Source organism: Lentzea flaviverrucosa (assembly GCF_003350445.1).
GTDB classification, from domain to species: Bacteria; Actinomycetota; Actinomycetes; order Mycobacteriales; family Pseudonocardiaceae; genus Lentzea; species Lentzea californiensis.
This window is the reverse complement of record NZ_QQAU01000003.1, coordinates 171,644-229,314: the sequence shown is the minus strand read 5'-3', so window position 1 is coordinate 229,314 and position 57,671 is coordinate 171,644. Positions and strand designations below refer to the sequence as shown.

At 69.3% G+C, this 57,671-nt stretch carries 36 protein-coding genes (2 of these 36 running past the window's edge); 12 read left to right on the top strand and 24 right to left on the bottom strand.

From position 1 onward, the window contains the following. On the top strand, positions 1-11 hold the final stretch of the coding sequence (locus tag DFR72_RS47455) for a hypothetical protein (RefSeq protein ID WP_256237363.1). 121 nt of this gene lie to the left of the window's left edge; only the last 11 of its 132 coding nucleotides appear in the window; its start codon lies off the left edge, out of view; the stop codon is at positions 9-11. A gap of 26 nt (positions 12-37) precedes the next feature. On the opposite strand, the gene DFR72_RS11000 is transcribed toward DFR72_RS47455, so the two are convergent. From DFR72_RS11000 to DFR72_RS10900, 20 genes are all read right to left on the bottom strand, one after another. After that, positions 38-1,051 (bottom strand): polyprenyl synthetase family protein, encoded by a 1,014-nt coding sequence (locus DFR72_RS11000; protein WP_245982787.1) that lies wholly within the window; start codon positions 1,049-1,051, stop codon positions 38-40. 2 nt (positions 1,052-1,053) lie between these two features. Then, on the bottom strand, positions 1,054-1,740 hold the full coding sequence (locus DFR72_RS10995) for a hypothetical protein (protein WP_143086579.1): 687 nt from the start codon (positions 1,738-1,740) through the stop codon (positions 1,054-1,056). Positions 1,741-1,809: 69 nt separating this feature from the next. Further along, entirely contained in the window at positions 1,810-5,304 is a 3,495-nt protein-coding gene (locus DFR72_RS10990; RefSeq protein WP_090062873.1) for a ThuA domain-containing protein, read from the bottom strand. 32 nt (positions 5,305-5,336) lie between these two features. Further along, entirely contained in the window at positions 5,337-6,188 is an 852-nt protein-coding gene (locus DFR72_RS10985) for a sugar phosphate isomerase/epimerase family protein (RefSeq protein ID WP_090062875.1), read from the bottom strand. Between the two features lie 91 nt (positions 6,189-6,279). Next, complete coding sequence (locus DFR72_RS10980; protein ID WP_090062876.1) at positions 6,280-7,482, bottom strand: ROK family protein; 1,203 nt, start codon at positions 7,480-7,482, stop codon at positions 6,280-6,282. A 90-nt stretch (positions 7,483-7,572) separates the two neighbouring features. Continuing rightward, positions 7,573-8,274, bottom strand: a complete 702-nt coding sequence (locus tag DFR72_RS10975; RefSeq protein WP_245982786.1) for a glycoside hydrolase N-terminal domain-containing protein — start codon at positions 8,272-8,274, stop codon at positions 7,573-7,575. A gap of 75 nt (positions 8,275-8,349) precedes the next feature. After that, the gene (locus DFR72_RS10970; RefSeq protein WP_245982785.1) at positions 8,350-9,792 is read right to left on the bottom strand and encodes an arabinofuranosidase catalytic domain-containing protein; all 1,443 of its coding nucleotides are present in this window, start codon (positions 9,790-9,792) and stop codon (positions 8,350-8,352) included. Positions 9,793-9,972: 180 nt separating this feature from the next. Further along, a complete protein-coding gene (locus DFR72_RS47690) occupies positions 9,973-11,304 on the bottom strand; it encodes an RICIN domain-containing protein (RefSeq protein WP_090062881.1) in 1,332 nt (443 codons plus the stop codon). Positions 11,305-11,326: 22 nt separating this feature from the next. After that, positions 11,327-13,030 carry a ThuA domain-containing protein gene (locus DFR72_RS10960; protein ID WP_090062882.1) on the bottom strand — a complete coding sequence of 568 codons (1,704 nt, stop codon included), beginning with the start codon at positions 13,028-13,030 and terminating at the stop codon, positions 11,327-11,329. Positions 13,031-13,067: 37 nt separating this feature from the next. Next, entirely contained in the window at positions 13,068-15,905 is a 2,838-nt protein-coding gene (locus DFR72_RS10955) for a PQQ-dependent sugar dehydrogenase (protein WP_090062883.1), read from the bottom strand. Between the two features lie 313 nt (positions 15,906-16,218). After that, positions 16,219-18,057 carry an RICIN domain-containing protein gene (locus tag DFR72_RS10950; protein ID WP_090062885.1) on the bottom strand — a complete coding sequence of 613 codons (1,839 nt, stop codon included), beginning with the start codon at positions 18,055-18,057 and terminating at the stop codon, positions 16,219-16,221. A 59-nt stretch (positions 18,058-18,116) separates the two neighbouring features. Next, the gene (locus tag DFR72_RS10945) at positions 18,117-19,262 is read right to left on the bottom strand and encodes an inositol-3-phosphate synthase (RefSeq protein WP_245982784.1); all 1,146 of its coding nucleotides are present in this window, start codon (positions 19,260-19,262) and stop codon (positions 18,117-18,119) included. After that, entirely contained in the window at positions 19,235-19,777 is a 543-nt protein-coding gene (locus DFR72_RS47850) for an ATP-binding cassette domain-containing protein (RefSeq protein WP_425459880.1), read from the bottom strand. The genes DFR72_RS10945 and DFR72_RS47850 overlap by 28 nt, the downstream gene beginning before the upstream one ends. Before the next feature lie 246 nt (positions 19,778-20,023). After that, on the bottom strand, positions 20,024-20,590 hold the full coding sequence (locus DFR72_RS10930; protein ID WP_090062887.1) for a DJ-1/PfpI family protein: 567 nt from the start codon (positions 20,588-20,590) through the stop codon (positions 20,024-20,026). Positions 20,591-20,620: 30 nt separating this feature from the next. Then, entirely contained in the window at positions 20,621-20,749 is a 129-nt protein-coding gene (locus DFR72_RS10925) for an RICIN domain-containing protein (RefSeq protein ID WP_256237737.1), read from the bottom strand. Between the two features lie 875 nt (positions 20,750-21,624). Further along, positions 21,625-24,096, bottom strand: coding sequence for a ricin-type beta-trefoil lectin domain protein (locus tag DFR72_RS46780; protein WP_245982782.1), 2,472 nt, complete (start codon positions 24,094-24,096; stop codon positions 21,625-21,627). A 559-nt stretch (positions 24,097-24,655) separates the two neighbouring features. Further along, a complete protein-coding gene (locus DFR72_RS10915) occupies positions 24,656-27,313 on the bottom strand; it encodes an RICIN domain-containing protein (protein ID WP_090062891.1) in 2,658 nt (885 codons plus the stop codon). Positions 27,314-28,158: 845 nt separating this feature from the next. Then, positions 28,159-29,643, bottom strand: coding sequence for a family 43 glycosylhydrolase (locus tag DFR72_RS10910; protein ID WP_170176209.1), 1,485 nt, complete (start codon positions 29,641-29,643; stop codon positions 28,159-28,161). 136 nt (positions 29,644-29,779) lie between these two features. Further along, entirely contained in the window at positions 29,780-30,472 is a 693-nt protein-coding gene (locus DFR72_RS10905; RefSeq protein ID WP_090062894.1) for a class I SAM-dependent methyltransferase, read from the bottom strand. Between the two features lie 108 nt (positions 30,473-30,580). Beyond that, positions 30,581-32,182, bottom strand: coding sequence for an FAD-dependent monooxygenase (locus tag DFR72_RS10900; protein WP_170176208.1), 1,602 nt, complete (start codon positions 32,180-32,182; stop codon positions 30,581-30,583). A gap of 204 nt (positions 32,183-32,386) precedes the next feature. Here DFR72_RS10900 and DFR72_RS10895 point away from each other — a divergent pair, with 204 nt between their 5' ends. From DFR72_RS10895 to DFR72_RS10865, 7 genes are read left to right on the top strand one after another with little or no spacing between them, the layout of a single operon-like run. Next, a complete protein-coding gene (locus tag DFR72_RS10895) occupies positions 32,387-33,082 on the top strand; it encodes a class I SAM-dependent methyltransferase (RefSeq protein ID WP_090062897.1) in 696 nt (231 codons plus the stop codon). After that, a complete protein-coding gene (locus DFR72_RS10890; protein WP_090062899.1) occupies positions 33,079-36,126 on the top strand; it encodes a ferritin-like domain-containing protein in 3,048 nt (1,015 codons plus the stop codon). The genes DFR72_RS10895 and DFR72_RS10890 overlap by 4 nt, the downstream gene beginning before the upstream one ends. Continuing rightward, positions 36,126-37,367, top strand: a complete 1,242-nt coding sequence (locus tag DFR72_RS10885) for an FAD-dependent oxidoreductase (protein WP_090062900.1) — start codon at positions 36,126-36,128, stop codon at positions 37,365-37,367. Before DFR72_RS10890 ends, DFR72_RS10885 begins: the two co-directional genes overlap by 1 nt. After that, entirely contained in the window at positions 37,364-38,374 is a 1,011-nt protein-coding gene (locus DFR72_RS10880; protein ID WP_090062902.1) for a methyltransferase, read from the top strand. The genes DFR72_RS10885 and DFR72_RS10880 overlap by 4 nt, the downstream gene beginning before the upstream one ends. A gap of 25 nt (positions 38,375-38,399) precedes the next feature. Next, on the top strand, positions 38,400-39,947 hold the full coding sequence (locus DFR72_RS10875) for a tryptophan halogenase family protein (protein ID WP_090062903.1): 1,548 nt from the start codon (positions 38,400-38,402) through the stop codon (positions 39,945-39,947). Between the two features lie 5 nt (positions 39,948-39,952). Beyond that, positions 39,953-41,191 (top strand): cation:proton antiporter, encoded by a 1,239-nt coding sequence (locus DFR72_RS10870; protein ID WP_245982781.1) that lies wholly within the window; start codon positions 39,953-39,955, stop codon positions 41,189-41,191. After that, positions 41,188-41,670: a flavin reductase family protein gene (locus tag DFR72_RS10865; RefSeq protein WP_245982780.1), complete on the top strand. Its 483-nt coding sequence runs from the start codon at positions 41,188-41,190 to the stop codon at positions 41,668-41,670. The genes DFR72_RS10870 and DFR72_RS10865 overlap by 4 nt, the downstream gene beginning before the upstream one ends. 58 nt (positions 41,671-41,728) lie before the next feature. Here DFR72_RS10865 and DFR72_RS10860 read toward each other — a convergent pair whose 3' ends face one another. Further along, a complete protein-coding gene (locus DFR72_RS10860) occupies positions 41,729-42,523 on the bottom strand; it encodes an alpha/beta hydrolase (RefSeq protein ID WP_170176207.1) in 795 nt (264 codons plus the stop codon). A gap of 190 nt (positions 42,524-42,713) precedes the next feature. Between DFR72_RS10860 and DFR72_RS10855 the strand changes: the two genes are divergently transcribed. From DFR72_RS10855 to DFR72_RS10845, 3 genes are read left to right on the top strand one after another with little or no spacing between them, the layout of a single operon-like run. After that, the gene (locus tag DFR72_RS10855) at positions 42,714-44,219 is read left to right on the top strand and encodes a flavin monoamine oxidase family protein (protein ID WP_090062910.1); all 1,506 of its coding nucleotides are present in this window, start codon (positions 42,714-42,716) and stop codon (positions 44,217-44,219) included. Continuing rightward, a complete protein-coding gene (locus tag DFR72_RS10850) occupies positions 44,216-45,817 on the top strand; it encodes an FAD-dependent monooxygenase (RefSeq protein WP_090062911.1) in 1,602 nt (533 codons plus the stop codon). The genes DFR72_RS10855 and DFR72_RS10850 overlap by 4 nt, the downstream gene beginning before the upstream one ends. Continuing rightward, positions 45,814-46,992, top strand: a complete 1,179-nt coding sequence (locus tag DFR72_RS10845) for a cytochrome P450 (protein WP_090062913.1) — start codon at positions 45,814-45,816, stop codon at positions 46,990-46,992. Before DFR72_RS10850 ends, DFR72_RS10845 begins: the two co-directional genes overlap by 4 nt. Positions 46,993-46,996: 4 nt before the next feature. On the opposite strand, the gene DFR72_RS10840 is transcribed toward DFR72_RS10845, so the two are convergent. The 3 genes from DFR72_RS10840 to DFR72_RS10830 all read right to left on the bottom strand — a co-directional run bounded on the left by DFR72_RS10840 (position 46,997) and on the right by DFR72_RS10830 (position 56,875). Beyond that, the gene (locus tag DFR72_RS10840; RefSeq protein ID WP_143086580.1) at positions 46,997-49,795 is read right to left on the bottom strand and encodes a helix-turn-helix transcriptional regulator; all 2,799 of its coding nucleotides are present in this window, start codon (positions 49,793-49,795) and stop codon (positions 46,997-46,999) included. Between the two features lie 585 nt (positions 49,796-50,380). Further along, entirely contained in the window at positions 50,381-55,579 is a 5,199-nt protein-coding gene (locus DFR72_RS10835; RefSeq protein WP_245982778.1) for a type I polyketide synthase, read from the bottom strand. 96 nt (positions 55,580-55,675) lie between these two features. Beyond that, on the bottom strand, positions 55,676-56,875 hold the full coding sequence (locus tag DFR72_RS10830) for a serine hydrolase domain-containing protein (protein ID WP_211335381.1): 1,200 nt from the start codon (positions 56,873-56,875) through the stop codon (positions 55,676-55,678). 125 nt (positions 56,876-57,000) lie between these two features. Between DFR72_RS10830 and DFR72_RS10825 the strand changes: the two genes are divergently transcribed. Further along, a protein-coding gene (locus DFR72_RS10825) for a sensor histidine kinase (protein WP_170176205.1) crosses the window boundary here: on the top strand, positions 57,001-57,671 show its 5' portion. Its footprint extends 445 nt past the window's final position; only the first 671 of its 1,116 coding nucleotides appear in the window; the start codon lies at positions 57,001-57,003; its stop codon lies off the right edge, out of view.

Below are 57,671 nucleotides of genomic sequence, written 5' to 3'. Positions count from 1 at the left end.
CATGCGCGTGAGGTCATGAAGGGCCCTTCATCCCGATTCAGCGGTCCCTGCTCGTGACCAGCCGGGCCAGACCGCGCAGATCCAGGGCTGCGGCCGGACGCGGGTCCGCCCGGTCCAGGCAACCGAACGCCAGCCGCACGCGGCGGTCCGCCTCGGCTTCGGCCCACGCCCGGCCGCCCGCTTCCGCGGCGAGCTCGGCGATGCGCTGGGCGGGTTCGTCCGCGCCGCGGTCGGAGAGGTAGATCCGTCCGAGCCGGCGCCCCGCCGGCGTGTCCGAGGCGAGTGCCGCCACGACGGGCAGGGTTCTCCGTCGGGCCCTGATGTCGGAGTGGGCCGGCTTGCCGGTCCTCGCCGGGTCCCCCCAGATGCCGAGGATGTCATCGACCAGCTGGAAGGCGACGCCGAGGTGTACCCCGAACCACCGGCAGTGGTCAGCGGCGGCGGGGTCGGCTCCGGCCGCGAGAGCACCGAGGCGGCAGGCCGCCCCCAGCAGGGCACCGGTCTTCCTCGCCGCGGTGGTGAGGCACTGCTCGACGTCGGCCGACGCCGCGGTCTCGGCCGCCACGTCGGCCGACTGCCCTTCGCACAGATCGACCAGTACGTCGGCGAGCACACCGGTCAAGGACGGCGGCACCAGGCGCAGCGCGAGCCCCACCAGGACGTCCCCGGTGAGGATCGCCGCCGTGGTCCCGAACGCCGCCCAGCCCGAGGGACGGTGCCGCCGCGTTTCGTCGCCGTCCATGACGTCGTCGTGCAGGAGCGAGAAGTCGTGGATCAGCTCCACCGCTGTCGCGGCCGCGATCACGTCCGGCGCCGGAGGCCCGTGGGCGAACGCGCGGGCACAGGCGAGGGTGAGAGCGGGACGCAGCGCCTTGCCGCCCGGCGGTGAAGGTCTGCCGTCCGCATCCCACCACCCGATGTGGTAGCCGGCGACGCGACGCAGCGCCGGGCCCAGCTCGTCGACGGCGGCGCGGTGCACGGGCTCGATCAGCGTGCGCGCGTCGACCAGGAGGCGGACGGGGCCGGACGTCGGCACCACCACGTGACCCACCATCACCGTCCCTCCGGCGCACCGTCAGGAGCGATCGCGCCCGTGTCGCCGCCGGTGGAGAGCTGGACGTGCACGTGTCCCCTCCCCGCGTCGATGTTGATCACGTCGAGCTGGACGGCGGCCACCGACCACGTGCGCAGCGCCAGCGTGCGCTGCTCGCCCGCCAGCGTCACGAGGGTGCTCCTGACCGGCTCGGCCACGCCGAGTGACGTCTCGAACCCCCTGACCGCCGCGGCGAGCTGTTGCACGGCCGTGCGCAGACCGGCGCGCGCCACGTTGATCCCGTTGCCGGCCGAAGGCGCCTGCTCGTACGACTTCTCCGCCGCCGAGAGGACGTCCTTCCACCCGTTCACGACGTCCGCGGTGAGCGGGGCCTGAGGGGCCGCCCCGTCGACCGGAGCCGCCTGCGCCATGGCCGCGAGCACCGGCGCCAGACGGTCCCTGGTGTCCTTGGCCTGGTCGGTCAGCGGTCCGAGTTGCGCGGCGTCGCGTGCGGCGTCCTCCCTTTCCAGTTCTGCGATCCGCCGCTGGGTCGCGTCCGGCCCGGTCCCCGAGGTGATCAGGAAGGCGACCGCCAGGCCGAGCAGGAAAGCGGTGAGGAAACCGGCCCACACCCGCCCTGTCGGCCTGGACGGCGGCGTGGCCCAGGCGGCGGTCTTGGTCGCGCGCGACCGAACGGTCCTGCTCAACGTTCCTCCTCGACGTCGGCGCGGGGAATCCGGTCAGCGGCCTCGAAGGACCGCTGACCGGCTCCTCGACTACCGGAAGGTCCACCTCTGGTTGGTCCCGCCGTGGCAGGACCAGATGATGAGCTGGGTACCGTCCGCCGTGCCGGCACCGTTGGCGTCCAGGCACTTCGAGCCGTTGCGAATCGAGCCGTCGGCCTGCGCGGTCCAGTTCTGCCCGGACGAGCCGTTGCACGACCACAACCGGACGATCGCGCCGTCGGTCTGGCTGCTGCCGCTGACCTCCATGCACTTGTCGAGAGACCGCAGCGTGGTGCCGTTCTGCGTCCACTTCTGGTTGGTGCCGCTGTTACAGGACCAGAGCTGCACCTTCGCACCGTCGGTCGAGCTGGCTCCGTTGACGTCGACGCACTTGCCACTGGCGCCGACGATCTCCTTCGCGGTGCCACCACCGGGCTGGCCGGCGCCCGGTCCGACGTAGGTGATCGAGTCGAGGTCGAAGCTGGTCGACGACGACGTCTTGAACACCGCGAACAGCTCGACGGTGCCGGCAGGCGCGGTCACGTTCACCGCGGGCGTGCTGGCGTAGGTGTCCGAGCCACCGGTGCTGCTGACCGGCGACGACGCGATGAGCGTGCCGGTCGGCGAACCCGCGCGCAGCTCGATCGTGCCCCCGCCGCCCGACGGCGCGGACACCCGGAACGACACCTGGTTGATGCCGGTGAAGTTGACCGGCTTGAACGAGATCCAGTCGTTGTTGCTGATGTCACCGACCCTGGCACCCGACTCGGCGCCGGCCTGCGACACGATGTTCACGCCGGACGAACCGTTGTAGAACTCGGCCTGCTTCTGCTTGGGCTGCAGCACGACCTGAGCACTGCCGGTCAGGGGCGGCACCCCGTTCGCGCCGTTGTCGGTGTACTCAGCCGAGCCGATGACGTGCACGTTGAGCCCCTGGTGCCCGGAGTCGACCGTGGTCTGGAGCGTCCCGGAACAGCCGGTCATCGGCGAGCCGATCGGATGCTTGTGCGTGTCGTGGCCCATGTTCGACTGGACGGCCACCCTGCCGCAGTCGATCGTGCCGTCCTCCTGGTCGGTCACGGACAACGTGTACGGGACCGGGTCACCGAAGTTGATCATTCCACCGTCCACCGGACCGGTGAACCGCACGACCGGCTCCGTGTTGCCCACGCTCACCGTCACGTTCGTGCTGCCGATCTTGCCCGCCGAGTTGGTGACGGTGAGCTGGGCGTTGAACCGGCCGCTGGCGGTGTAGGTGTGCGTGGGGTTCGGCTCCGTGGACGTGCCGCCGTCGCCGAACGTCCACCGGTAGGTCAGCGGGAGACCACCGGGATCGCTGGAGCCGGCGCTGGAGAAGCGCACCGTCAGCGGCGCGGGACCGGTCGGCGGAGTGGCGGTGGCCTGCGCCACCGGAAGACGTTCGCCCGTGGTCGTGTAGTCGATGCGCCACAACCCGGAGCCGGGCAGCGGCCTGTTGTCGTCCCAGCCCGTACCCCAGGTCAGCAGGTACATCGACCCGTCAGGACCGAACTTCGCGTCCATCGGGGAGGCGAACGACATGTTGTTCAGGAAGTTGTTGATTTTCAACAGGTTCCCGGACGAGTCCAGCCGGAACTCCCACATCCGGTTGCGGGACCACTCGCCGAAGAACGGCGTCTGGTCGAAGTAGGCGGGGAACTTCGTCGGCGACGGGTTGTTCGCGTTGTACTGGTAGGCGGGGAACGCCATCGGCGCCTCCCCGCCGCTGCTCGGGCCCATCTCCGGGAACGCGTTGCCGTTCGAGCCGTTGCCGTACCAGACGTCCGCCGCCCGCGACGCGGGCAGAGTCGTCAGACCGGTGTTGTTGGGTGAGCTGTTCACCGGAGAGGCGCAGTTGAACTTCGGGCCGGACGTGTTGTTGGCGAAGTTCCAGTCGTTGTAGGCCAGGTTGTTCGCCACGCAGTACGGCCAGCCGTAGTTGCCCGGCGACTTGATCACGTTCCACTCCACCAAGCCCGCGGGACCGCGGTTCGCGTTGTCGCCGCCCGCGTCCGGGCCGTAGTCGGCCGCGTAGATCACGCCGGTGGTCGGGTGCACGCTGAACCGGAACACGTTGCGGAAGCCCATCGCGTAGATCTCGGGCCGCGTCTTCGCCGTGCCGGGCGCGAACATGTTGCCCGCGGGCACGGTGTAGGTGCCGTCGGCCTCGGGGTGGATGCGCAGGATCTTGCCCCGCAGGTCGTTGGTGTTGGCCGCGGTGCCCTGCGCGTCGTACAGCGAGCGGCCGGAACGTTCGTCGATCGGCGCGTAGCCGCCCGAGTCACCGTTGGGGTTGGTGTCGTCGCCGACGCTGATGTAGAGGTTGCCGTTCGGGCCGAAGTTCAGCTGGCCACCGGTGTGCCCCGGCTCCTCTCTCCGTGACGCTGGCAGGGTGAGCAGGATCTTCTCGCTGCCCATGTCCAGCCTGTCGCCGTTCATGGTGAAGCGGGAGATCCTGGCTATCTCCTGGCTCCCCGACGGGGAGTAGTTCAGGTAGACCCACCTGTTGGTGGCGAACGCCGGGTCGAGCGCCATGCCGACCAGGCCGTCCTCCGAGTTCTGCCCCTGGCCGTAGACGCTGAGCGTGCCCGCGACGACAGTCGTCCTGGTGTCCGGCTTGTAGATCTTCAGGTTGCCGTTGTACTCGCTGACGAACACCCGGCCGTCGGGAGCGACGTCGAGCGTGCTCGGCGCGATGACGGAGTTGTCGAGCTGCACCTTCTGGAAGCTGCTCCACGCGGTGGGACCGCAGTCCGCGCCCACGATGCCGCCCGCGGTCTCCACACCACCGGTGATGTGCTGGCGGAACAGGGGTTCCGAGTAGCTCGAGGCGTTGTGGCCCATGCCGGTGGCCCACACCCGGCCGCCCTCGAAGTTGCGGCACCACGAGATCGGGTGGTCGAAGCCCATCTTGGACGGGCCCGCGTCGTAGGTCGACTCGTCCGCCGTGACCAGCACGTGCACGTCACCGCGCGCGGAGCGGTTGAAGTTGTACCACTCCTCGGTCCGCGTCCACCGGTCGGGAAGACCGGCCCCGGACGGGTGTTTGCGGTCCGCGACCTTGGCGGTGCCGGACACGATCGACGAGTGCTGGGTCATGGTCATGCCGAGCATCTGGTCCCACCACGGGAACTGCTGCTCGACGTTCATGTCCGTGGCGTTGTGGATCGCCACCACGCCCCCGCCCCTGCGCACGTAGTTCTGCATGGCGGTGCGCTGCGCGGCGGTGTCCCACACCATGCCCGACGTCTGCAGCATCACGACCACGTTGAACGTGGCGAGGGTGGTGTCGTTGAAGACCGACGCGTCCTCGGTCTTGGTCATCTCCCAGCCGCGTTGGGCGGCCAACTGCTCCATCATCGTGATGCCCGCCGGGATGGAGTCGTGCCGGTACGCCCCTGCGGCGGTCTTGGTGAACAGCAGGACGTGCAGGCCGTGGGCCTGTGCCGGGGTGGTCGGCGTGACGAGCCCCATCACCACCAGGACACCGGTCAACACCGCCAGTAATCGCTTGAGTCTGCGTTGCATTGCCACTCCTCCGGGGGTGGTGACGCGGTCGGCTAACGGGCGAGAGCGGCGGCGGCAGCGTGCAGGAAGGCCAGGCCTTCGACGGCGAGGGCGTCCGGGGAGTCGGCCAGCGGCCGCCAGATCGAGGCGGCGGTCGCGATGGCGGCGTTGTCCGGCGTGAACGACTCGATGCACAACGGACCGCGGTAGCCGGCATCGCCCAGGGCGCCCAGCAACGCGGGCCAGTCCTGGTGATCGCGACCCGGCGTACCGCGGTCGTTCGCGCACACCTGGACGTGCGCGATGTGCGAGCCGGCGGCGAGAATCGCCTTCACCGGCTCCGCTTCCTCGATGTTGAGGTGGTAGGTGTCGAGCGCCAGCCCGCACCCCTGCGCAGGCAGCCCGTCCAACGCCTCCAGCGCTTGGTCCACGGTGTTCAGCAGGCTCGTCTCGTACCGGTTCAGCGGCTCCACGGCGATGCGGACACCGCGCTGCGCCGCGTACTCGACGACGGGGCGGAGGTTCGCGCGCAGCTCGCGGTACACCCGCGGCCGGTCGTCGATGCGCCAGGTGCGGCCGACCGAGCTGTACGCGGGGCCCGCCGCGACGGGGCTGCCGACGATCGCCGCGACGTCCACGACCCGCCGCAGGTAGTCCTGGGTCTCCGCGACCGTGTCTGCCGCGACCAGCTCACGGCCCGGCGGCATGACGAGACAGACGGTGGCCCTGAGGTTCAACTCGGCCAGCAGGTCGGCGGCGCGGCGCGGGTCCCAGTCGCCCGGCTGCTCCACCGGCAGTTCGATGACGTCGAACCCCCACTCGCGAACCTTCGGCGCGAGCGCGGCCAACCCGTCATCGGTGAGCGGTGACGTCCAAACCCATGTGTTGACGCCGATGTCCCACATGCAGCTGAACGTAAGCCCACCCATATGGCGACGTCAATGCAAAAGGAGGGCGCTAAAGAGCTAAATTATGGCTATCCATGCCAAAAGCACGTCACACCTCTCCGGCGGAGGTCGCGGAGACGACTGAGCCGAGCCGTGCGTCCAGCACCTCCGGCGACAGCACGTGCTGCACGACCATTGCCGCGGCGCCCAGCACTCCGGCTGTCGCACCCGCCGTCGACGCGACGATCCTCAGGTTCTCCGTGGCCAGCGGCAGGGAGCGGCGGTAGATCGACTCGCGCACCCCCGCCAGCAGCATCTCCCCCGCCTCCGCCACCAGCCCGCCGATGACCACGAGTGACGGGTTGAACATGCTCACGCAGCCGGCGAGCACCTCGCCGATGTCCCTGCCCGCCTGCCGCACGACGCGGCTGGCCTCGAGGTTGCCGGACCGGACCAGGTGCACCACGTCGGCCGTCGAGTGCGCGGGGAGTCCCAGTCCCCTCAGCTTCGCCGCGAGCGCAGGTCCACCGGCGACCGCCTCCAGGCACCCGGTGTTGCCGCAGCGGCACAGCGCGTCCCCACCGTCGGGCGCGCGGATGTGCCCGAGGTCCCCTGCCGCACCCGCCGCACCGCGGTGCAGCAGGCCGTTGCTGATCAGACCCGCGCCGATGCCGGTCGCCGCCTTGATCACGATCATGTGCCGCACGTCCGGGTGCGAGGCGGTGTGCTCTCCCAGCGCCATCAGGTTGGCCTCGTTGTCGACCAGCACCGGCGCGCCGAACTCAGCCCCGATCACCGCCGGTACGTCGAACCCGTCCCAGCCCGGCATGATCGGCGGGCTGTTCAGCCGGCCGGTGGAGTGCTCGACCGGTCCCGGCAGGCCGATGCCCACACCGGCGATCTCCGCGGTGTCCACCCCGCGCAGCAGCTCGCGCCAGGTCGTGACCAGGAGCTCGAGGATCACCTCCGGTCCGTCCGCGATGTCGAGGCCGACCTGTTCGACGGCGAGCAACCGGCACCCGAGGTCGGCCACGGCGACCGTGGCGTGGGTGGCGCCCACCTCGGCCGCCAGCACGAGCTGCGCGCCGGGGTTGAACACGAACCGGCTCGCGGGGCGCCCGCCGGTGAACTCCTCCGTGCCGCCTCCGGTCATCAGTCCGGCGGCCAGGAGCAGGTCCAGCCTGGCCCGCACGGTGGAGCGGGCGAGGCCGGTCGTGGTCACGATCTCCGCTCGGGTGCGCGGCCTGCCGTCCATCAGCAGGCGCAGCACGGCGCTCGGCGAACCGGAATCGATGCCATGGGTGCTCTCCATCGGACAATTGTCACACTGCAACGAAAGGACCGGGCTGAACGCCATGCTTGCGTGTGGCCGTTGCCCGAAGCCTCGATGCCGGTGGCCCGGTCAGCCCGCTGTGGCGGCCGTGTGCCGCGCGAACAGGGTGGCGTAGTCGCTCTCGAGCCCGGCCAGTGCCGTGCGCAGCGCGGGGAAGATCCAGCCGGTCGAGGACGACTCGTACCGGTCGAGTTTGGTGAGCAGGAGCAACCTGGCCGACCCGGTGACGACGAGGGTGGCCCCGCTCGCGAGGACGCTGCCGCCGAACGCCACCACCCTGGTGATGCCCTCGCAGCCGACGACACCGCGACCCGACCGGCCGACGCCCCGCAGGCTGAGGTAGCCCGAGCCGTTGCTGACGGTGGCTCTGGTCGTGAAGCGCGCACCGCCGAGCAGCCCGTCGAGGGCGGTGTCGACGCTCAGCGTGGTGTTGACCGTCCGGCCGGGCGCCGGCAGCAGCTCGTGGGCGATCACCTGGTCGGCTCTGGAGGCGAAGGCCCGGCGGGTCCAGGTGCCGTGCCCGTCGGTCCAGGTCGAGGTGACCTCGCCGGTGCGGGAGTCGGTGATCCGGCCGTAGCCGCCGACGGCGGTCATACCGGGACTGGAGATCCGCAACTCGTAGGCGGGCCGGCCAGCCTCGAAGGCCACCTTCTCCAGCGCGGGCTCGCCGTACAGCACGGCACCGCATTCACCGTTGGCGACGCGGAAGCCGTCCGTCCGGCGCGCGGCCGGGCTGGTGTCGTGGACCCTCGGCTCTGGTGTGCGCGTCACACGACTCCTTTGTCGGTGATGGGGTGGTCGTGAGTGCTTTCCGCCGCTGCGGCGGAAAGCACTCACGACCGCTGATCAGGTCAAGCTCCACTGCTGGTTGGACTGGCCGTTGCACGTCCACAGCTGGACGAGCGCACCGTTGGCCGTGGATGCGCCGGACACGTCCAGGCAAAGACCGGACTGCGCGCCGGTGATCGTGCCGTTGGCGTTGACGTTCCACTGCTGGTTGGGCTGGCCGTTGCACGTCCAGATCGCCACCCTCGTGCCCGTGGTGGTCCCTTGGCCGTACGCGTCGAGACACCGCTGGGCGGTGCCGTCGAACACGGTCAGCTGACCCGACGCGGACCGGGCCCACTTCTGGCCCGCGCTGCCCGAGCAGTCCCAGATCCGGGTCTGCGTGCCCGCGGTGCCGTTCGGCGTCTCCAGGCACTTGCCCGCGCCCATCGCACGCACAGCGCCGCCGGGCACGGGCTGGCTTCCGCCACCACCGCCGTACCCAGCAGCGATGATGTTGGCCTGCACGGCGTTCTCGGTCGCGTCGGACGGGTAGCCCGCGACCATCGCGCCCTCGTAGAAGGTGCCCGCGCTGAGGTTGGCACCGCCGTCGGGCTTGCAGCAGTCACCACCGCTGCCCAGGATGATGGCGCCCTGCTTCTTCATCGGGCTGTAGCCGGGCGGGAGCGAGCCGTCGTACAACGTGGTCAGATCGCCCGCCTGGGCGTTGCCGCCCTTGAGCGCGAACCGCGTGGTCCCGTTGTTCTTCAGGATCGCCGTGACGAACTTGTCCGTGAAAGCCCGCTGATTCGGGTTCCACTGCTGGCTCCCGCCGGGGAACAGACCCCATTCGAGATCCGCCTGGACCCACGGACCACGGCCGGCGCACCCGCCGAACCAGCACTGCGTGCTGAAGTTGATCGCGTCCATCGCACCGGCCGCGTCGGCTTTGCGGGTCGTCTCGCTGTTGCCGTAGTCGAAGCAGCAGCCGCTGTTGACGTGGGTGCCGCTGGTGACCATGTACATGCCCTCCGGCGCGGCGCCGGTCGGGACGCCGGTCCGGCTGCCGTCCCGCCAGTAGCTGTTGCCGGGGTTGATGTAGAGCGAGTACGCCTTGCTCCTGTCAGCACCCATCACCAGCGACTCGGAGGTCGCGTTGGCGGGCCGGCTCTGCGGCGAGCCGGGCACCACGCTCGATCCCTGGTACCACAGGTCGTTCCCGCGGCCGGACTGGTCGTAGACCACCGTGATGACGCACGAGGTGCCGGCGCAGAACGTGTCCTGCGTCGCCGCGTTGGTGTTGCCTCCCACGGCCAGCAGCCCGATGTCCTTGCTGGTGTTGTCCGACGCGCGCCTGACTTGGTAGAGATTTCCTTTGTACGAACCGTAAAGCGCCCGCGTCGTGCTGTGGGCCGCGATACAGGGCGTACCACCGGCGGCGTAGATGTCACACGGACCCGTGGTGGCCGCTGCGGCGGGTGCCGCCGGAGTGGACCACGTCAGGGTGGCCGCGGACAACACCACCAGCGCCGCGGTGACCCGGAGCCGAACCGCTGGTTTCGAACGCCACACACGCTTTGCCGAAGAGACAGGTGAAGGCTGCATTGCACACCTCCTGGAAGGTTTGTCGCTGGGACGGACGAGCCACCGCCGTGGTCCGGTCACACCGCGACCGGACCACGGCGTGACCGGCACCGGCCGGTGTCACTGGAACTGCGAGAAGAACCTCCAGATCTCGACCTTGGTCCAAGTCCGGGCGCCGTCGTCACAACCGCACCCCTCCACTGGCGCGGGCGCGTGGCCACCGTCGAAGGCGGCCCACTGCACCGGGAACCCGGCCCGGCACGAGTAGGTGGTGGTGATGTGGGTCCTGCTGCCCGGCCCTGGTTCGCGCGGGTTCTGGGCGGCACAACCGTTGTTGCGGACGAACCGGTCGCGCAACGACCGGCCCGAGCCGATTCCCAGCACGTTGTCGCTGATGCCGTGGATGCCGAAGTAGGCGACGGGCTGACCCCCGCCGCTGCACCCGCTGATCTCACCGCCGGAGATGACGGCGACCGCACGGAAGACGTTCGGCCGCGCGCAGGCGAGGGCGTAGCTCATGCCACCACCCCAGCTGAACCCCGTGGCGAAACGCTGCGCCGGGTTGACGCACAGGTCGCCTTCGATGCGCCGGATCATGTCGTCGACGAACGTGACGTCCTCACCTCCGGAATTGCCCCAGCCGTTGCCCAGGCCCTGCGGGGACACGAGGATCGCGCTGTTGCTCGACTGCTCCTGCTGCCCGTAGTACGCCCAGGAGGCACCGCTGCTTCCACCCGACGCCACATCGCCCGCCGTGCCGCCGCGCCAGTGCAGACCGAAGATCAGCCGGTAGCGGGTGCTGTTGTCGTAGTTGTCGGGGATCCTCAGGATGAAGCTGCGGCTCTTCCCTCCACTTTGGATCGTGTGCGTACCGTTGCGCAGCGTCGGCGCCTTGCCGCACCCGCCACCGGGACCTGGCCCGGGGTCGCCTCCCGGCAGCTTGACCATTTGCCACTGCTGGCTCGTACCGCCGTTGCCGGTGTTCTGGACGATGTCGGCGTTGTCCGCACTCGAGGCTCCCCGCACGTCCAGCGCCTTGGCGCTGTGCCGGGCGATCAGCCGCACGTGGCCGCCGTCCGCGTCGTCCGCGCGGAACTGCTGGTTCGTCCCGTTGTTCTCGCTCCATTGCACGACCGCCGCGTTGTCCGCGGTGGACGCCCCGGAGACGTCGAGGACCTTGCCGGAGCTCCTCGACCTCAGCCGGTAATAGCCGCCGCCGGAGTCCACGAACCGCCACTGCTGGTTGGCACCGTCGTTGCGGCTCCACTGGATGATCCGCGCCCCGTCGTTGGACGACATTCCGTCGACGTCCAGCGCCTTGCCGCTGTTGCGGTCGACGAGGACGTACCACGCGGTGGTGTCGATCGTGGCGGCCGAAGCCGACGGCTGGTCCACCGCCACCAGTGCGCTGACCGCGAGAACCGCGGCCACCGCGGCACTTGTGGATCTCATGACTCGTCCCTTCCCGAAGCCACTACGGCAGAGTCCAGCGCTGGTTGGTGCCACCGTGACAAGTCCAGATGATCAGGTTCGTGCCGTCCGCCGAACTGCCGCCGTTGGCGTCCAGGCACCTGTTCGCCTGCTGGTTGACCAGTGAGCCGTTCGCCCCGGTCGTCCAGTTCTGTGATCCGCTGCCGTTGCACGTCATCAGCTGCACCTGCGCGCCGTTGGCCGTGCTCCCGCCCGCGACGCCCATGCACTTGTTGAGGGCGCGCAACGTGTTCCCGCTGACCGTCCACTGCTGACCCGTGTTGGTGTTGCAGGTCCACAGCTGGATCCTCGTGCCGTCCGCGGTGCTGCCGCCGGCGACGTCCGCGCACTTGCCGGAGCCGCCGGTGATCCGCCCGGTGCGCGGGACCGTGCCGCCGAGCTCCTTGATCCGGACGTTGCGGAACGACACGTCGTCACCGGACCCGTGGTTCTGCAGCGCGATGTGCCCCGAGGCGAGCGACCTCGCCGGATCGGTGTTGGTGAAGTCGTTGATCTTCACGCCGTTCAGGAACACCTGGAGGCGTTCGCCCTCGACGAGCAGCTCGTAGGTGTTCCACTCACCGGGCGGGTTCAGCGCGGCGTCCCTGGCGGCGGTGTCGGGGGCCTTGACCCCGTAGATCGCCCCTGTCGTCTTGTCCGCGGTGTCCGTCGCGTCGATCTGGACCTCGTACCCGTTGGCGAGAGCCGAGTCCGGGGTGCTGCCCGCCGGGAACCCGAGCACCACACCGGAGTTGTCGTCCCCCGGCAGCCGCCAGTCGAGCTTGAGCGAGTAGGACCGGAACTCCTTGGCGCTGTGCCACAGCATGCCCATGCCGCCGGACGAGGTGAGCGTGGCGTCGCTGTTGGTGAAACCGCCGGGGCCCGCCTGCGTCCACCCGGTCGTCGACCCGTTGTAGAGGGTGGTGTAGCCGGTCTCGGCACGGCAGTCGGCCTTCGTCCTGTTCGCCGCGTACCGGATGCCGCCGAGGATCATCGTGCGGAACGCCGGATCGGAGTAGCTCTCCCTCGTGTGCCCGGTGCCGGTGTAGAAGGAGCGCCCGCTCGCCATGGGCTTGCACCACGTGATCGGGTGGTCGGCGCCCATCGACCCGCCGGAGTACGTCGTCTCGTCCAAAGTGGACAGAACACGGGCGCCGGCGCGCGGGTTGGTGCGGTAGTTGTACCACTCGTCGGTGCGCACCCAGGCCGGGGAGAGGTGCGCGGTGGCGGCGTGCGCACGGTTCTCCGTCCGGATCGTCGCCTGCTGGATGGCCGGGTGCGACGCGAAGTACGCGCCCACCAGTTCTCCGTAGAACGGCCAGTCGTACTCGGTGTCGGCCGCCGAGTGCACACCCACGTAACCGCCGCCGCCGCGGACGTAGGACTCGAAAGCGCTCTGCTGAGTGGCGTTCAGGACGTCCCCCGTGGTGTTGAGGAACACCACGGCCTCGTACTGCGCGAGGTTGGCGGTCGTGAACTGCGCGGCGTCCTCGGTCGCGCTCACCGTGAAGTTGTTGGCACCGCCCAGGTCGCGGACCAGCTGGATGCCGTTGGGGATCGCGTCGTGCCGGAAACCCGCGGTCTTGGAGAACACCAGTACGTCGTACGGTGTGTCCGCGGCCGCCGCCTGTGGTGCGGAAGCGACCCCGCCCACGACGAGTGTCGCGGCGACGACGCCGAGCACTCGTCGCCAAGCCTGGTAGGTCATCTCGTCCTCCTTGCTGTCGAAGCACGCGGCGGAGTCGTCATGGCAGCGTCCAGCGCTGGTTCGTGCCGCCGTGGCAGCTCCAGATGATCAGCGCCGTGCCGTCGGCGGTGCCGGCGCCGTTGGCGTCGAGGCACTTGCCGGACTTCGTGTTGACCGCGGAACCGTTGGCTCCGGCGGTCCAGTTCTGGCTCGTGGCGCCGTTGCAGGTCCCCAGCTGCACGGCGCCGCCGTCGGCGGTGCCACCGTTCGCGACGTCCATGCACTTGCCCAACGCCCGCAACGTGGTCCCGTCGACCGTCCACTGCTGGTTCGTGCCGCTGTTGCAGGTGTACAGCTGGATCCGCGTGCCGTCCGCGCTGGTGCCGCCGGTGACGTCGGCGCACTTGCCGGACGCCGCCCCGGTGATCGGGCCGGTGCGACCGCCACCACCCGAGGACGTGTCGAACGTGAAGGCGTCCACGTCGAACAGGTAACCGGTGCCGCTGCCGGCGAACGTCAGGTACAGCCTGCCGGTGGTCGTGGGCACGTTCGTCAGCGCGGTGGAGACCTCGCGGAACGTGTCCCATCCCCCGGTCACCGGCACGGTCAGCGTGGCCAGCGCCGGACCGGTCTGGGAACCGCTGCGCACCGTGATCGTGCCGCCCGCTCCCGCGGAGGACACGCGCGCGGTGAACCGGTTCGCGCCGGTGAGGTTGTAGTTGTCGAACGCGATCCAGTCGCCGTTGTGGATGTCGCCGACGGTGCGGCCGCCCTCGGCCGGCGTCTTGTCGAACAGGCCGGTGCCCGACTGCGTCGTGTAGTGCTCGGCCTGCCGGTGCCGGGGCTGGAGAACGTTCTGGGCGTGGGTGGTCGCGGGCGGCACGCCGTTCGCACCCTTGTCGGTGTACTCGGCGTCGAAGACGGCGTAGATGTTCGCCGCCGTGTCGTGTTCACCGTCCACCGGGATCTGGATGGTGCCCGAACAGCCGTTGCGCGAGGTGATCGGGTGGCCGTGGCTGTCGTGGCCGAGGATGTAGGACAGCTTCACCTGCGCGCAGTCGATCGTCCCGTCCTCGGCGTCGGACACCGTGATCGTGTAGGGGACGCTGTCGCCGAAGCTGAACAGGCTTCCGTTGACCGGGGTGTGCAAAGTGACCACGGGCGCGGTGTTGCCGACGGTGACGACCACGTTCGTGCTGCCGGTGAGCCCGGCCGGGTCCCTCACCGTGAGCGTGACGGTGTACTGGCCGTTGGCGGTGAAGGTGTGGCTCGGGTTCGCCGCCGTGGACGTGCTGCCGTCCCCGAAGTTCCACGAGTAGGTCAGCGCGCCGTTCTCCGGGTCCGAGGACCCGGCCGACGAGAAGTCCACGGTCAGCGGCGCGGCGCCGGACAGGCGGTTGGCGGACGCTCGTGCCGTCGGCGCGCGGTTGCCCGCCGCCCCGATGTACTCGATGCGGTAGAGCGCGGAGCTCGCGTCACCGTTGCCCCAGCCGGTGCCGTAGTCCAGCACGTAGAGCGCGCCGTCCGGGCCGAAGCCCGCGTCCATGACCTGGGTGCCGCGCCAGGGGAAGTCGCCGACCTGCCCGGCGGAACCGTCGGGGTTGACGTCGATGGTCTTGATCCAGCGCCGGCCGAACTCGGTGGCGAACACGTGCCCGTCCAGCGAGGCCGGGAACTTGACCGTCGACGGGTTGTTCGCGTCGTAGCGGTACACGGGCGCGCTCATCGGGGACTCCGACCCGCAGCCGAACGCGGCGAAGGAGCAGTTGTCGTACTTGATCCACGCCGGGCGCGCGGCGGGCAGGTTCGTCAGGCCGGTGTTGTTCGGCGAGTTGTTGACCGGCGCGGCGCAGTTGAACCGGCTGCCCGACGGTCCGGACGGGAAGGTGTAGTCCACATAGGTCTCATCGGTGGTGTTCGTGCCCGTGCAGTACGGCCACCCGTAGTTGCCCGCCGAGGTGATCCGGTTGAACTCCACCTGCCCGGCCGGTCCGCGGCTGGAGGTGGTCGAGCCGGCGTCAGGTCCGTAGTCACCGAGGTAGATCGTGCCGGTGGCCGGGTCCACGTTGAACCGGAACGGGTTGCGCAGGCCCATGGCGTAGATCTCCGGCCGCGTGCGGGCCGTTCCCGGCGCGAACAGGTTGCCCGCCGGGATCGAGTAGGACCCGTCGGCGTTCACCTTGATCCGCAGCACCTTGCCGCGCAGGTCGTTGGTGTTGCCCGCGCTGCGTTGCGCGTCGTACGCGGGGTTGCGGCCCGAGCGCTCGTCGATCGGCGTGTAGCCACCGGAGTCGAACGGGTTGGTGTCGTCGCCGGTGGACAGGTACAGGTTGCCCGCTGCGTCGAACTCGATGTCACCGCCGACGTGGCAGCAGATCCCCCGGCTCGTCGGCACGTCCAGCACGGTCACCTGGCTCGCCGTGTTGAGCGTGAAGTCGGCGTTCAGGGTGAACCGGGACAGCCTGTTCACGCCGTTCCACTGGGAGAAGTTGGTCCCGCTGGACGGCGCGTCACCGGCAGGTGTCGACAACGGTGGCGAGTAGTAGAGGTAGATGTGCCGGTTGGTCGCGAAGCCGGGGTCCGCCGCGATGCCCTGCAGCCCCTCCTCGTCGTGGGTGTAGACGGGAATGTTCGCGATCACGCTCGTGGCACCGGCCGCCGTGGTGCGGCGCAGCGTGCCGTTGCGGGACGTGTGCAGCACCGAGCGGTCCGGCAGCACGGTCATCGACATGGGCTCGCCCATCTCGGCGACGCCCTTGGCCAGCTCGACCTGCTGGAAGTCGGCCGGGTTGACGGTGTGCGCGGCGGCCGGCGGCGCGGTGCCGGCCGAGACGGCCACGGCGCCGGCCACGGTCAGAAGCGCGGCGGAGAGCACCGCGGTGAGTCGGTTTCTCATTGCAGGTCATACCTTCGGTCTCGTTGACGCGCTGATGCGGGGTTCGCGGTGGAGGGCCGGATCAGTGGCACGGCGGGCAGGTCCGGGTGAGCGGGTGCGTCGGAGGCAGATCCGGTGCGAGCGTCGCGGCGTCGGCCGAGACGAGCGAGGAACGCGCGAAGACCCGGCTGCGGCGCCGAGGACTGGAGGTACGAGGCCATGATCGTCCTTCTCCGTTGAAGGTGTCTGTCGGCCGATCCGACTGGGAGCGCTCCCAGAAGAGGGTCGAAGTCGGCCCGCCCTCCCGTTGCCGGAAGTGCGGGCCGAGTTGGTGCTAGGTGGTCTGGCGGCCGGGCAGGCGCCAGGTCTGGTTGAGCGGGCTGCCCTGGTTCACGGGGTTGCAGGTCCGCTGGTCGAGCAGGGCACCCGACGCGGTGGAGGCGCCGGCGACCGCGACGCACTTGCCGCTGTGCCGGGCGACGAGCTGGAAGTCTGAAGGAGCACTTCCCGCGTGGGTGACCTTCCGCAGGGTGAACTGCTGGTTGGCTCCGCCGTTGCAGTTCCACTGGATGACCGCGGCACCATCCGCTGCGGACACTCCGTTGACGTCCAGGCACTTGCCCGACTGCTGGTTGGTGACCGTGAAGGTGTCGGCCGCTCCGGTCACCGGGCTGAAGTTCCACCGCTGCTCGTCGGCGGTGCCGCACGTGACCTGCTGCTGCCGGGTGCCGTCGGCCGTGCCGCGGCCCGGGTTGGTCAGGCAGTGCTGTGAGTGCTGGGCGATCGCGGTGGACTGGAAGGCCCCGCCAGGAGTGCCCACAGGCGGCAGGATCGTGATGGTGAAGGACTCGTCGATGTTCGAGTGCGGCAGGTTCACGGTGGTGCCGTTGTTGTTCAGCGTCACGATCGTGTCGATGGCGGTCACGGGGCCCGAGACGGCTCCGCCGTTGTTGTGCGGAATGCGCTCGGCGAGCACGCGTACCTGGTTGTTCTTCACAACGCCCTCGGTGGCGTCCAGGCGCCGCAGGTCGACCGCGATGTTGCCCGTCGTGCGACCGCCGCCGACCAGGACCTTGGCTTCACCCGGTGCTTTCGTCGCGAACCCGTCGTAGTTCTGGCTCGGCGTGACCGTGGTGATCTGGCCGGTCTGCGAGCCGTAGAAGCGGTAGACCCACCACTCCCCCTTCGGCTGGTGCTGCCCGGCAGAGTTGCGCACGAGCAGGTTGCCGAGGTCGTTGTGCAGGTTGCCGGCGCTGGCCCAGTTGGCGCGCAGGCCGTCCGCTCCCGCCCGTTCCAGCCTCGAGATGTACCACGAACCGTCGCCGGGATTCTGCTCGTTCGACGCGCCGTACTCGTTGATCTGGTACGGCCGCGGGTGCGGAATGCCGCGCGAGTCGAGCGTCTGGTTCGCCACCTGCACGTTCGACACGGGATCGCCGGGCAACGAGTGCCAGCTGATGATGTCGGGCACGGTGTTGGTGGAGCGCACGAAGTCCAGGTACTGCGGCCACCAGCCGCCGGTGGACGGCGTGCAGGCGCAACTCGGCCCGACGATCAACTGGGTCGGGAACTCCGCCCGGATGCGCTGGTACGTGCGGCGCCACAGCTCGAAGTACTGGGACTGCGGCCGGTTCCAGAAGATCGTGATGTTGGGCTCGTTCCAGATGTCCCACTGGACGGGGACACCGGTGGCCCGCACGTCGCCGATCAGGCGGGTGAGGAAGTTGTCGTAGTCGGTCCAGTTTCCGTTGTCACCGGGAAAACGGGAGATCCCGAACCCGTCGGCGCCCCACAGGTCGTGCGGCAGCAACACGAACTCGCCGCCCAGTGCGCGGGTCCGCAGCAGCTGGGCACGGGTCGAGTTCCACCGGCGGTCGTACTTCCCGGACACCCAGCCGCCCGGGCTGTCGAGCTGGGCACCGCCCGCGCGCATGTACCGGAACTTCACGTCGCGGTAGAAGCTGTCCGCGGGCCCGGACGCGTTCTCGGTCATGCCGTAGATCCAGCCCGACGCCCGGTGGCTCGGGACGCCGGCGCCCGTGGAGAAGTCGACGGCGATGGACTCGTCCGCAGCCCGCGCCGGCACGGCCAGTGCGAGGAAGGGCAGCAGGGCCGCGAGCAGCGGCAGGATCAATCGAGGGCGGCCTCGCCTTGTCTTCGTGGTGGTGTTCACGCCTGCTCCTTCGCAGGGAAAGGGTTGCGCAGCGGAGTCCAACCTGGTGGATCGACCTGTCAGCGGGTGCCCAGGGTTCGGGCCCACTCGTGGAGTTCTCGGGCCTGTTCCGCGAGCCGGTGCTCGTCGCTGCCCAACGGGTCCTTGAAGAAGAACGCGAGCGCGCCCTGGACACCGGTCCGGCCCGCCGCGTGGGCGGCGGCCATCAGGCGGGCGAGGTCGAGCACCAGCGGGGCGGCCAGGGACGAGTCCAGGCCGTTCCAGGTCAGTTGCAGCGACATCCGCGCGCCGAGAAACCCCTCGAACGACACGTGATCCCACGCCGTCTTGCGTTCGCCGAAATCGGGTACGTGGTCGATGTGCAAAGGCGCGGTCACGTCCTCACCCAGCAACGCCGCCAGCCCCCTGGTCTTGGACGCCAGCTTGCTCTCCGCGTGCGCCGGGTCCTCCAGCGTGGCCCCGTCACCCCCGCCGAGCAGGTTCGTGCCCGTCCAGGACAGCACGCGCAGCGCTCGCGACGTGAACATCGGTGCGAGCGCTGCCCGGACCAGTGTCTCCCCCGTCTTGCCGTCCCTGCCCGCGTAGGGCAGGGCGTTCGACCGCGCCAGCTCGTCCAGCGCGGGCAGCGCGACCCCGGTGGACGGCGTGAAGTCCACGAAGGCGCACCCCGCTTGGAAAGCGGCGTAGGCGACGAGAGAACTCGGCGGCAGCACGACGTTTCCCGGCACGGCGAGCGCTTCCTCCAGCGCGGCGAGCGAGTCGTGCTCGACCCGCACGGGTGGCTCGGTCGACGCCACGTTCACCACCACGACGCGGGCCAGCTCGTGCCGGGCGCGGAAGTCGGCGATGTCCCCGGCCAGTCGCCGGGCGGCGTCGGCCTGACTCGGGGACGGCGCCGCCGGGTCGTAACCGGGCCGGATCTCCGCGTCCGCGGCATCCAGCCCGCCGGCGATACATCCCATCACGTCGTGCGACAGCACGCCGTCGCGCACCAGGGACTCGACCCGCTTCGCCAGCGGCGTGGTCACGACGTCGTGCCCGCCGACCACGAACGCGTCCCACGGTGCCAGGTTTGCGTCCAGCAGCTCGGTGACGCAGCCGACAGGCGGCACGAGACCCGCGCGCAACGCCACCAGCCCGCTCACGGCGGTGGTCGCCACCGATCCCCTGGCACCGTTCAACCACAAGCCGATTCGTTCGGCCACGACCGTCTCCTCTCATCAGCCGACCCCTCTGCCGCCCGATCCGAACGCCGCCGACCGCGGGTCCACAGCGTTGCGGCGAGTGAACTCCAGTGCCTCGGACGCCCGACGAGCCGGTCCGTTCCCGCGTCCTCCCGGTCGACGCTGATCGGCCCAGCGCAGCCGATGGTGCCGAGCATCCGGAACGTGCGCTCCCACGGCACGTCACCATGCCCGGTGGAGACGAAGTCCCATCCCCGCCAAGGACCGGGCCGCGGCAGGCGCGAGTCCATTGTGGACAGTTTGGCCGGAGTGCCGGACTCCACGGTCTCACCCGGCCAGCGGATCTCACCTTCGTCCGGCCGGAGCGCCCCGGACAGCACCTTGGTCAGCACGGACTCGCCCGCCCCGTTCTGCCTGAGCAGACAGTGCGCCTCATCCGCGCGAACCGCGAAGTCCAGGCCCTGCAACGCCATCACGCCGGGAAAGCGATTCACACACCCTCTGACCGACAGCAGCGGAGTCGACGCGACCGTCATCCGGTCACTCCTGTCCGCGGGTGAACCCCGGCGCGGTCGCGCCTGGACGAGCTCGCCATTGAGTCCTCCGCGCCCGAGAATTGCCGCGACAGCAGGGAATTCAGTCTTCCGAACCGTCAAACTAGTGAACCGGCTTTCGCGCGGTCAAGGTCGTGGCGGTGTCACATGTCAGCCAACTTTCCCCTTGATCGGCGTTCGACGCAGCACCTCCCGACCAGTACTGGCATGTCCGTCCATTCTGGACATTCATCCGGTCGGAACACCCGACTTCGCCAGTACCTGGAGAAACGCACGCGACCACCGGGGCAGGTCGGGCCAGCCGCGGCAGGACACCATCGCGCCGTCCACGACGTCCGGCCCGTCGACGAAGGTGGCGCCGGCCAGCTCCACGTCGACCTTCAGCGGCGGGTACGCGGCGGTCGTGCGACCGCGCAGGAGTCCCAGTGCGGCCGGGATCTGCGGGCCGTGGCAGATCGTGCCGACCGGAAGTTCGTGAGCGAAGAAGTACGCGACGATGCGGGCCACGTCCGGGTCAGTGCGGATGTACTCCGGTGCCCGGCCACCCGGAATCACCAGCGCCTCGTACTCCTCCGGACGCACGTCCGCGAACGCCAGGTCCACGGGCAACCGACGACCTGGCTTCTCCGTGTAGGCGTCATACCCCGGTTCGAAGTCGTGCACCACCAGCTGCACCGGACGTGTCGTGGGCGCGGCAACGACCACCTCGTGGTCGTCCTCACGCAGCCGGAACAACGGGTACATCGAATCGAGCTCCTCCGCCGCGTCCCCCACCAGCGTCAGCACTCGTGCCATGCGCCTTCCTCCTTCCCTGTGCGGTTTTCTTCAGTTCTTCAGCAAGAGCTGCCATTGCTGGTTGGTGCCGCCGTTCGCAGTCCACCGCTGGAGCTGCAGACCCGCGATGGAAGAGGAGCCGTTGACGTCGAGCACCTCGCCTGCCGCGTCGTAGCGCAGGATGAGGATCCGTTCACAACTCCACCGCCGACGGCGCGAAACCCGTGCAGCAGAGCGGAAACGCGACCTGAACCATCAGCGCCGGGCGGGCGGACAAGGAGCTCAGGCATGGCTCGAGGGCTGTTCGCGGCTGTGGCCGCAGGGTGCTCGCTGACCCTCGCCCATCCGGGAAAGCGGACATGGTCCCGGGCGGACCGGAGAAGACGGATGCCGGCGGCCCCGGCCGGCGAGCTCGGCGGCCCGCTCAGCGAGCCACACGCGCCAGCCGGTCGGCTGGTCGCGGACCTCGCGGCGAAGTGCGTCTGGTGGTGATCACAGGCAGCGCCACCGCGTCGAACACAAAGGTCTGGGCAGAGTACGAGACAGCGTTGTCACAGGTACTCCTCGAATCGAGGGCAGGGAGCGCGCCGACACGCGCGATTCGTTTGGTGACCAGCGAACAATCAGTCGGACCATATCCACGGTAGAGCGTGGGACAGACCCGGTCAATAGGTCATACATGTTGCCCGAATGAGTCAGATTGCTCTACAGGGCGCAAGGCGAGGTCGCTCAGCCGAGTCACCTAGCCCTACCAGCGAACAACCCGTTCTCGACAGGCTTGCGGTCGCGACCAGACCGCGGTCCGTGGTCCGCACAGCGGGAGACAGCCCACTCACCCCGCCGACCTTCCGCGCGCACCAGCAATATTGGTATGACTCATCGATGCACACGCCGATCAATTGATGAACTATTGATCAGTCTGATGCGATCCCGTTCACCAGGTGGAGGTGACACGAAACTCACCAGGACGGAAGGTCCACAAGGGATGGTGAGTGATCCTCGACGAAGGACGCTGTGCCGCGGGGAGACCAGCGGCACAGCGTCCTTCAAGTGGTTCAGGTGCGCAGGCTCCACTGCTGGTTGCCGGCGCCGTTGCAGGTCCAGAGGATGGTTCTGGTCCCGTTCGCAGTGCCGGCGCCGTTGGCGTCCAGGCACAGCCCCGACTGCACACCCGTGATCGTACCGTTGGCGTTCACGTTCCACTGCTGGCTGGTCTGGCTGTTGCAGTCCCAGATCACCACTGCGGTGCCGTTGCCAGTACCCCCGTTGCTGGCGGCCAGACACTTGTTGCCGTATACCTGCAACTGCTTGGCCGAGGTGTGGGTGAAGCGCTGGTTGGTGCCGCCGTGGCAGTCCCACAACTGTGCCTGTGTGCCGTTGGCCGTGCTCGCGCCGCCGATGTCGAGGCACCGGCCGGACTGGCCGCCCACGATCGAGCCACCCTGCTGACCACCGCCACCCTGCCGCCGAACGAGCGATTTCGACTCTGCTGACCGACTTCCTCGCGCGTCGAGCACGTAGAGCCGGTAGTCACCGGCGGTGGCCGGGACGTCGATCGTCGTCGCCGTCCCGCTCGCCCTGGTCATCGTCGGGCCGGCGGCGAAGGTCGTCGTACCCAGCGGAGCCAGCCAGACGGTGCTGGTCCCGTCGCCGATGCTCCGGATCGGAACCGACGACACGCCGGCGCCGACGAACGTGCTGTCCGGCAGGGCGTAGTCCGGCCGGGAGAGATTGCTCAACGGGATGACGTCCCGGTATGCGTCCTCCAGTCCGGAGTTCACGGCGATGCCGTGCGCGGCCGCCGGCCAGACGTAGTCGGAGGAGACGAGGATGTCCTGGATGGTGCTGTTCGGCAGATTCTTGTTGGACACCTTGTTGATCGGACCGTACGTCTGCGTGATGCTCAGGTCGTGTTTGCGTCCGAAGTCGTCGGAGTTGATGAGCCACGTGACGTTCTTGTCCACGCTCAGGACGTTGTCGCGGAAAGTCATGTACGCCGAGCCCTCGTCCGGGTGAAGTCCGTACTTGTGCCCGGACGGGACGCCCTGGAGGTAGTTGTTGGTGATCGTGGTTCCCGGCTGGCCGCCGAGGGTGTAGATGGGGGCCGTGTCGTTGAGGCGCTGAACCGTGTCGATGATGTGGTTGTAGCTGATGTTGTTGTTCCGTGCCGTGGTCGTCGGCCGGTTGGGTGCGATGGAACCTGATGAGCCGTCGAAGTTCCACCATCCCCAGCCGAGCGTGATGCCGTTCCACGGAGCTTTTTCGATCCGGTTGTGCTGCACGGTCAGGGTGTCGGCGAAGTACGCCGAGATGGGACTGTGCCCGTTGAACAAGACCGCACTGTCGTGAAGATAGTTGTTCTTGATCTCGATGTTCTTCGGAAGTCCTTCGACTTGCGCGGAGTACTTCTCGCGGTTCGTCGGTGTGTGGTCCCCGATGTAGACGTGCTGCGGATGACCCACGGTGATCGCGGACCCGGCTACGTCGTTCGTGTAGTTCCCGATCAACTGCGTGTTCTGCACGTCGTTGACCATGTTGATCCCGTCGACACCGGTGTGCTGCACCCGGTTGCGGAGCAGCCTTATCCCGTCGGCGTTCTCCAGTTGGATGATGCCCGGCGCGGTGTCGACGTTGCGGTAGTAGTAGACGTGGAAGTTGCCCTTGGCGTACACGGTGTTGCCGAGGTTGCCCTGCTGGGCCTGCTTGAACGCGGAGCCGGCCACGGTGAAGAGGTTCCAGTCCGAGTGCTGCACCGTGATGCCGGAGAACGTGATGTTGCGCGCGTGGTTGGTCGTGGACGTGCCGGACACCCGAAGCAGGGTGGGCACGTTGTTCGGCGCATGGACCGTCGCAGTCGCCATGTTCTCCGAGTCGGCCTTGTAGTAATACACCGTTCGACTCGACTTGTCGAAGTAGAACTCGCCCGGCGCGTCCAGGAACTCGTAGGCGTTCATGAACTTGTGACTTCCGCCGGACTGGAAGTTGCCGTTGAACGCGCCCTGCGCAATGGCCGCGCCCGGTTGCTGAAACAGCGCAACGCGGTTGGCGCCGTCACTGCTGGTGGTGATCTGGCGGACTCCTGCGATGGCCGTCTGCCAGGTCGTCGCCGTCTCGACTTCGATGTCGTCAGGATTACGGGAGATGGCGGGTAGATCGGTCAGTCCGTACTTGGCACCGTCACATTGCGAGCCCGACTCCAACGCCCATGGAGCCTGACCGGCGTTGATGCTGTACGTGCCGTAGCACCCTTGCGAGTTGATCGTCTTGGCGGCCATGAAAGCGCGCTTGTCGTTGACGTAGAGCGCCCGCAGCTTGTTGCCGCGATCGAGTGGCGCCTTCCAGATGTTGCCGCCGTGCTGCGTCCAACCGGTCACCAGCACGCCACCGCTCAGCACCGGCGTCTCGTTCTGGTATGCCGAATAGATGACCCTGTAGCCGTTCGTGCCTGAGTCGCTCGGCGTGAAGTCGACGGTGCCGGCCATCGGGTAGTTCCCGCCGCGAAGGTGAACGTGGATGTCCCCAGACATGTTCGCGTTCACCGCGCGAACAGCGTCCCGAGCACGCGGCAAGGTCCTGAACGGGGCCGTGATCGTCCCCGGATTGGCATCATTTCCCTCAGGAGCGACGTAATACGTTTCCTGGACGGCGGCCGAGGCACGCGACCGGTCTGCCGTGGCCGGCAACAGTGCGGCGGACACCAGCACCGCAACGGCCAACAACGACGCTCTGACAATGACTGCTGTTTTCACCCTGCTCTTCCCTTCGCTCGTTCGCGAACAGACAGGCCGTGGCGGAGCACCGGTCCGCGGCGGGGACGAGCGCCCAGCGGCAGCCTCGGACCACCCCGCTCGCGAACCAAAGTCACCTTCCAGCAAGCTGGGCGACACCGGGGAGCTGTGGCAGACATCTGCCACAGTTGTCAGCCCTGACCCGCGACGCGAAGACCCGGCACTTCACGCGCGAGGAGCTGGAACAGCCGAAACCACCCGAGCCGGCGCCACGCGCGGCACTCTCGATCCGGACGTCGTGGCCGCCTCGGCCTGGATCGCCAAACCGAGCACCGCCCGTGCGCCGCAGCTCGTCAGGTCAGGACTGCGGCACGAGTTGCCATTGCTGGTTGGCGCCGCCGTTGGCAGTCCATTGCACGACCTGCGCACCGTCGCTTGTGGACGCTCCGTAGACGTCAGCCGCGAGACCGTTGCCGACGTTGACGATGGTGAAGAAACCGCCGGCCGCCGGCCGCAGGAACCATTGCTGGTTGGTGCCGCCGTTCGAGGTCCACTGCTGCAGCTGCAATCCGGTGGTGGAAGAGGAACCGTTGACGTCGAGCACCTTGCCGGTCGCGTCGTAGCGCAGGCTGAAGGCTCCGTTCGGGCCGGTGCTGACGGTCCAGGTCGCGTTTCCGGTCTGCTGCACGGCTTTGGCGCCGTCGGCGGTGGAGTTGCCGGCGATGGTCAGCGGCTTGCCGCTGTTGCGGTTGACGATGCGGTACTTACCCGGCGTCGGGCCCTGGCCGGCGCCCAGGGTGAAGTACTCGGCCGTGTCGGTGAACGTGGTTGTGCCGGACTTGGCGGTGGACAGGACGAGGTACACCCGTGAGCCGCTGGCAGGAGTCGTGAAGGACACGGGCTGGCTCACGCGCGACCCCAGCGGGATGGTGAGGGTCGTGCTGCCGGAGGCGATCACCGCGCCGGTGGGGCTGTCCAGCCGGGCACTCCAGGCGAAGTCCACGGCGGTGCCGGTGAGGGTGTCGTTGAAGACGGTGACGTTGCGGTCGACCCTGGTGTTGGCGGCGTAACCGGGAACGGCCGACGGTAGCGGGAAGCTGCCGTTCGCGTCGGACGCACCGGAGGCCGACCAGTAGGGCAGGTCGATCGCGGCGACCGGGTTGAACCCGGCCTGGACCCGCTGGATCTGGGCGTTGCTCCACGGGTCGGGCAGGTTGTCCACGCCGTAGACGGGGCGGCCACCCTCCTCCGGGATGAAGTCCGTGGTCCGCACGCCGGGGATGACGCTCGCCCAGGCGGACAGCAGCGTGTACGGCCGTATGTCGCTGGTGTCCTTGCCGCGCTTGGCGGCGGTCGCGGTGGCGAACCACTCGAAGCCCTGCTTCGTGTTGCACGCCGGCCAGATGAACTCGCCCTCGCCGTCCGGCCGACCGGCCACGGACCAGGTCTGCTCGCCGTAGCGGCCGAAGCCGTCGAGGTAGTGCGGGATGAGGTTGAAGTTGGCCTGCGTCATGCTGGGATACTGGTTGGGCGACCCGCCGGTGCCCAGCTCGGCGATGATCGGCCTGGTGCCGTCGGCGCCGTTCATGGCCGCGTACAGCTCCCGCTGGAACTGCTCGGAGTCGAACTCGCCGCCGTTCGGCTCGTTCACCTGGCTCCAGCGGATGATCGCGGGATGGTTGCGGTCGCGCAGGACCAGCGCGCGGGCGTGGGCCACCATGTTGGCGCGACCGGCGTTGAAGTCCTGTGGTCCGCCGGAGCCGCGGATGGCGGTCTCGTCGATGATCATCAGGCCGAGTTCGTCGGCCGTGTCGAGCATGTACGGGCTGGCCGGCTCCTGGTGGATCCGGACGACGTTGTAGTTGAGCCGCTGGTAGTTGTCGACCGCCTGCGGCCAGCCGCCGTTGCCGGTCGACGGCGGGAGGAAGCCCGGCAGCGTGTGGTAGGCGTCGCCCTTGCCGCCGTTGTTGATCCGGTCGTAGTCGGCGCCCTGCAGGTTGTCGCCGCGCACGTTCAGCCGCACACCGTTGAGGCGGTAGTGCTCGCCGTTCTGCGTGCTTTCCCGGAACCCGAACCGGTACGTGGCGTCGCTGGTGCGGCCGTCGTCGGTGGACGCGTGCACCGACAGCCTGTGCAACTGAGCGCGATATCCCTGGCGGTACGGCACGTTCGGCCACCAGTACGACGCGGAGCCGAGAGACCACGCCACCGGCCCGACCGTCACCGTCGCGGTGGATCGGGCCGCGACGGTGACCGTGCGGCTGGGCAGGGCGGGGTAGCTGAAGTTCGCGCCGTTGTCCGAGGCGAGCGTGCCACCGAGGGTCACGGTGCGGGCGCTGCCGGAGGTGTTGGTGACCGACACGTCATAGGTGAGGCTCTGGTCTGTCACCGAGGTGCGAACGAAGGCGTCGCTCACGTGCACGGCCGGGTACACGCGCAGGAACGCCGAACGGAAGATGCCCTGCGGCACCGCCTCGGACCAGCTGGCGGCGTCGGGAACCAGGTACTTGCCCGCCGGCGTCTTCAACGCGTTGCGGCCCTTCACGTTCACGCTGATCGTGTGCGTGGTGCCCGGCGCCGCGACAGCGGTGATGTCGAAGTTCGACGGGGTGAACGCGGTCGTCTGGGTGGCGACGACCCGCCCGTCGACCGACAGGGTCGCCTGGTGGTTCACCGCGCCGAACTCGATCCACGCCGACTGCGGCTGCCCCGAGTCGGGCACGGTGATGGTGCGCGAGTACGTCGCCTCGGACACGTCGGTGAAGCCCTGCTTGTACCAGCCTCCACCGGGCACGGTGATCGTCGTGGCCGGTCGGCCCGCCGGCGTGAAGCTCCACCTGCCGGCCAGATCGACGGACCCGATCGCGGCGTTGCCCGCGGCGACCCCGTTCACGTCCGCGGCGACGCCGTTCACGTCCGGCACCGGAGCGGCGGAACCAGCCGCCGGGATCGGGGTCGTCACCCCGACAACGGCGAGCACGACCGCGGCCACGGCCGGCACCAAAACTCGTGCCATGCTTGAGCTCCTGTCCTGGCGAAGAGTTCTCAATGCTGGCGGCGGCCAACGCACAGTCCACAGTGGACCAATGCTCTGTTCATGAGGCGGACACGCCCGGCACAGTTCTGACGGGCGTGGATGTGGCTGCCGGTGCAGGCCTGCTCAGGCAACGGTTCTCAAGGTAGGGCTCGGTGCGCGTGGCGGTCAATAGGTAGTACATGTTGAAGGCGAACGAATCAGACGGGCCGGTAGAGTGCCTGTTCAGGGCGGTCAACTGGACTTATTGATACGACTCATCTACCTAGCCGCAGGTCGGCCAGGTCAAGATTGATCGGTCTCATGTGTAGGTCAACGCCTCCCAGGACACAGAGAGGGCGCACCCGACGTGGGTGCGCCCTCTCTGTTCGGAAGTCCTGCCAGCCACGCTCGGCTTGGCGGTGCGGCTCCGGGATGTCGTCGACGGTTGACGCCGACCGTGGCTTCACGGTCGCCTCGGCGCTGTACGGGCCGAGAACCCCGTCCGCGCAGGTCGAGCGGCACGGCGATACTCGTGGATCACTACACCGAGACGGTCTGCGCGCTGAACAACGTCATCGGCGTGCCGGCCTCCCCTTGCCCTGACCACGTTGGGTGAAGATCGAGGCGGACCTGACCGACGAGCAGGTGCTGTTCCTCTCCGACGTCCTGCCCACCGGCTGCATGGCGCCCGCCGGTGGGCGACGAGCGAACCCGACCTGCTCAACGTCGCGGTCAGCCGGGCCAAGCACCGCCTGCACGTCAGCAGCGATCACCAGGCGTGGTCGTCCCTGCCGTACTTCAGGGCCCTGGCGGCGAAGTTGCCCCGCACCGGCCCCAGGTGAGCATCATCGGTGCGCGACCGCGAAGTCGTCGAAGCCGGCAGCCGTGTTGAAGACTCGCACACCGTTGGCACCACTGGAGAAGCTGGTGTCGGTCACGGAGATCCTCGGCGTGGCCATGTCGCCGACGTACACCTTGATGGCCGAGCCGATCGCCTCCACCCGCAGGTGGTGCCGGGTGTTCGGCCGGACGGTCACGGCGGCTGACGCGAGCTGCGTCCAGTTGTTGTCGGCCTTGCCGAGCACGACCCGTCCGCTACCGGTGATCCCGGCGTAGTAGCCGCGGTAGGCGTCCGTCCCGGTGGTCGCCTGCGACACGCGGAACACGACCCCGCTGTCGCCGGCGGCGGACTTCGGGATGACGTCGGCGTCCTGCACGAAGTTCGAGAAGTTCGTGTCCAGCAACGACTTCCCGCCGAACGAGGTACCGGTCTCGTACCGGCCCCCGGTCGCCGACCAGGTGCCGCCGTGGTTGGTCCAGCCGACGGCGTTGTTGTCGTCGAAGTCGTCCTTCACCCGCATGGTCACCGGCTGGATGGTGCCGTCGGCGTTGAAGGTCATCCGGTCGTAGGCGACCTGCCGGTCGTTGGCGCCCGAGCGGCTCAGCGGGCGCCGGTGGTAGACGATGTACCAGATGTCCGTGCCGGGCACGTTGATCACCGAGTTGTGGCCGGAACCCCTTGCCACGGCGGCGTCCTGGCCCAGCACGCGGCTGATCTTGGCGAACGGTCCGGTTGGGGACTCGGAGATCGCGTACGACACGGCGTAGTTCGGCCCGGTCCAGCCGTCCTCGGACCACATGAAGTAGTACTTGCCGTTGCGCTTGAACATCTGCGAACCCTCGGTGAAGTTCGCCGGGGTGATCTCCTTGTACGTGCTGCCGTCGGCGAACTGGCCGAGGCTGGTCATGTCCGCGTTGAGCTTGACCACGTTGGCGTGTCCCCAGCCGCCGTAGTACATGTACGCCTGACCATCGGTGTCGATGAACACGTCCTGGTCGATGGGCTGCGCGCCGTTGACGAACTGGGCGATCAACGGCTTGCCGATCGCATCCCGGTACGGGCCCTCCGGCCGGTCGGCGACCGCGACGCCGATGCCGCCCAGTTCGGAGTTGCTCTGGATGTCGTTCGCGCCGAAGTACAGGTAGTACTTGCCGTTTCGCTGCACGGGAGCGGGCGCCCAGACGGCTCGGCGTGCCCAGGAGACGTTCGCGGTGGTGAGGACGTTGGGGTGTTTGGTCCAGTTGACGAGGTCGGTCGAGGAGAAGGCGTCGAGGTACGTCTGCTCGTCGTACGGTCGCGACGACGTGGGAAAGACCCAGTACTTGTTGTCGTAGACCGCGACGTCCGGGTCGGCGTACCACCCGTCCACGAACGGGTTGCCGGCCTCCGCTGTCGAGAAGTCGGGCACGGCCGCCGCGGACGAGGCCACAGCGGGCACGCTGCCGAGCAGTGAGAGGGCCAAGGCCGCTAAGACGATCTTTGACGTCACGTCTCGTCCAATCCACAGGTTACAACGTTGTAAAAACCGTGCGCATTGATCCAATCACTCTCTGTGTGCGACTGTCCAGATCTGGAGGAGCACCGCGGTGGTCAGCGGATACCGCTGACCACCGCGCGATCAGGCCTCAGAGCCGGCGGACCCGGCCCAGCCACGCCGCGAGCTGCACCTCGCCATGGGCGGGCAGTCCTCGCTGGACGGCCACCTCGGAGATCTGCTCGGTGATGAAACCCTGGTAGTGGGCTGCTTCGATGCTCTCGACCTCCCAGCCGCCGGTGAAGGTCTCGCGGATGACGTCGTCGCTGATGCTGGAGCTCAAGCCCGGCGCCGCGTCGGAGTGGGCGAGGATGTGCACCAGCGCTCCGGGATTGGTCAGCGCGTGCAGGACGTCGGCGTAGGCCTTGGCCGCGCCGGGATCTCCGTAGGCGCCGAAGCCGTGGAAGAGGGCCACGTCGACGACGGTGTCGAAGCCGCCCGCGAGGAACGGGTGGTGTTCCGGGTGGAGCATGTTGGCCACCTCGAAGCGAGCTGCGGGCACGCCTCGTTCGGTGGCGGTGCGGCGGGCGTAGTCGATGGCGCTCGGCGACAGGTCGACTCCGAGGGACTCGTAGCCCAGCCTGGTGAACAGGATGGTGTGCTCACCGGAGCCGCAGCCGGGTTCGAGGACCCGGCCGCGGACGAGACCGGCGGCCTCCAGTTCGACGATCGCGGGTTGTGGCCCGCCGATGAGCCACGGAGCGGTCCCCTCGTCGTACATGAAGTTCCAGTACTCCGGGTCCTCGAACCCGCGGGACTCGTCGGTCTGACCTGTCTGCGTCATGGGGCCAGTGTGGAGATCCGCGAGATCGGGGAACACAGCCGGGAAACGAACCCACTGGGTCGTGCGGTATGGGATCGGCGTCCCCGTGGTGGTGACGCTGGGTGGGGCTCAGGCGGGTGCCTTCACACGAGTCAGGACGGTGTCCAGGAAGTCGGTGACGCCCGGTGACCCTGGTTCCGCCACCGCGGCGACGTGGCCGTCCGGGCGGACCAGCACCAGCAGCGGACCGCTCACCTGGTACGCGCGGTGGGCGGCTTCCTCTTCCGGTGGGATCACGTGGGTGGTGATCGCCACGGTGTAGCGGTCGTCGAGGCTCGCGGCGAGCCGGTCGGTGTCGAGCGACTGGGCTCCGAACAGCAGGACGTGGTAGCCGGAGCCGTGGGTCAGGTCGAGCACGCTGCTCGCGCCGTCGCGGGTCGGCCTGATCTCGGCGTACGGCGCCCGGTCACCCGGCCTGAGCGGACCGGTGCCGGGACCGACCGCTGGCGAGTTGCGGTACCTGATCCACAGCTGGGAGAACATGTGGAAGAACATCCGGCGGATCGGGGCGAGCCGGGACACCGCACCGACGACGCGGGTCGCGACGTGAGCGCGCATCCAGACCGCCACGGCGCTGTTCCCGGTCTCCAGCTTGAAGCCCAGGTCGGTGCGCTTGAGCACGGTGCGGGCGATCGGGCGGCGTTCTGACTCGTAGGTGTCGAGCAGCCGCTCGGGCGCTTCGCCGTTCACCACCTGCGCCAGTTTCCAGGCGAGGTTGACCGCGTCACCGACGCCGAGGTTGAGACCCTGGCCGCCGGCAGGGTTGTGGATGTGTGCGGCGTCGCCCGCGAGGAAGACGCTGCCCACGCGGAACCGCGGGGCGATCCGGCTGTGGAAGCGGAACATCGACGCCCAGACGACCTCCTTCAACCGGGCATCCACCTTGAAGTAGCCGTCGAACCACTTCTGCAGGTCAGCAGGCGCCAAGGGTGCGTAGGCCTCGTGCGACGGGTTCTTCTGGGACGGCGCCTGCTCCAGTTCCCTCGGCACCACGCCGAAGAGCCGGCAGCGGCCGGACGCCAGCGGCAGGATTCCGACGAACCCGCCTCGGGTCAGGTTGAGACGCATACCGCGCACGCCCAGGTCGACGTCCAGGGTGACGTCCGCCAGCATGCCCGCCTGGTCGTAGGTCTCGCCGTCGAACGACTGGCCGACGAACCCGCGCACCGCGCTGCTCGCCCCGTCGGCGCCGACCAGCCAGCGCGCGGTGATCGACCGGCCCTCCGCGGTGGTGACGCCGACGAGCGCGCCGGTGTCGGCCAGCTCCACGACCGCGGTGTTCCACTCGACCTCGACGTGGTGTTCCTTCAAAGCCTCCACCAGCACCCGCTCGGTCTCGAACTGTTCGAGCGCGAGGGCGAAGGGGAAACGCGTCCGGTCGCCGGTGCCCTCTCCCGCGAGCGGCATGTCCCCCACGTGCCGGCCGGCCTCGTGGATGGCAACGTCGGTGATCGGCAGGCCTCGCGCGACCGCGGCCTCCGCGACGCCGAGCCGGTCGAAGAGCTCCAGCGTGCGGGCGTGCACGATGGCGGCGCGTGCCTGCTCGACGGGACCGGGCTTGGAGTCGACGATCCGCACGCGCACTCCGTGCTGCGTGAGCATCAGCGCGGTGCACAGGCCGGTCGGCCCGGCACCCACCACCAGGACGTCGCAGTCGCGTTCGTCGCGCATCGGCTCCCTCATTCACGTCGGCGAGTGTGCGAACGCAGTATCGCGACGTGCGGCGAGCCACCACATCGCCCGACGTGGAGCGTGATCGGACGATCACCCCGCGCGACCGCGCAGGTTCTCGGCGCCGTCCTATCTCCGCGGCGGCCGGACACCCGATGGTGGAAGCGATCACATGGCCGGACTGCCGGAAGCCGAGGGACCTCGATGAGTACCGCACCGGAAGCGTTTTTCGACGACCTGGCCGAACTGTACGAGCGCTTCACGCTCATCCGCGACGCCGCCACGAGTCCGGTGCGGTCGTGGCTCGTCGAGCAGCTGCCCGCCGGTTCCCGCGCACTGGACGCCGGCTGCGGCAGCGGCAACAACTGCGGCATGCTCGCCGAGCGGTACGACGACGTGGTCGGCGTCGACGTGTCGCGGAAGATGCTCGACATCGCGGCCACGAAGCGGACGCGGGTGCCGGTGCGGTACGAGTGCCGCGACGCCGTCGACCTGACACCCGAGCGGGACGGCCGGTTCGACCTCGTGATGTCGGTCAACGCGGTGTTCCACATGGGACCCGCGGACGAGGTGCTGCCCGTGCTGCGCGAGCTCGTCGCTCCCGGCGGCAGGCTGGTGGTCGTCGACGTGACGCAGCCCGACGACGCGGCGGCCCCCGCCGAGCAGAGCGCTTACGCGTTCCAGACCGGCAAGATCATCTACGACGTCTCCCGCGACGTCGAGGCCGCGTGCGACTCGATCCGGATGATGCTGCACCCGCGCTGGCTCGAGATGAGCGCCGCCGCGATGCCCCTCACCGACTCGGAGTTCCGGTCCCAGTACGAGCGGGCGCTGCCCGGCGTGCGGATCACCAGGGACCTCATCCCCACGATGAGCGCGGCCGTCTGGGACAACGCATGAGCGTCTTCCACCTCCCCCGCCTGCACTTCGCGGGCACGGCCATCACCCGCCTGCCCACCGGGCCGCGGGCGGGCTGGCTCGACCTCGAGACCAACCAGGCCATCGACGACCAGGGCGTGTTCGACACCGACCGCCCCGTCCAGGAGTACTACGACTTCCTCGCGGACGCCAAGGGCCACAACTTCGCGGGCAACGGCCACTTCTGGGTCGACGCGAAGGTCGTCGCCACCGAACTCGCTCCCGGCGAGGTGCGCTCCGACGACCTGGTGACGGGACGGCAGCTCGATCTCTGGGGCCACTTCTGCGACTACACCGCGGGCACCGCCAACCGGTCGCGCGTGTTCGACGTCGACCCGGCCTCCAACTGGACCACGACGCTGATGGTCGGCCAGCTCGCGCTGGGCAGGTCGGGCCGCTCGCACGACGTGCCGTACCTCGTCACCGGTGACGTCAACGGCATGTGCCCGCCTCGCTGGAACCAGTTCCACACCGTGCTGCACCAGTTCGCCGTCGACAAGGCCGAAGGGCTGCACTGGCTCAGCGGTGTCGCGGACTCCCCCGTGCTCACACGGCTGCGCGAGGTGGTCGAGAACGACGCGGACGGCCTGGTGGTCCAGTTCGCGCTCAGCGACCAGAAGCACACAGGCGAGGGTCAGCCCGACGTCTGGCAGCTGCGCGGGACCGTCGCGGCCTGGTACCGCGACGAGCTGCGCAGCTACCCGGCCGGGCGGCTGCTCACCCCGCGCACCACGCGTTCCGCGCTGCACAACCTCTCCGTGCACGTCAGCGACGACCACGTCACCGCGAACCTCGTCACCGCGCACCCGGACACCGACCTGGAGGTGCGCACGACCTGCGGCACGCTGCTCGCGACCATTCCGTCCACAACGGACTCGCGCACGTCGGGCGTCGTCGTGGCGGCACGGGTGGACGGTGCGACCGGCAACCCGGCCGAGGCGCTGGTGATCACCGACGGCGAGGGCACCGTGCTGTCGCGCGAGGAGGAGACCGTCGTCGAGTCCGACGAGGCCGCGTTGTTCCTGGAGCACGAGAACACCAGGACCGGCGAGGACCACGCCGTCGAGATCCCCGTCCGCTCATACGTGCGCGGTGTCCCCGCACGTGTCGACCAGGTCCACGTCCGGCAGTACGTGAACCCCGCCGCTCTGCCACTCGCAGGCGACCGCGACAGCGCTCAGCTCGTCGCGTTCCTGCCCACCGGACAGGCCGGCTACCAGGCCGAACAGGTGCTCTCGACCGACGAGCACGGCCGCGGCACCATCACGCTCAAGGGTGTGCGGGGCGGCGCGACGAGGGTCCTGCTCCGGCCGGAGCCCACGCCGGAACCGCAGGGCACCACGGCGGCCGAGCGCTACGACAACGACGACGAGCAGGGCTACTGGTCGGCGGTCGGCTCCGTCGCGGTGCGGGTGCTGCCGAACCACTGGCACCTCGACGACCTGCCGGACGAGGACATCACGTTCAGCACGGTGTACCGCGAAGCACTCGCCTACTACGAACTCCAGTACTCGTTCATGCGGTCCGAGGTGCTGAGCCTCGCCGACGAGTTCAAGGTCGAGCCCTACGCCCGTCTCATCTGGCACGTGTCCGCGCCCGAGCACAAGGGCAGGACGTTCTACATGCCCCCGACGCGCGACATGAGCGCACCGCAGATCCGGATGTTGCTGCGCTACCTGCTCGCCGACGACGCCCAACGGCAGACGCCGCCGACTTTCGTGCCACAGCGGCGAGAACTCGGCACCATCACGACGAAGGACCAGCTGCTGCACGCGCTCTACCAGGCAGCGGCGATCGAGCTGGCCACCATGGTGCAGTACCTGTACGCGGCCTACAGCGTGCCGACCCACGGCGCCGGCAGGAAGCTCGTCCAGCGCGGCGAGTGGACCGAGGAGCAGCTGCTCACGGCGTGCGGTGAGGGCACCGAGACGTGGAGCAACGGCATCCGCGGCAGCCTGATGTCCGTCGCCCGCGAGGAGATGATGCACTTCCTCGCGATCAACAACATCCTGATGGCGATGGGCCGGCCGTTCCACCTGCCCGAGCTCGACTTCGGCACGTTCAACAGCACCACCTGCGTCCCACTGGAGTTCTCGCTGGAGGCGCTGAACCTGGCGAGCGTGCAACGGTTCGTGGCGCTGGAACAGCCGCACGACCTGATCGAGGAGATCGAGGGCAACGACTCCACGGTCCTGCGCGCGGACGGGGAGCCGTACCAGTACGGGTCGCTGAGCGAGCTGTACGCGGCGATCCGCGAGGGCGTTCAGGCCGTGCCGGGCGTGTTCCTCGTGAAGAAGGGTCGTGGCGGTGGCGCCCACCACCTGTTCATGCGCGAGTCCGTCAACGCCGCGCACCCCGACTACCAGCTCGAGGTCGACGACGTGGCGAGCGCGGTGTTCGCCATCGACTTCGTCACCGAGCACGGCGAGGGCGGCCAGATCCCCTCGACGCTGCCGGAGGAGGAGTCGCACTTCGACACGTTCCTGCGCATCTCCGAGATGCTCATCGCCGAACGGGCGAAAGGCCCGAACGACCGCAGGATCCCGTGGAACCCCGCCTACCCGGTCATGCGCAACCCGACGCTCAAGCCGGGCAACGCCGCGATGGACCACGTGACGCACGAACCGGCCCGGATCGCCATGAAGGCGTTCAACCGCTCGTACTTCATGGCGATGCAGCTGATGGTGCAGCACTTCGGCTACAGCCCCGACAAGTCGTTGCGCCGCAGCCGGTTGATGAACTTCTCGCTGGACATCATGACCGGCGTACTGCGGCCGCTCGGCGAGCTGATCGTCACGTTGCCGTCCGGACGGCCCGGCCGCACCGCGGGCCCGTCGTTCGAGCTCGACTCCCGCCCCGAGTACATCTCCCGGCCCGACGTCGCGGTCGAGTGGATGGCCCGCGAGTTCGACGAGGTGGCTGATCTGGCCCGCAAGTGCGTCGGCTTCGGCCTCACCCCGACCGTGGGCGACCTGCTGGCCTTCATCGGTGACTCGTTGCGCACCATGGACCTGAAAGACCTGTGATGGCTGAGAAGACGACAGTGTGCATCGCGGGCGGCGGCCCGGCCGGTGCCGTGCTCGGGCTGCTGCTGGCACGTTCCGGGGTGGACGTCGTGGTGCTGGAGAAGCACGCCGACTTCCACCGCGACTTCCGCGGCGACACCGTGCACCCGGCGACCCTGCAGATCCTCGACGAGCTCGGGCTCGTCGAGAAGTTCCACGCGCTCCCCCACCAGAAGGTCAGCACGATCGGCGTCGTGCAGCAAGGCAAGCGGATCGACATCGCCGACTTCCGCCGGTTGAAAGTCCGCTACCCGTACATGGCGTTCGTGCCGCAGTGGGACTTCCTCGACCTCATCACCGCGGAGGCGAAGCGGTATCCCGGCTTCCGCCTGCTGATGAACACCGAGGCGCTGGGCGTCGTGCGGGACGAGGACGGACGGGTCGCCGGACTGCGCGTGCGCGGGCCGGAGGGCGAGCGGCAGATCCGGTCCACGCTCGTGGTCGCCGCCGACGGGCGGCACTCGGTGATCCGGCGGGACGCGGGGTTCGTGCCGACGCTGATCGGCCGGTCACTCGACGTCATCTTCTTCAGGATCTCCCGCAGGGACACCGATCCCGACGAGGGCATCTGCGTGCGGATCGGCAACGGCAAGATCTTCGGCGCGACCGACCGCCGCACCTACTGGCAGATGTCGTACGAGACGTCCACCGGCGGCATGGAGAAGGTGCGGGTGGAGGGGCTCGACAAGTTCCGGGCAGACCTCTGCGAGCTGGTGCCGTTCCTCGCCGACCGGGCGCACGAGGTGTTCTCCTTGGACCAGCTGAGTCCGTTGGAGGCGCGGATCGACCGGCTGGAGCGGTGGCACGAGCCGGGCCTGCTGTTCATCGGCGACGCGGCGCACGCGATGTCCCCGGTCGCGGGGTTCGGTGTGAACCTCGCGGTGCAGGACGCCGTGGCCACCTCGAACATCCTCACCGCCGAGCTGCTGCGGGCCCAGGAGGGCCGGATCTTCGACGACGACCTGCTGGCGCGGGTCCGCCGACGCCGCAAGCGCGCGGTCGCGTTGTCGCAGGGCCTGCAGCGCGCGACTCAGAAGTTCGGCATCGACGCGGCGCTCGACGGGTCCGGTGCGCCGCCGGCGCCGAAGGTCTTCGAGAAGCTCGGCGTCGCCCAGTGGCTGATGAGCCGCGTCATCGGACTCGGTTTCCGGCCGGAACACGTTCGCACACAAGAGAAAGCGCCGGAGGGAACCGTCCGATGACCGCACCGGGAATGCCGCCGCAGGCACGGATGATGCAGATGATCACGGGGTACTGGATCACCCAGGTCGTGCACGCCGTCGCCGAGCTCAGGATCGCCGATCACCTCGCCGGGAACGCGCTGACCCTGGAGGAACTCGCGGCGCGGACGGGTGCCGGCGCCGACACGACGCTGCGGCTGTTGCGTGCCTGCGCCTCGCAGGGACTCGTGGCCCACGACGAAGGCCGGTTCACCAGCACGCCGTTGCTGGAGACGCTGCGCGAGGGCGTGCCGGGCTCGTTCCGCGACATCGCGATCGTGCACGGCTCACCGGGACACTGGCTGTCCTGGGGCCGGTTCCCGGACGCGGTGCGCACGGGTGAGCCGCAGACGAAGGCCGCGCTGGGCAGCGACATCTGGACGTACTTCCAGTCCCAGCCGCAGGAGTGGGAGCGGTTCTCCCACTCCATGACCGAACTGACCGACGGCCTGTCGCGCGAGATCGGCGCGCTGCTCGACACCACGGGTCTCACCACGGCGGTGGACGTCGGTGGTGCGAACGGCGCGCTGCTGCACCCGTTGATGAAGGCGAACCCCGACCTGCGGGGCGTGGTGTTCGACCTCCCGACCGTCGAGGCGACCGCGGTGGCCGAGGCGGAGAAAGCAGGTCTCGCCGGCCGCTGCACGTTCACCGGTGGCTCGTTCTTCGACTCGGTGCCCGAGGGCGACCTGTTCCTGCTCAAGGCCGTGCTGCACAACTGGGCAGACGAGTCGTGCGTGGAGATCCTCACCAACTGCCGCAGGGCGCTCCGCCCCGGCGGACGGGTGGTCGTCGTCGAGATGCCGCTGGGACCGCTGGGAGAACCGGGGTTCGCCCCGCTGCTCGACCTCGGGATGCTCGCCGTCAACGCGGGCCGCGAGCGCGACCTCGACCAGTACGACGCCCTGTTCCGGGCTTCCGGCCTGCGTCGCGCCGAGGTCACGCCGACCTCGTCCCCGCAGAGCCTGATCCACGCCGTAGCCGCGTAACCACGAACCGGAGGTATGGCCGAAGATGTTGAAGAACGTAGTGGTGGTCGGCGGCGGAACGGCCGGCTGGATGACCGCGTCCTACCTGACAGCCGCGTTCGGCGACCGGGTCGGCGTGACGCTCGTCGAGTCGAAGCGCGTCGGCGCGATCGGCGTCGGCGAGGCGACGTTCAGCACCGTCCGGCACTTCTTCGAGTACCTCGGTCTCGAGGAGAAGGAGTGGATGCCCGCCTGCAACGCCACCTACAAGCTCGCCATCCGGTTCGAGAACTGGCGCGAGCCGGGACACCACTTCTACCACCCGTTCGAGCGTCAACGGGTCGTCGACGGCTTCCCCCTGACGGACTGGTGGTTGCGCGAACCCAGGTCCGACCGGTTCGACAAGGACTGCTTCCTGGTCGGCACGCTGTGCGACGACCTGAAGTCACCGCGGCAGCTGAACGGCGAGCTGTTCGAGGGTGGCCTGGGCGGGCGCAGCGCCTACCGCACGACGCTGACCGAGCAGACCACCCAGTTCCCCTACGCCTACCACTTCGACGCGGCGCTGGTCGCGAACTACCTCCGCGACTACGCGGTCGCGCGGGGTGTGAAGCACGTCCTCGACGACGTGCAGGACGTGGCGCTGGACGACCGCGGCTGGATCAGCCACGTGGTCACCAAGGAGAGCGGGAACCTCACCGGCGACCTGTTCATCGACTGCACCGGTTTCCGCAGCCTGTTGCTGGGCAAGGCGCTCGCCGAGCCGTTCCAGTCCTACCAGGACTCCCTGCCCAACGACAGCGCGGTGGCGTTGCGCGTGCCGCAGGACATGGAGAACCGGGGACTGCGGCCGTGCACGACGGCCACCGCGCAGGAGGCCGGCTGGATCTGGACGATCCCGCTGTTCGACCGCATCGGCACCGGCTACGTCTACGCCGGTGACTACATCTCCCCGGAGGAGGCCGAACGCACGTTGCGGGCTTTCGTGGGGCCGGCCGCCGAGCACGCTGACGCGAACCACATCAAGATGCGCATCGGCCGCAGCAATCGGCACTGGGTGAACAACTGCGTGGCGGTCGGGTTGTCGAGCGGCTTCGTCGAGCCGCTGGAGTCGACCGGCATCTTCTTCATCCAGCACGCCATCGAGCAGCTGGTGAAGCACTTCCCGGACGAGCGCTGGGACGACGGGCTGCGCACGGCCTACAACAAGCTCGTCAACAACGTGATGGACGGCGTGCGGGAGTTCCTCGTCGTCCACTACTACGCCGCCAAGCGCCAGGACAACCAGTACTGGAAGGACACCAAGACCCGTGCTCTCCCCGACGGTCTGGCCGAGCGGCTGGAGCGCTGGCAGACCCGGCTGCCCGACAACGAGTCGGTCTTCCCGCACTACCACGGGTTCGAGTCCTACTCCTACGTCTGCATGCTGCTCGGCCTCGGCGGCCTCGACCTGAAGTCGTCGCCCGCGCTCGGACTCATGGACGCCGCGCCTGCCCAGCACGAGTTCAAGCTCGTGGGCGAGCAGGCCGCCGAGCTCGCCCGCACGCTGCCCACGCAGTACGAGTACTTCGCCCAGTTGCACCGCGCGAGGTGAGCGCGGTGGTGCTGAACGGGATCCACCTCGTCGCGCTCCTGGCCGCGTTCTTCGCGGTCGCGGCGCTCGGCCGGGTGATGGCACGGGCGCTGCGGATGCCCACCGTGATCGGTGAGATCGCGTTGAGCGTCCTGCTCGGGCCGGTGCTGCTGGCCGCGTTCGGCAAGAGCCTCTTCACCGCGGTCCTGCCGGCCGACGTCACCGCTGTGCTCGAACAGATCGGCGAGGCCGGGCTGGTGCTCTTCCTCATCGGTGTGGTGCACCACCTCGACCGCGGTGTCACGGGCGGGTGGCGCTGCAAGGCGCTCGGCCGGATCACGGCCGGCGCCTTCGCGCTGCCGTTGCTGACCGGTCTCGCCTTCGCCGCCTGGGCCGTCTGGCTCGCGCCCGCCGAGGTGCGCGGCACCGCTCCGACGGCCGCGCTGGTGCTGGTGCTCGCGGTGGCCATGTCCGTCACGGCGGTGCCCGTGCTCGCGCGCATCCTGGAGGAGCGGTCGGACCTGGGGCGCGCCTCCGGGCTGTCGATGATGGCGTCGGTGCTGATCGACACGCCGGCCTGGCTGCTGCTGACCGTGGCGCTGGGTCTGACCGCGGGTGGCCTCGGTGGCGTGTGGCTCGCGTTCGCGACCATCGGCGTGGGCGTGGTGATCGCGTGGCTCGGTCGCCGGGCGCTCGGGTCGGAGCGCGTCGGGAGCGTCGCGGTGGAAAGGCCGCGCACGACCGCTCTCGTCCTCGCGGTGGTGGCACTCGCCGCGGGCACGGCGGTGCACTCCCTCGGGCTCACGGCGATCTTCGGCGCGTTCCTGGCCGGCGTGGTGGTGCCGCGCGACGAGGCGTGGTCGCGGGTCGTCGCACTGGTCAGCCGGGTGGGCAGGGCGTTCGTGCCGGTGTTCTTCGTGGTGGCGGGGACGACGCTGTCCACCAGCGGGGTGTCGGCGTTCCCGTGGATCGGCGTCGCCCTGGCGCTCGCGCTCGGCATCATCGGCAAGATCGGCGGCGGGTACGCCGGGGCGCGCTGGGGCGGCGAGGACGCGGTCACGTCGCTGCGGATCGGCGTGCTCGTCAACACGCGCGGGCTCACCGAGATCGTGGTGCTCCAGATCGCGTTCACCGCCGGTCTGCTCACGCCGGGGCTGTTCGTCGCGCTGCTGGTGATGGCGCTGGTGACCACCGCGCTCACGGGTCCGCTGCTGGACGTGATCACCCGGCGCGCCGGGGCGGCACGGGAGGAGGTCTTGGTGTGACAGAACAGTTCCGCGGGCTCATGGCCGCTTTCCCGACCGGTGTGGCCGTGGTGACGACCTTCGGTCAGGACGGTGAGCCGTGGGGGATGACCCTGTCTTCGCTGTCGAGCGTGTCGGTGGACCCGCCGACGTTGCTGGTGTGCCTGCGGTACAGCAGCCCGACGCTGGACGCGTTGGCGCGCACCGGTTCCTTCACGGTGAACCTGTTGCACCACGAGGCGCGTCCGGCCGCGGAGCTGTTCTCGTCGGGTGACCCGGACCGCTTCCGGCAGGTGGCGTGGGAACGTCCCACGTCCCTCGGCGGGCCGCACCTGGTGGACGACGCGCACGCGGCGGCGGACTGCGTGGTGGACCACATGCACCGCACCGGCACGCACGTGGTGGTGTTCGGCAAGGTCCACACGGTCGTGCACCGCTCAGCCTCCCAGCCGCTGCTCTACGGGCTGCGCCGGTACGCGTCCTGGCCGCAGATCGCTTGACGCGCAACGAGAACTGGCCTCTCACCGGTTGCGGTGAGAGGCCAGTTCTCGTTGCGCGTCAGCGTGAGCGCAGGAGCCACTCCGTCGTCACCCGGATCGCCGGGGCCTGCCAGTGCGCCTCCACCGGTGGCCCGATCTCCACCAGGCGGCTCGGGCACGTGAGCGCCTCCACCGCGCTGCGCGAGGACGACACCGGTGCACCCGACGGGCCGGCGCGGTGCACGACGAGGGTCGGCGCGGTGATCACCGGCAGCACCCCGCGCGGCTGCAGCCAGAAGACCTCGTTGAGCATCGCGCGCCCGACCACGAAGGTGTCCGAGACACGCAGGTGCCCGTCGGCGAGCAGCGCGCGGCCGGCCTCCGCGCCGAGGAATCCTCCCGACCACGCGGGGTTCGCGTCGGCGAAGTGCTCCTGGTAGTCGATCAGCGGGTTGTACAGCACGAGGTTCTCCACCTCGTCGCCCCGCCGGGCGGCGTAGCCGGCGGCGACACCGCCGGTCAGCCCGGTCGCGACGAGCGCCGCCGGACCTGGTGCCACGTTCTCGCGCAGGTGGGTCAGCCCCGCGCTGATGACGTTCAGCAGCCCGGACAGGCTCAGCTCCTCCTGCGCGCCTTCGCTGTCACCGTGTCCGGGAAGGTCGACGCGCAGGGAGGCCACGCCGTGCCCGGCCAGCTCCGAGGCCAGGCGGCCGTAGAACCCGCCCTGGTCGCGGTCGGCACCTTCGCCGTGCAGCAGCAGGGCCGTGCAACGTGGTTCACCGACGGGCACCACAGCGGTCGCGGCCAGCTTCAGGCCGTCGTGTCCCCGCACCGTTGTCGTTCGCGGGACGACGTCGACGGTGGGCACTGGCATGACGGGCCTCCTCGGAAGAGTGTGGCGCCAGTGTCCTGCGTGGACGGCGTGGAAGACCCCTGGCCGCCGGAAACCGTTCTGTCGCGCGGTGTGAACTGCTCCGGCGAGTGGGTTGGGCACGCGGAACCACTTGAGCCACAGGTGTTGCGGGGGATGTGGGCGCAGGGCCGCCGGCGGCACGATTCCGTTCATGAGTCCGGTGCACACGAACGTCCTCTCGGGCGGACAACACTGGCCGCAACGCCCGAAGCGGGTGACCGTCCTCGGCGCGGGCGTCGCGGGCCTGGTGGCGGCGCACGAGCTGGAACGCCTCGGCCACAGCGTCGAGGTGCTGGAGGCGCGGCTGGAGGTCGGTGGCCGGGTGCGCACGCACTCGTTCGTCGGCAGGGGCCCGCTCGCCGAGCTCGGCGCCATGCGCATCCCCGCCTCGCACCACCGAACCATGCAGTGGATCGACCTGCTGGGGCTGAGCGACAGGGTGCGGCAGTTCCGCACGCTGTTCTCCGACGACTCCAGCTACCTGGAGACCTGCACCGGGCACCTGCGAGTGCGCGACGCGACCTCGGTGCTCGTCGAGGAGTTCCGCCGCGGCCTGCCTCCCGGCGAGTACCGCGAGGAGTCCGTGCTCGCGGCGACCTGGCTGACCGCGAGCGTGACCGCCGTGGCGCCCGGCGCGTTCCGCACGAACCTGCACAGCGACCTGAACCTGGAACTGCTCGACCTGCTCGACGGCATCGACGTGCGGCCGTTCTTCGTGAGCACCGGCGGCGTCGAAAGGCTCGACGTCAACCGGTTCTTCGCGGGCAACCCGAAGTTCGCCGGGAGCAGCCGTCTCGCGCACTTCTTCGACGACATCACCGTCGAGACGTCGTCGGCGCTGTTCCGGCTCGAAGGCGGGATGGACCAGATCACCGTCAGGCTGGCCGGGAGCCTGCGCGGCCCGGTCCACCGCGGCCGCCAGGTCGTCGGGCTGCACGTACGGCCCGACGGCGTGGTGGTCGAGACGCGGCGCGGCCTGAACGTCGTCGCGAGCCACTGCGACTACGTGCTGTGCACCGTGCCGTTCTCGGTCGTGCGGCGGATGAACCTCAGCGGGCTGGACGACGACAAGGTCGCGACCGTGCACGACATGCAGTACTGGCCCGCCACCAAGATCGCGGTGCACTGCCAGGACGCGTTCTGGGAGGGCGACGGCATCAGCGGCGGTGGCTCGTTCACCGGCGGCCTGGTGCGCCAGACCTACTACCCACCGGTCGAGAGCGACCCGCGACTCGGCGCGGCCCTGCTCGCGAGCTACACGATCGGCCCGGACTCCGACGCGCTGACGCGGTTCTCGCCGCAGGAGCGGGAACGCGTCGTGCTCGACGAGCTCAGCAGGATCCACCCCGAGCTGAAGAGGCCGGGAATGGTGCTCGACGTGGTGACCCAGGCCTGGGGCGAGGACTTCTCCAGCATGGGCGCCGCGTCGGTGCGGTGGAGCAAGGACGCCGCGACGGCCGAGGAGGAACGGGCGCTGGCGGCCAAGCCGCAGGGCACGTTGTTCTTCGCCGGCGAGCACTGCTCGACCTACCCGGCGTGGATCGAGGGTGCGATCGAGTCCGGCCTCGCGGCGGCACAGGACGTCCACGCCGCCGCTCCGGCCGAACGCCCGCTCGTGGCGACCGGGTACCGGCGCATGCGGGGTGGCGCGGCATGAACCCGGTGGAGAACGACGTGCTCGAGACCGAAGTGATCATCGTCGGCGGCGGGCCGACCGGCATGGCCACCGCGCTGGAACTGCGCTCGCGTGGCGTGGACTTCGTCCTGGTCGAGGCCGGCGACGGCACGGTCGGTCATCCCAAGGTGTCCAGCATCGGGCCCCGGTCCATGGAGTTCTTCCGCCGCTGGGGTGTCGCGGACGCCGTCCGCCACTCCGGCTGGCCCGAGGACCACCCGCTCGACTGCGTGTGGACCACCAGGATCGGCGGACACGAGCTCTACCGCCTCCCCCGCCACACGATGGGCACCAGACCGGACTTCCGGCACACCCCGGAGCCGGACGCGATCTGCCCGCAGCACTGGCTCGGTCCGCTGATGCGCGGGGCTCTGGGCGTCCACCCCGACGGACCGGTGCGGATGAGCACGCGCCTGGAGTCGTTCACGCAGGACGACACCGGCGTTCACGCGGTGCTGAGCGACGGCACCGAGGTGCGCGCGCAGTACCTGATCGCCTGCGACGGCGCGAGCTCGCCGATCCGCAAGCACCTCGGCATCGCGGCTCCCGCCGTCCACGACGCGCTGGTCTTCCGCAACGTCCTGTTCCGCGCGCCCGAACTGCGCGAGCGGCTCGGCGACCAGGCCGCCAACTTCTACTACCTCATGATCTCCTCCGCACTGCGCTTCCCGGTCCGCGCGCTGGACGGCCGGGAGCTGTACCGGATGACGGTCGGGCTGCAGGGCTCACCCGAGTCGTTGCAGGAGGCCGAGACCTTGGTGCGCAGGGCGATCGTGTTCGACACGCCGGTGGAGGTGGTGTCCGACAACGAGTGGCACCTGGTGCACCGGGTCGCCGAGGACTTCCGCTCCGGCCGGGTCTTCCTCGTCGGGGACGCCGCGCACACGCTGTCGCCGTCGGGTGGGTTCGGCATGAACACCGGCATCTGCGGTGCCGCGGACCTCGGTTGGAAGCTCGCGGCCGAGCTGCGCGGGTGGGCGGGCCCGGACCTGCTCGACAGCTACACGCGGGAGCGTCAGCCGGTCGCGTTCGAGGGCCTGGAGGAGGCGAACCGCAACCTGGAACGGGCGATGCGCCGCGAGGTGCCGCCGTTCCTGAACGACGACACCGAGCAGGGCGCGGCGATGCGGTCGAAGATCAGCGAAGGGCTCCAGCGCGGCGGGGTGGCCCGCGAGTTCGACGCGCCGGAGATCCACCTCGGTTTCACCTATGCCGGATCGGCGCTGGTAGTCGACGACCCGACGGCGGAGAACCTGCAGGACCGCAGGCCGAACAGCCGGCCGGGGTCCCGCGCACCGCACGCGTGGGTGAAGGACGGCGTGTCCACTCTGGACCTCTTCGGAGACGGGTTCGTGCTGGTGCACTTCGAGAACTCCGCACGCCTGGCGCCGTTCGCGAAGGCGTTCGAGTCGCGGGGGATCCCGTTCCGCGCGGAGTGCCTGGACTCGCCGGAGATCGCGCACGCCTACGAACGGCCGTTCGTCCTGGTGCGGCCGGACGGGCACGTGGCCTGGCGGGGAACCGAGCTGCCCGCGGACGCCGGGACGATCGCGGACACCGTGCGCGGAGGTGCGCGTTGAAGCCGTTCTCCCTGAAGAACTGGACGGACGAGGACCTGCACAACCCCTTCCCGGTGTTCGCCCGCTACCTGGCGAACGGTCCCCTGCACCTCGCCGACGGCACCTGGTACGTGTTCGGCCACGACGCCGCGGTCGAGGTGCTGACCGGTTCCGCCTTCGGCCGCCGCTCGCCGTCGGGCGGCGGGAGCCCCGTGTCGGTGCCGTCGGCATTGCGCACGCTCGTGGAGAACTGGCTGGTCTTCCTCGACCCACCGCGGCACACCGAGCTGCGATCGGTGCTGAACAAGGAGTTCTCACCCGCCGTGGTGAGGAACCTCCGTCCGCGGATCGCCGAGATCGCCCGAACCCTGCTCACCGACCTGCCGGTGACGTTCGACCTGGTGGAGAGGTTCTCCGCGCCCCTGCCGATCCTGGTCATCTCCGAACTGCTCGGCGTACCGCGCGAGGACGCGGGGTGGCTGCGGGACAGAGCGGTCGACCTGCAGGAGGCGAGCAGCGTCAGGGCCGCGGCGAACCCGGACGCGCACGCCGTCGCCGACCGTGCCGCTCAGGAGCTGCGGGACTACTTCCTCGCGCTGGTGCGGACGCTGCGGTTCGAGCCCGGTGACGACCTGGTGTCGCTGATGGTGTCGGCCCAGACCCGTGGCGAGCCGGTGTCGTCGGACGAGATCGTCGGTACCTGCGTGCACCTGATGACCGCCGGGCACGAGACGACGACCAACGTGCTGAGCAAGTCGGTGCTGGCACTGGCGTCGCGGCCCGAGGCGCGGGCGGAGCTGCGCCGCGGCGTCACCGCCGCGGCCGTCGAGGAACTGGTGCGCTTCGACCCGCCCGTGCAGGCCGTCGGGCGCTGGGCGCACCGCGACGCCGACGTCGCGGGCGTGACGATTCCGGCCGGCAGCAAGGTGATGGTGATGCTCGGTGCGGCGAACCGCGACCCCGCCCGGTTCGCCGCACCGGATTCGCTCGACCTGCGTCGTGCCGGTGGCCGCAACACGGGCTTCGGCCTCGGCATCCACTACTGCCTCGGCGCCGCGCTGGCGCGCGCCGAGCTGGAGATCGGGCTCGGCGCGCTCCTCCCGGCGCTGGGCGACTACGCGGTGGACAGTGTGAAGTTCCCGCACGACATCGTCTTCCACGGTCCGCACAGTGTCGTCGTGACCAGGTCGGGATGACGGCTCACGGAGCGATGCGGGCCAGGTCGACACGCGACCTGATGCCCAGTTTGCGGTAGATCTGCCGGAGGTGGAACCCGACGGTGTGCGGGGAGACGAACAACCCCGTGGCCACCTGCTGGTTGGTCATGCCCTGCGCGACGAGTGCCGCGACCTTTCCCTCAGCGGTGGTGAGGCTCTCCCAGCCGGAGTCGGGACGGGTCTCGTGGTTCCAGTGCCGCCGCCGTACCCCCAGCCGGCGGAGCTTGCGCCGCACCCTTGCCGCGTCCCACGCCGCGCCCAGGTCGTCGTAACGCTCCATCGCCTGGTCGAGCTCGGACATGGCTCGATCGCGGTCCTCGGCGCGCAGCATCGACCCCCTGTCCTCGACCAGCGACGCCGCTGCCCAGACGTCCTCGCCGTAGAGGTCCTCCAGACCGGCGAGGCCCGTGACGTCGTCCTCGAGCAGCGCCCGGCCGTGCCGGGCCGCCGCGGCGAACGCGGAGTGCCCGGGGTTGCCCGCGGCGATCTCCTCGGCTGTCACGACCACCAGCTCGGCGTGGTCGGCCTCCCCCGCGCCCAGCGCCGTGCGCACCACCCACGACGTCGACGACGGGTCCTCCAGGACGAGCCGCCGGCGTGAGCACGCGTCCCCGACCACCTCCCGCAGCTCCCCCATCGCCTCGCGCACTCCGCGCCCGGCGGCGGTGAGCAGCGCGGACAGCAGGCACCGCAACAGAACCGGCGGCCCACCGGGCACGCGGTCCTCCAGGCGGCGCAGGTGCCGCGTCGCCGCCGCCAGATCACCTCGCCGCAGCGACACCATCACCAGCACCGCCCGCAACTGCGGTTCGTACACGGACGTGCCGGCTCGTTCCGCCGCCCGCAGACCCGCTGTCGCGTCGGCCTCCGCGGCGGCCAGGTCACCCTGGACCAGACGCACCTCCGCCCGCAGGGCCAGCGGGAGGGACACGAGCACACCCAGGTTGTGCTCGTCGATCACTCGACGCGCCTGCTCCGCCGTCTCGAAGGCGTCATCGAGCCTGCGCACCCTCGTGAGCATCCACGCCCGCATCCACAGCGGATCCACCTGGCAGACCTCGGGCAGGCCCGGTTGCACCGCGATGGCCTCCTCCGCGGTCGCCAGCGCCTCGCTCAACTCGCCCTCCCGCCACCTCACCCGCGCGCGAACGGTGAGCGCGGCCGCCCGCACCGCGTCGCCGTGGGAGCCGGGTTCGGCCAGCACCCGCTCCGCCATCGCGACGACCTCACGTCGTTCCTCACCGGAGAAGGTGTTGAGCAGCAAGAGGTCCGGCAACGGATCGCGGGTGTCTCCCCCGCCGGCGAGCACGCCCTGCGCCGCCGACTCGTCACCGCGCAGCATCAACGCCGTCGCGAGCCAGGTCCGCAGCGAGGAGGACGCGCTCTCGCCGCACGTGCCGAGCTGTTCCGTCGCGAGGTCCACCGCGGCACCGAGGTTGCCCATCCGCACCAGCGCGGCGACGGCAGAGGTCGCCAGGACCAGCCGGTCGTCGCTGCCGGGCGGCGCGATCTCCAGGCCGCGGATCGCGAGCGCGGCGGCGGTCCGCGGTGCGGTGGGAAGCAATCCGGCCGCGGCGTCGCGGATGATCCGGAGCGCGTCCTCGTCGCCCGGCTTGACGAAGTGGACCACGTGCACGGCGGCGGCGTCGGCACGTCCCTGCTCGACCAGCATCGTGGCCGCCTGCCGGTGCAGCAACGAGCGCAACAACGCGGGCACGGTGCCGAGGACGACCAGCCACACGGGTTCGCGGTGGAAGGTGAACTCGTCCCCGTCACTGTCGATCACGCCGGCGCGAATGGCCTCCTGCAAGGGTCCCAGCAGGTGCGAAGTCCGTTCGCCCAGCATCTCGGCGAGGTCCTGCGGGGGGAACCTGTCGCCGAGCACCGCCGCGACCTGCAACACCTCCCGGCACCGCAGCGACAGCCGCCCCAGCCGGGAACGGACCATGCGCACGAAGGCCGCCGGCAGCCGCGCGCCTGGTTCGGCCTCGACCCTCGACGGCACGTCCGTCGTCAACGCACCGTCCGCGAGCTCGACCACACCGCCGTTGACGACGAGTGACTGCTCCTGCCGCAGGGCGAGCACGAGGTCCACGACGGACTGGGGTTCGCCGCCCACACTCTCGCACAACGCGATGACGTCCGGATCGGGCGTGGCCCCGGTCAGGCCTTGGACCAGACTGACCACGGCGGCGCCGGACAACCGCTCCAGAGGGCCGAGCCGCTGCACGCGCTGCCGGCGGACCAGCGAGTGCAGCAGCTGGCCGTTCGCCGACTCCGCGTGCGCCGTGTCCAGCGCGAACACCCACAACACGGGTGCCGCACCGAGCTTGGCCATCACCAGGCCGATCGCGTGCAACAACGCCGGTTCCACCCAGTGCACGTCGTCCAGGACCACCAGCACGGGCTCGTTCCGCAGACGACCGCAGACCTGCGCCTCACACCCGGCCGCGAGCACGGCGATGCGGTCGTCCTCGCCCCGCACGGTGCGACCGCCGACCAGCGAGACGGGCCGGCCGGTGGCGACGGACGGCGACATGCCGTCCACAACGGCGAACCCACGCCGTGCCGCCAGCGCCGCGACCCTCTCCAGCAACCACGTCTTCCCGGAACCCTGATCGGACTGCAGCACGACGACGTTGGCCCGCGCGCCCGCCTCGATCGTGGAGATCACGTCCTCGACCACGCGCAGCTCGGCCTCCCGACCGTGCGGTGGTGCGACCACCCTGATGCCGGGCACGCGTGAGCGATCGAGGTTGTCTTCCAGATTCCTTTGAGACACGCCGAACTCTCCTATGCGTGTTGTCCGGACCGGCAACGACCCATGTCATCGTTGTCTTGAAACTCTTCGCCACCCGACAAAGAATCGAGACGAGACGTAATCATCTCAATTGGCGAGCACCTGCGGGCGAGAAGTGGAACTGCCCTTCGCATTGATCTTGCATGGTGTTTCCCATGATGGCCGAGCCGCCAGAACGATGTCAACGAAGCGTCACGAGTCCGCCGATCTTCAGGAAGAAAGCCAAATCATCGGCCCCCATCGTCTCAATTCGATTCGATTTCCGGGGGACGCCCACCTGCCACCGATAAGACGTTCCCCGGTCAGCCGCACGAAGATTCAGTCCTGCACGATAAGCCTCTCCCGCGCTTCGACCGCACCCCGAGGATGCTGTCGACGACATGGAAACTGCTGCCCAGCAGGCCTTTCAGCACTATACGGACGCGTGACCCACTCGTCGCCCACTGCGCGAGAACTTTGTTTTCGGTCTACACTGAAGCAACAGTGGACGCTCCACGCGCAATCTGAGGACAGCGCACCGGGATTCCGTGGGAACTCCTGCCCAGGCACGATCTCGTGGCCAGGAACTCAGCGCGCCGCCATCGCGCTGAGGTAGCGCGTCAGAGCCGCTGGCGTGGGATGGGTCCAGAGAATGCCGGCGGGTAGCTCGATTCCGGTGCTCTGCTGAAGCTTTCCCCGAATGGCGATGCCCATGACCGAGTCCAGGCCGATGTCCGAAAACGGTCGTTCGGGTTCGATCCGGTGCTCCGGCACACCGGTTTCAGCCGCCACCACGCTCTGGATCACGGCCATCGCCGCGTCGAACACCTCGTCCGCGGGCAGTTCGCGCAGGAGGGTGACCGACTCGGTCGCCGTTTCCTCGCCCGGCTTGCCGTTCTGGGGGTCCCGGACGTGTTCGAACAGCGCGCGGCGTCCTCCTGGCGGCGGCGTGGTCGGCCTGACCACCAGTGCGTAGCCGTCATCCGTGGTGTGCAGGCAGTTCCACACACGCAGCGCCTCGGACGGGGTGATGTCACCGAAGCCTTGGGCCACCATGCTGTGAAGTCCGTCGGCGGTGAGCTTGCCCATGCCGGTGTCACGCCAGACCGTCCAGGCGATCGAGGTGGTGTCACCACCTCGGTGCCGCCGGTGTGCGGCCAGGCCGTCCAGGAACGAGTTGGCCGCGGCGTAGGCGGTGCAGCCGGGCAACACGACCAGCGGTGCGGTGGAGGAGAACAGCACCATCTCGTCGATGCTGCCCGGCGGGAACAGCTCGTGCAGCACCAGCGCCCCGAGCACCTTGGCGTGCAGCGTCTCCCGGATCGACTCCTCGTCCAGGTCGTCCACCAGGCGGCCGTGCACGGCTCCGGCCGTGTGAACCACGCCCGCGACGGGCGGCATGCGCAGGAAGTCGGGCGTCAGCATCGCCCGTGCGGCGTCGGCGTCGGTCACGTCGAGGGCCAGCGGGAGAACGGTCACCCCCTGGCTCTCGAGCTCCTCGACAACACCGATCGCGTGCCGGGTCGCGGCGTCCTGCTGCTCGTCCCAGGTGGACCGCGGAGGCAGTCCCCGCCTGTTGGTCAGGACCAGTCGGCGGGCACCCCGGGAAGAGAGGTGACGCGCCGCCTGCAGGCCGAGAGCTCCGAGACCACCGGTCACCACATAGGTGGCGTCGGGTCGCAGGCCCACCGGGGACGTGCGGACGCGGTCCGGACGAGGCACGACGCGACCGGCGAGCAGCCCACCGTTCTGGATGACCAGCCAGTCCTCCGCCGGGGGTTCGTGCAGGACTCTCGCCAGCAGTTCGAACGCGGCGTCGTCGCACTCCCCCAGATCCAGCACGCCACCGCGCAACTCCGGGTGCTCGGCAGCGATCACCCGTGCGGCTCCCCACAAGGGCCGATGTGTGAGGGCGGCGGGGCTGGCGCAGGCCAACGCCTCCCGCGTGAGGACCCACAACCTGGTTCCCGGCCGGTCGGCCTTGACCACGGACTGCGTCACAGCGGCGAGATCGGTCAGGTGTTGGACGGTCGCGTCGTACTCGTGTCCCCGTCCGGGGACCGGGGTCAGGTACAACACGTGGTGCGGCTCGTCACCAATGGGCACCGGGATGGCGTCTGCGGCTCCGACGATCGTGCACCCCAGGCCGGCCCGCACCAGGTGCTCCGCGAGCCGTTCGGCGATCGCCGACCGCTCGGTCGAGACCAGCGTGACGGTGGCCGCGGGCGTCTCGACAGCCGCGACTTCCAGCGGTTGCCAGGACAGGCCGTGCACCAGGGTCCGCGGGTCGGCGAGCAACGTCTGGTCCGCGTCGAGAACGCCGAACCGGAGTCCGGTGACTCTGGCAGCCGACTGCCCGTCGGCCCCTCGCAGGTCCAGGTCGATGGTGTCGACGGTGCCGCTGCGCAGGCGTGCGACCAGGTGGGCCGAGGACGGAGCAGGACCGGTCCACTCGACCGACTCGACGGAGGCGGGCATGCGGTAGATGCGTTGCCGGGCCAGCGGCAGCGAGGACAACGTGGTGGCGGCATCGAGAACCACCGCCCAGTGGGGCGCACGACCAGGCATCGACACGCTCGCGTGCACCACGTCGTCGTCGTGGCGGAGGTGATCCACCTGCCAGTCGAAGGCCAGACCGGACACCCCGAGGGGCCGGAGCAGCTCGAGCACCCCATCAGCGCCGATGGGAACGATCGGGAGTACCGGGTCTTCGAGCACCTCGACCGAGTCGGCGCGCAGCATGGCGGCACCGCCGTCGCGAGCGGAGGTGTGCGTGGTCCAGGCCGTCTCCTCGGACGCCTCCTCCAGACGGGAGGACAGCACCGCCCTGCCGTCCTGGCAGACGACCTGGACGGCGCGGTTCTGCTCGGCCGGCAGAGGAGTGCTCAGGACGAGGTCACGGAGATGACGTGGCCCGTCTGCTTCGCCCGCGATGGCGTCGGCGAGCGTGCAGAACAGCACAGAGGCAGGAACTATGTCCACCCCGTGCACGGTGTGCGGTGCGTCGTACGGCCTGTTTTCGGGGGCCAGGTTCGTCTGCCACACGGTCGAGGGCGGCGCGGTGGCGGCCGCCATCCGGGCACCGAGCAAGGTGAAGGACCCCGGGTCGTGGCCTCCCGCACCGCGGTCCGCCGGTGCCTCGGGAAGCCAGTACCGGTTGTGCTGCCACGCCGTGCGCGGCAACGCGACCGCTGCCGAGCGGGGCCAGTGGGCCCGCCAGTCGACCCGGACTCCGGCACAGTGCAGCCTGCCCAGCTGTTCGGTCATCTCCGCGAGCACCGGCTGTTCACGACGCAACGAGTGCGCCGCGGTGACCGCGGGCACGGACAGTGATTCCGCGATCTGGGCGATGTTGTGGACGACAACGGGGTGCGGCGAGATCTCCAGGAAGTGGTGGTGTCCATCGTGGACCGCGGCTTCCACGCCTGCCGCGAACCGCACCGGGCGCCTGAGGTTCTGCTGCCAGTAGCCAGAATCCCGCGGCGCGTCAGAACGCGGATCGTCGAGAATCGTGCCGTACAGCCGCAAAGACGGTGAGCTGATCGACAGCCCGTGCACAGCGGCGCCGAGGTCGTCGAGGAGTTCGTCCATGTGCGGGCTGTGGAAGGCGACGTCGGAGGCCACCCGGCGAACCACGCGGCCCTCGCCGGCGAGCAGTGCCGCGTACTCCTGCACCGCGGCCACGTCACCGGCCAGCACGGACCACCCGCGAGCTGGTTCGATCGCCGCGGCCAAGCCGGTCTTGCCCGCAAGCCGTTCCTCCAGCTCGTCGAACGGCACGTCGAGCAGGACCATGGCACCGCGGCCCGCCACGGTCTTGATCAGGTTCGCGCGCCTGCAGGAGAACCGGGCGCCGTCTTCCGCGCTCCACACTCCCGCGGTCACCGCCGCGGCGATCTCGCCCATGGAATGACCGAGTGCCGCCACCGGTTCGACACCCCAGGACCGCCACACCTCGGCGAGGCCCAGGTGCATCGCGAACAAAGTCGCCTGGATGCGGTCCGTCCGGGTGCAGTCCCCCTCTTCGAGTTCGGCGATCAGCGAGTACCCGGCCTCTTCGCGGAAGATCGGGTCGAGCCGCTCGCACAGGGACGCGAACGGCTTGCTCGAGCGGAGCAGCTCACGTCCCATGCCCGCCCACTGCGAACCGTGCCCGGAGAAGACGAACACCGGCCCCGCAGCCTGCTCGGTCGCCCGGCCGCGCACCACCCCCGGCACCTTTCCGGTCGCGGACCACGCACGGAGGCGATCGACCGCCTCACCGCGATCGGCGGCGACCACGGCGGTCCGCCACGGCAGGTGCGACCTGTGCAACGCCAGCGTGGCCGCCACCGCACTGACGTCCTGATCCCCCGCCTCCAACGCGTCCGCGAGCCTGCTCACCGTCGGAGCGAGCGCCTCCTGGGTGGCAGCGGACAGCACGAGCAGGGACGGGTCGTCGGTAACGCCCCGCTCGACTTCCGGTTGCAGCGGGTCACCTTCCGCCAGGCAGACGTGCGCGATGGTGCCCCCGTACCCGAAGCTCGACACACCAGCCAGCTTCGGTTTGCCCGCGACCTCGGGCCAGGCCGTCGGCTCGGCCACCACCCTGATCGACTGCTCTGCCTCGACCTCCGCGTTGATGCCGTCGCGCGCTCCGACCGTGGGCGGGAGGACACCGGCGCGCATGGCCAGCACCGTCTTGATGATGCCGACCACTCCGGCACCCGCCTCGAGGTGCCCCACGTTGCCCTTCACCGACCCGACGAGCAGAGGCGAGTCCGGCGCCCTGCCGGCTCCGAAGACCGCTGCGGCCGCGGCCGCCTCCGTCGGATCACCGAGGGGCGTACCGGTGCCGTGCGCTTCCAGATAGTCCACAGAGGACGGATCGATGCCAGCCTGGGCGTAGACGGATCGGAGCATCTCCTGCTGCGCGGCCCCGTTGGGCGCCATGATCCCATTGGTGCGGCCGTCCTGCCGGACCGCACTCGCGCGAACGACAGCCAGAACGTTGTCGCCGTCGCGCCGGGCGTGGTCCAGCCTCTTGAGCACCACGACACCCGCACCCTCACCTCGCCCGTACCCGTCGGCCGAAGCGGAGAACGGCTTGCTCCTGCCATCGGCCGACAACGCTCCCGACGCGCCCAGCGACAGGGTCTGCGCGGGCGCGGCGATCAGGTTCACCCCGCCCGCGATCACGACGTCGCACTCCCCCGAGAGCAGCGCATGCCGTCCGAAGTGGATCGCCGCGAGCGAGGACGAACACGCGGAGTCCAGCGCCAGGCTGGGTCCGTGCAGGTCGAGGAAGTACGAAACCCGGTTCGCGACGGCGCAGTAAGCCCCGCCGATGCTGCTCCACGGGCCGATCCGCTCGGGATCGCTCAGCAGCGACTGCCCGTACTCACCGCCACCCACGCCGATCAGCACGGCAGTGTTGGTGCCGGCGAGCGAAAGAGGCGGAACACCGGCGTGTTCCAGTGCTTCCCACACCACTTCCAGCACCAGACGCTGCTGCGGGTCCATCAGAACCGCTTCTTTGGGTGTGATGCCGAAGAACTCGGCGTCGAAGTTCGCGGCGTCCTCCAAGTAGGCGGCGCGGCGCACAGCTCGATTCACCGCGGCGACGGCCGCGGGGCCGTGTGCCCGGTACGACGACCACCGATCGCGGGGAAGGTTCCCGACCTCACTGCGTGCCGCGATCAAGCGGGCCCAGAAGTCCGCCGGTTCACAGATGCCACCGGCCAACCGCAGGCCCAGACCCACGACGGCAACGTCGTTGTCAGGGCTGCCAGAACTCGAACGCGTCATTGATGCCTCACAGATCTCGGACAGGCCCGTCCACATGGGACGGGAGCAGGCTTCGGTGATCAGTTCGAAATGAGCCGGCGTGTCGGCTTCGCCGTGCTACCTGCGCTCACAAAGCGCGTTCTTGACCAGGTCGAAAGACGGGTCCTCGAGCGGCGTCGGCGGAGTGGACGACTCCTCCGGGATCACCGAGTCGGTGTTCATCGAGACGATGACACCGCGCTTGCCGTCGGGCGTGATCCCGTTGCGGGTCTGGAAGCCCTGGATGTCGCCCGCGTGTGACCAGTACCCGCCGCAAGCGGTGGGAATCCAGGCGATGCCCAGTCCATAGCGCGCATCCGGCCACACCGACTGCAGGCTCGGCGCCGGCACCGTCTTCTGCATCTCGGCCAGTTCCGCGGGAGCGAGGAGTTCGCCCGAGATCAGGGCTTGGAGGAAGACCAGCGCGTCGTTGGTGGTGCTGACCAGTTCGCCTGCCGCTTCGGCGTAGGACGGGTTCAGTTCCGTGACGTCGACGGGCTTTCCGAAGCGCAGCGGGTCCGCTGTGACGTCCTCCGGGAAGCGCTCGTACGCGGTCGCGTGGGGATGCGGCAGCACAGTCGAGTGTCCGGGGGTCGACGTGTTCCGCAGGCCCAGGCGCTTGATGATCCGCTCGTCGACGGCGGTGCGCCAGTCCTGGCCGGTCACCTCGCCGATGATCATTCCGGCCAGCACGTAGTTGGTGTTGGAGTAGCTCCAGCCGGCACCGGGCGCGAAGGTGGGTGTCTGACGCATCGCGAGGGCGACGAGGTCTGCCGGGGAGTGCTTGTCGAACCGGTGTTGGAGGAAGTCGCTCTCGGTGAACACCGGCACACTGGCGATGTACTCGGGAATGCCGCTGGTGTGCTGGAGCAGCTGACGAACGGTGATCTTGCTGCCGTCGTTCCCGTTACCGGTCACGACTCCGGGCAACCACTTCTCGACGGTGTCGTCGAGCGCCAGGCGGTGTTCGCCGACGAGCTGGAGCAGCGTGGTCGCCACAAAGGTCTTGCTGAAGCTCGCGATGCGGAAGTGGGCGTCCCACGGGACCGGTGTCTTCGCGTCGGTGTCGCCTTCTCCGCTGCGGACCTTCACGGCACCATTGGGCGTGCGCAACTCGGTGAGAACGCCGGGGGTGCCTTTCGACACCAACGCGTCGGCCGCTTTCTGCAAAGAGACCCGGGTCGCGTCTTTCCCGTCGTGCTCGGCGCCGGCCGGCGAACATCCGGCCACGAACGAGATTGCGACCAGCACCACCAGTGCGCTCGTTTTCGTCCTCATGGCCATCACCGTAAGAAGGCATCGGCGCGATGTCGTCATCCTTGTTGGTCGTCTGCCCTACCCTTCTGGTGGTAGGGCGGATCTCTTCTGTTTCTGAGCAAGAATCCCCTGGTAGGGTCCCGCCGGTGCGCAAGCTTCCCCGACCGGCGTGGGCGGACGTTCTTCTCGCCCTGGTGGCCACGGTCCTCACGCTGGCCAATCAAGTGGGATACTTCGGCGCCGAACTCACGTTCGTGGATTTGTCGCTCGCCGCGCTCACGGTGGCGCCGGTGGCGGTTCGTCATGTCGTGCCGGTGACATCGTTGTGCGTAATTCTCGGTTCCACGGTCGCCTACGCATTTCTCGGTTATGGCGCCGTGGGCAACAGAGGGCTCGGCGTGCTCATCGGCGTGTTCACAGTCGCCAACGTGCGCAGCTCACGGATCGCCGCGATCATGGCAGCGGCGTCCGCGTTCTGCCTGCTGGCGCCCGAGTACGTCGGTGAGGCGACACTGAAATGGCCGGAGGCCGTGCAGACCGTCCTGATCCTGTTCATCGCCTGGATGCTCGGCGAGAGCTCCAAGAAATGGGCCAAGCGCGCTGAGGAAGCAGCCGAGCGAGCAGGCCGCGCGGCCGCCGACGAACGAGTGCGGATCGCACGGGAGTTGCACGACATCGTCGCGCACCACATGTCCGTGATCTCTCTGCAGGCCGGGGTGGCCGAATACACCATCACGTCCGATCCCGCTACCGCGCGTACCGCGATCTCAACTGTCTCCGAGTCCTGCCGACAAGGCCTCACCGAGATGCGCAGGCT

Excerpts from the sequence above, each read along its gene's own strand:
- DFR72_RS10990 (WP_090062873.1), bottom strand. The coding sequence starts at position 5,304 with ATGCAACGCAGACTCAAGCGATTACTGGCGGTGTTGACCGGTGTCCTG.
- DFR72_RS10985 (WP_090062875.1), bottom strand. The coding sequence starts at position 6,188 with ATGTGGGACATCGGCGTCAACACATGGGTTTGGACGTCACCGCTCACC.
- DFR72_RS10980 (WP_090062876.1), bottom strand. The coding sequence starts at position 7,482 with ATGGAGAGCACCCATGGCATCGATTCCGGTTCGCCGAGCGCCGTGCTG.
- DFR72_RS47690 (WP_090062881.1), bottom strand. The coding sequence starts at position 11,304 with ATGAGATCCACAAGTGCCGCGGTGGCCGCGGTTCTCGCGGTCAGCGCA.
- DFR72_RS10960 (WP_090062882.1), bottom strand. The coding sequence starts at position 13,030 with ATGACCTACCAGGCTTGGCGACGAGTGCTCGGCGTCGTCGCCGCGACA.
- DFR72_RS10955 (WP_090062883.1), bottom strand. The coding sequence starts at position 15,905 with ATGAGAAACCGACTCACCGCGGTGCTCTCCGCCGCGCTTCTGACCGTG.
- DFR72_RS47850 (WP_425459880.1), bottom strand. The coding sequence starts at position 19,777 with ATGACGGTCGCGTCGACTCCGCTGCTGTCGGTCAGAGGGTGTGTGAAT.
- DFR72_RS10930 (WP_090062887.1), bottom strand. The coding sequence starts at position 20,590 with ATGGCACGAGTGCTGACGCTGGTGGGGGACGCGGCGGAGGAGCTCGAT.
- DFR72_RS46780 (WP_245982782.1), bottom strand. The coding sequence starts at position 24,096 with ATGTCTGGGGACATCCACGTTCACCTTCGCGGCGGGAACTACCCGATG.
- DFR72_RS10915 (WP_090062891.1), bottom strand. The coding sequence starts at position 27,313 with ATGGCACGAGTTTTGGTGCCGGCCGTGGCCGCGGTCGTGCTCGCCGTT.
- DFR72_RS10905 (WP_090062894.1), bottom strand. The coding sequence starts at position 30,472 with ATGACGCAGACAGGTCAGACCGACGAGTCCCGCGGGTTCGAGGACCCG.
- DFR72_RS10900 (WP_170176208.1), bottom strand. The coding sequence starts at position 32,182 with ATGCGCGACGAACGCGACTGCGACGTCCTGGTGGTGGGTGCCGGGCCG.
- DFR72_RS10895 (WP_090062897.1), top strand. The coding sequence starts at position 32,387 with ATGAGTACCGCACCGGAAGCGTTTTTCGACGACCTGGCCGAACTGTAC.
- DFR72_RS10890 (WP_090062899.1), top strand. The coding sequence starts at position 33,079 with ATGAGCGTCTTCCACCTCCCCCGCCTGCACTTCGCGGGCACGGCCATC.
- DFR72_RS10885 (WP_090062900.1), top strand. The coding sequence starts at position 36,126 with ATGGCTGAGAAGACGACAGTGTGCATCGCGGGCGGCGGCCCGGCCGGT.
- DFR72_RS10880 (WP_090062902.1), top strand. The coding sequence starts at position 37,364 with ATGACCGCACCGGGAATGCCGCCGCAGGCACGGATGATGCAGATGATC.
- DFR72_RS10875 (WP_090062903.1), top strand. The coding sequence starts at position 38,400 with ATGTTGAAGAACGTAGTGGTGGTCGGCGGCGGAACGGCCGGCTGGATG.
- DFR72_RS10860 (WP_170176207.1), bottom strand. The coding sequence starts at position 42,523 with ATGCCAGTGCCCACCGTCGACGTCGTCCCGCGAACGACAACGGTGCGG.
- DFR72_RS10855 (WP_090062910.1), top strand. The coding sequence starts at position 42,714 with ATGAGTCCGGTGCACACGAACGTCCTCTCGGGCGGACAACACTGGCCG.
- DFR72_RS10850 (WP_090062911.1), top strand. The coding sequence starts at position 44,216 with ATGAACCCGGTGGAGAACGACGTGCTCGAGACCGAAGTGATCATCGTC.
- DFR72_RS10835 (WP_245982778.1), bottom strand. The coding sequence starts at position 55,579 with ATGACGCGTTCGAGTTCTGGCAGCCCTGACAACGACGTTGCCGTCGTG.
- DFR72_RS10830 (WP_211335381.1), bottom strand. The coding sequence starts at position 56,875 with ATGAGGACGAAAACGAGCGCACTGGTGGTGCTGGTCGCAATCTCGTTC.